General features: G+C 65.4%; 61 protein-coding genes. 30 read left to right on the top strand and 31 right to left on the bottom strand.

All coding sequences use genetic code 11. The features are described 5' to 3' along the window. Positions 1-596: 596 nt before the first annotated feature. On the bottom strand, positions 597-998 hold the full coding sequence (locus tag SLQ30_RS31720) for a helix-turn-helix domain-containing protein (protein WP_319451028.1): 402 nt from the start codon (positions 996-998) through the stop codon (positions 597-599). Between the two features lie 106 nt (positions 999-1,104). Here SLQ30_RS31720 and SLQ30_RS31715 point away from each other — a divergent pair, with 106 nt between their 5' ends. Then, entirely contained in the window at positions 1,105-2,046 is a 942-nt protein-coding gene (locus SLQ30_RS31715) for an NADP-dependent oxidoreductase (RefSeq protein ID WP_319451027.1), read from the top strand. Here the strand turns inward: SLQ30_RS31715 and SLQ30_RS31710 are convergent. Then, positions 2,043-2,468, bottom strand: coding sequence for an ester cyclase (locus SLQ30_RS31710; RefSeq protein WP_319451026.1), 426 nt, complete (start codon positions 2,466-2,468; stop codon positions 2,043-2,045). The genes SLQ30_RS31715 and SLQ30_RS31710 overlap by 4 nt on opposite strands. Positions 2,469-2,543: 75 nt before the next feature. On the opposite strand from SLQ30_RS31710, the gene SLQ30_RS31705 reads away from it, so the two are divergent. The 4 genes from SLQ30_RS31705 to SLQ30_RS31690 all read left to right on the top strand — a co-directional run bounded on the left by SLQ30_RS31705 (position 2,544) and on the right by SLQ30_RS31690 (position 6,389). Continuing rightward, entirely contained in the window at positions 2,544-3,170 is a 627-nt protein-coding gene (locus SLQ30_RS31705; protein ID WP_319451025.1) for a TetR/AcrR family transcriptional regulator, read from the top strand. Between the two features lie 448 nt (positions 3,171-3,618). Then, positions 3,619-4,701, top strand: coding sequence for a DUF1214 domain-containing protein (locus tag SLQ30_RS31700; RefSeq protein ID WP_319451024.1), 1,083 nt, complete (start codon positions 3,619-3,621; stop codon positions 4,699-4,701). Continuing rightward, a complete protein-coding gene (locus tag SLQ30_RS31695) occupies positions 4,698-5,930 on the top strand; it encodes a sulfotransferase (RefSeq protein ID WP_319451023.1) in 1,233 nt (410 codons plus the stop codon). Before SLQ30_RS31700 ends, SLQ30_RS31695 begins: the two co-directional genes overlap by 4 nt. A gap of 141 nt (positions 5,931-6,071) precedes the next feature. Then, on the top strand, positions 6,072-6,389 hold the full coding sequence (locus SLQ30_RS31690; RefSeq protein ID WP_319451022.1) for a hypothetical protein: 318 nt from the start codon (positions 6,072-6,074) through the stop codon (positions 6,387-6,389). 8 nt (positions 6,390-6,397) lie between these two features. Here SLQ30_RS31690 and SLQ30_RS31685 read toward each other — a convergent pair whose 3' ends face one another. Then, a complete protein-coding gene (locus SLQ30_RS31685) occupies positions 6,398-6,832 on the bottom strand; it encodes a DUF1905 domain-containing protein (RefSeq protein WP_319451021.1) in 435 nt (144 codons plus the stop codon). A 37-nt stretch (positions 6,833-6,869) separates the two neighbouring features. Between SLQ30_RS31685 and SLQ30_RS31680 the strand changes: the two genes are divergently transcribed. Continuing rightward, on the top strand, positions 6,870-7,760 hold the full coding sequence (locus SLQ30_RS31680; protein WP_319451020.1) for an NAD(P)-dependent oxidoreductase: 891 nt from the start codon (positions 6,870-6,872) through the stop codon (positions 7,758-7,760). Here the strand turns inward: SLQ30_RS31680 and SLQ30_RS31675 are convergent. Continuing rightward, positions 7,757-8,590, bottom strand: coding sequence for an SDR family oxidoreductase (locus tag SLQ30_RS31675; protein ID WP_319451019.1), 834 nt, complete (start codon positions 8,588-8,590; stop codon positions 7,757-7,759). The two genes, SLQ30_RS31680 and SLQ30_RS31675, sit on opposite strands and share 4 nt — an antisense overlap. A 233-nt stretch (positions 8,591-8,823) precedes the next feature. Between SLQ30_RS31675 and SLQ30_RS31670 the strand changes: the two genes are divergently transcribed. From SLQ30_RS31670 to SLQ30_RS31655, 4 genes are all read left to right on the top strand, one after another. Further along, positions 8,824-9,201 carry an intersectin-EH binding protein Ibp1 gene (locus tag SLQ30_RS31670; RefSeq protein WP_319451018.1) on the top strand — a complete coding sequence of 126 codons (378 nt, stop codon included), beginning with the start codon at positions 8,824-8,826 and terminating at the stop codon, positions 9,199-9,201. Positions 9,202-9,344: 143 nt separating this feature from the next. Then, on the top strand, positions 9,345-9,707 hold the full coding sequence (locus SLQ30_RS31665) for an intersectin-EH binding protein Ibp1 (RefSeq protein WP_319451017.1): 363 nt from the start codon (positions 9,345-9,347) through the stop codon (positions 9,705-9,707). 48 nt (positions 9,708-9,755) lie between these two features. Further along, positions 9,756-9,917: a hypothetical protein gene (locus SLQ30_RS31660; protein ID WP_319451016.1), complete on the top strand. Its 162-nt coding sequence runs from the start codon at positions 9,756-9,758 to the stop codon at positions 9,915-9,917. Beyond that, positions 9,918-11,375 (top strand): trehalose-6-phosphate synthase, encoded by a 1,458-nt coding sequence (locus tag SLQ30_RS31655; protein WP_319451015.1) that lies wholly within the window; start codon positions 9,918-9,920, stop codon positions 11,373-11,375. On the opposite strand, the gene SLQ30_RS31650 is transcribed toward SLQ30_RS31655, so the two are convergent. From SLQ30_RS31650 to SLQ30_RS31595, 12 genes are all read right to left on the bottom strand, one after another. Continuing rightward, positions 11,372-11,866, bottom strand: coding sequence for a mammalian cell entry protein (locus SLQ30_RS31650; protein WP_319451014.1), 495 nt, complete (start codon positions 11,864-11,866; stop codon positions 11,372-11,374). The genes SLQ30_RS31655 and SLQ30_RS31650 overlap by 4 nt on opposite strands. Next, complete coding sequence (locus SLQ30_RS31645; protein WP_319451013.1) at positions 11,866-12,627, bottom strand: mammalian cell entry protein; 762 nt, start codon at positions 12,625-12,627, stop codon at positions 11,866-11,868. The genes SLQ30_RS31650 and SLQ30_RS31645 overlap by 1 nt, the downstream gene beginning before the upstream one ends. Further along, on the bottom strand, positions 12,627-14,354 hold the full coding sequence (locus tag SLQ30_RS31640; protein WP_319451012.1) for an MCE family protein: 1,728 nt from the start codon (positions 14,352-14,354) through the stop codon (positions 12,627-12,629). Before SLQ30_RS31640 ends, SLQ30_RS31645 begins: the two co-directional genes overlap by 1 nt. Further along, entirely contained in the window at positions 14,354-15,526 is a 1,173-nt protein-coding gene (locus SLQ30_RS31635) for an MCE family protein (RefSeq protein WP_319451011.1), read from the bottom strand. The genes SLQ30_RS31640 and SLQ30_RS31635 overlap by 1 nt, the downstream gene beginning before the upstream one ends. Continuing rightward, the gene (locus tag SLQ30_RS31630) at positions 15,526-16,932 is read right to left on the bottom strand and encodes an MCE family protein (RefSeq protein ID WP_319451010.1); all 1,407 of its coding nucleotides are present in this window, start codon (positions 16,930-16,932) and stop codon (positions 15,526-15,528) included. Before SLQ30_RS31630 ends, SLQ30_RS31635 begins: the two co-directional genes overlap by 1 nt. After that, positions 16,929-17,987, bottom strand: a complete 1,059-nt coding sequence (locus SLQ30_RS31625; protein WP_319451009.1) for an MCE family protein — start codon at positions 17,985-17,987, stop codon at positions 16,929-16,931. The genes SLQ30_RS31630 and SLQ30_RS31625 overlap by 4 nt, the downstream gene beginning before the upstream one ends. Beyond that, positions 17,980-19,014, bottom strand: a complete 1,035-nt coding sequence (locus SLQ30_RS31620; protein ID WP_319451031.1) for an MCE family protein — start codon at positions 19,012-19,014, stop codon at positions 17,980-17,982. The genes SLQ30_RS31625 and SLQ30_RS31620 overlap by 8 nt, the downstream gene beginning before the upstream one ends. A gap of 70 nt (positions 19,015-19,084) precedes the next feature. After that, positions 19,085-20,287: an MCE family protein gene (locus SLQ30_RS31615; protein ID WP_319451008.1), complete on the bottom strand. Its 1,203-nt coding sequence runs from the start codon at positions 20,285-20,287 to the stop codon at positions 19,085-19,087. Positions 20,288-20,299: 12 nt separating this feature from the next. Beyond that, a complete protein-coding gene (locus tag SLQ30_RS31610; protein WP_319451007.1) occupies positions 20,300-21,142 on the bottom strand; it encodes an ABC transporter permease in 843 nt (280 codons plus the stop codon). Further along, the gene (locus SLQ30_RS31605) at positions 21,139-21,906 is read right to left on the bottom strand and encodes an ABC transporter permease (protein WP_319451006.1); all 768 of its coding nucleotides are present in this window, start codon (positions 21,904-21,906) and stop codon (positions 21,139-21,141) included. The genes SLQ30_RS31610 and SLQ30_RS31605 overlap by 4 nt, the downstream gene beginning before the upstream one ends. A 254-nt stretch (positions 21,907-22,160) precedes the next feature. Further along, positions 22,161-23,084 carry a 3-oxoacyl-ACP reductase gene (locus tag SLQ30_RS31600; protein WP_319451005.1) on the bottom strand — a complete coding sequence of 308 codons (924 nt, stop codon included), beginning with the start codon at positions 23,082-23,084 and terminating at the stop codon, positions 22,161-22,163. Between the two features lie 13 nt (positions 23,085-23,097). After that, positions 23,098-23,289, bottom strand: a complete 192-nt coding sequence (locus SLQ30_RS31595; RefSeq protein ID WP_319451004.1) for a ferredoxin — start codon at positions 23,287-23,289, stop codon at positions 23,098-23,100. Between the two features lie 188 nt (positions 23,290-23,477). On the opposite strand from SLQ30_RS31595, the gene SLQ30_RS31590 reads away from it, so the two are divergent. Genes SLQ30_RS31590 through SLQ30_RS31575 form a run of 4 tightly spaced genes read left to right on the top strand, consistent with a single transcriptional unit; the run spans position 23,478 to position 28,005 of the window. Beyond that, positions 23,478-24,656 (top strand): acyl-CoA dehydrogenase family protein, encoded by a 1,179-nt coding sequence (locus SLQ30_RS31590; RefSeq protein ID WP_319451003.1) that lies wholly within the window; start codon positions 23,478-23,480, stop codon positions 24,654-24,656. Positions 24,657-24,669: 13 nt separating this feature from the next. After that, positions 24,670-25,767 carry an acyl-CoA dehydrogenase family protein gene (locus SLQ30_RS31585; RefSeq protein WP_319451002.1) on the top strand — a complete coding sequence of 366 codons (1,098 nt, stop codon included), beginning with the start codon at positions 24,670-24,672 and terminating at the stop codon, positions 25,765-25,767. A gap of 2 nt (positions 25,768-25,769) precedes the next feature. After that, on the top strand, positions 25,770-27,263 hold the full coding sequence (gene fadD17 / locus SLQ30_RS31580; protein WP_319451001.1) for a long-chain-fatty-acid--CoA ligase FadD17: 1,494 nt from the start codon (positions 25,770-25,772) through the stop codon (positions 27,261-27,263). A 10-nt stretch (positions 27,264-27,273) separates the two neighbouring features. Beyond that, positions 27,274-28,005, top strand: coding sequence for a helix-turn-helix transcriptional regulator (locus SLQ30_RS31575; protein WP_319451000.1), 732 nt, complete (start codon positions 27,274-27,276; stop codon positions 28,003-28,005). Here the strand turns inward: SLQ30_RS31575 and SLQ30_RS31570 are convergent. Further along, positions 27,945-28,337 carry a VOC family protein gene (locus SLQ30_RS31570; protein WP_319450999.1) on the bottom strand — a complete coding sequence of 131 codons (393 nt, stop codon included), beginning with the start codon at positions 28,335-28,337 and terminating at the stop codon, positions 27,945-27,947. The genes SLQ30_RS31575 and SLQ30_RS31570 overlap by 61 nt on opposite strands. 64 nt (positions 28,338-28,401) lie before the next feature. On the opposite strand from SLQ30_RS31570, the gene SLQ30_RS31565 reads away from it, so the two are divergent. Together SLQ30_RS31565 and SLQ30_RS31560 are read left to right on the top strand one after the other, a co-directional pair. Continuing rightward, positions 28,402-29,208 (top strand): SDR family NAD(P)-dependent oxidoreductase, encoded by an 807-nt coding sequence (locus SLQ30_RS31565; protein WP_319450998.1) that lies wholly within the window; start codon positions 28,402-28,404, stop codon positions 29,206-29,208. Between the two features lie 134 nt (positions 29,209-29,342). Further along, positions 29,343-30,059: an LpqN/LpqT family lipoprotein gene (locus tag SLQ30_RS31560; protein WP_319450997.1), complete on the top strand. Its 717-nt coding sequence runs from the start codon at positions 29,343-29,345 to the stop codon at positions 30,057-30,059. Positions 30,060-30,113: 54 nt separating this feature from the next. On the opposite strand, the gene SLQ30_RS31555 is transcribed toward SLQ30_RS31560, so the two are convergent. Beyond that, the gene (locus tag SLQ30_RS31555) at positions 30,114-31,244 is read right to left on the bottom strand and encodes a nitronate monooxygenase family protein (protein ID WP_319450996.1); all 1,131 of its coding nucleotides are present in this window, start codon (positions 31,242-31,244) and stop codon (positions 30,114-30,116) included. Continuing rightward, positions 31,241-32,929, bottom strand: coding sequence for an acyl-CoA synthetase (locus SLQ30_RS31550; RefSeq protein WP_319450995.1), 1,689 nt, complete (start codon positions 32,927-32,929; stop codon positions 31,241-31,243). The genes SLQ30_RS31555 and SLQ30_RS31550 overlap by 4 nt, the downstream gene beginning before the upstream one ends. A 33-nt stretch (positions 32,930-32,962) precedes the next feature. Here SLQ30_RS31550 and SLQ30_RS31545 point away from each other — a divergent pair, with 33 nt between their 5' ends. Beyond that, the gene (locus SLQ30_RS31545) at positions 32,963-33,775 is read left to right on the top strand and encodes a crotonase/enoyl-CoA hydratase family protein (RefSeq protein ID WP_319450994.1); all 813 of its coding nucleotides are present in this window, start codon (positions 32,963-32,965) and stop codon (positions 33,773-33,775) included. Positions 33,776-33,801: 26 nt separating this feature from the next. On the opposite strand, the gene SLQ30_RS31540 is transcribed toward SLQ30_RS31545, so the two are convergent. Together SLQ30_RS31540 and SLQ30_RS31535 are read right to left on the bottom strand one after the other, a co-directional pair. Continuing rightward, entirely contained in the window at positions 33,802-34,845 is a 1,044-nt protein-coding gene (locus SLQ30_RS31540; RefSeq protein ID WP_319450993.1) for a phosphotransferase, read from the bottom strand. A gap of 45 nt (positions 34,846-34,890) precedes the next feature. Then, positions 34,891-35,514 (bottom strand): helix-turn-helix domain-containing protein, encoded by a 624-nt coding sequence (locus tag SLQ30_RS31535; RefSeq protein WP_319450992.1) that lies wholly within the window; start codon positions 35,512-35,514, stop codon positions 34,891-34,893. A 45-nt stretch (positions 35,515-35,559) separates the two neighbouring features. On the opposite strand from SLQ30_RS31535, the gene SLQ30_RS31530 reads away from it, so the two are divergent. Next, complete coding sequence (locus tag SLQ30_RS31530) at positions 35,560-36,720, top strand: hypothetical protein (protein WP_319450991.1); 1,161 nt, start codon at positions 35,560-35,562, stop codon at positions 36,718-36,720. An 18-nt stretch (positions 36,721-36,738) separates the two neighbouring features. Continuing rightward, complete coding sequence (locus SLQ30_RS31525) at positions 36,739-38,136, top strand: MFS transporter (protein ID WP_319450990.1); 1,398 nt, start codon at positions 36,739-36,741, stop codon at positions 38,134-38,136. Here the strand turns inward: SLQ30_RS31525 and SLQ30_RS31520 are convergent. The 3 genes from SLQ30_RS31520 to SLQ30_RS31510 all read right to left on the bottom strand — a co-directional run bounded on the left by SLQ30_RS31520 (position 38,108) and on the right by SLQ30_RS31510 (position 41,175). Further along, the gene (locus SLQ30_RS31520) at positions 38,108-39,328 is read right to left on the bottom strand and encodes a cytochrome P450 (protein ID WP_319450989.1); all 1,221 of its coding nucleotides are present in this window, start codon (positions 39,326-39,328) and stop codon (positions 38,108-38,110) included. The two genes, SLQ30_RS31525 and SLQ30_RS31520, sit on opposite strands and share 29 nt — an antisense overlap. After that, the gene (locus SLQ30_RS31515; protein ID WP_319451030.1) at positions 39,325-40,032 is read right to left on the bottom strand and encodes an acetoacetate decarboxylase family protein; all 708 of its coding nucleotides are present in this window, start codon (positions 40,030-40,032) and stop codon (positions 39,325-39,327) included. Before SLQ30_RS31515 ends, SLQ30_RS31520 begins: the two co-directional genes overlap by 4 nt. 111 nt (positions 40,033-40,143) lie before the next feature. Beyond that, positions 40,144-41,175: an LLM class F420-dependent oxidoreductase gene (locus SLQ30_RS31510; RefSeq protein ID WP_319450988.1), complete on the bottom strand. Its 1,032-nt coding sequence runs from the start codon at positions 41,173-41,175 to the stop codon at positions 40,144-40,146. Positions 41,176-41,221: 46 nt separating this feature from the next. Between SLQ30_RS31510 and SLQ30_RS31505 the strand changes: the two genes are divergently transcribed. The 5 genes from SLQ30_RS31505 (at position 41,222) to SLQ30_RS31485 (ending at position 45,614) form a co-directional block, all read left to right on the top strand. Continuing rightward, on the top strand, positions 41,222-42,238 hold the full coding sequence (locus SLQ30_RS31505) for a Zn-ribbon domain-containing OB-fold protein (RefSeq protein ID WP_319450987.1): 1,017 nt from the start codon (positions 41,222-41,224) through the stop codon (positions 42,236-42,238). Positions 42,239-42,251: 13 nt separating this feature from the next. After that, on the top strand, positions 42,252-43,313 hold the full coding sequence (locus SLQ30_RS31500; RefSeq protein WP_319450986.1) for a thiolase domain-containing protein: 1,062 nt from the start codon (positions 42,252-42,254) through the stop codon (positions 43,311-43,313). A 3-nt stretch (positions 43,314-43,316) separates the two neighbouring features. Then, complete coding sequence (locus SLQ30_RS31495) at positions 43,317-44,495, top strand: thiolase domain-containing protein (protein ID WP_319450985.1); 1,179 nt, start codon at positions 43,317-43,319, stop codon at positions 44,493-44,495. Then, positions 44,492-44,896: a nuclear transport factor 2 family protein gene (locus SLQ30_RS31490; RefSeq protein WP_319450984.1), complete on the top strand. Its 405-nt coding sequence runs from the start codon at positions 44,492-44,494 to the stop codon at positions 44,894-44,896. The genes SLQ30_RS31495 and SLQ30_RS31490 overlap by 4 nt, the downstream gene beginning before the upstream one ends. A gap of 73 nt (positions 44,897-44,969) precedes the next feature. Further along, positions 44,970-45,614, top strand: a complete 645-nt coding sequence (locus SLQ30_RS31485) for a hypothetical protein (protein WP_319450983.1) — start codon at positions 44,970-44,972, stop codon at positions 45,612-45,614. A gap of 54 nt (positions 45,615-45,668) precedes the next feature. Here SLQ30_RS31485 and SLQ30_RS31480 read toward each other — a convergent pair whose 3' ends face one another. Together SLQ30_RS31480 and SLQ30_RS31475 are read right to left on the bottom strand one after the other, a co-directional pair. Next, positions 45,669-45,944 carry a hypothetical protein gene (locus SLQ30_RS31480; protein WP_319450982.1) on the bottom strand — a complete coding sequence of 92 codons (276 nt, stop codon included), beginning with the start codon at positions 45,942-45,944 and terminating at the stop codon, positions 45,669-45,671. Beyond that, complete coding sequence (locus SLQ30_RS31475; protein WP_319450981.1) at positions 45,938-46,213, bottom strand: hypothetical protein; 276 nt, start codon at positions 46,211-46,213, stop codon at positions 45,938-45,940. The genes SLQ30_RS31480 and SLQ30_RS31475 overlap by 7 nt, the downstream gene beginning before the upstream one ends. Positions 46,214-46,367: 154 nt before the next feature. Between SLQ30_RS31475 and SLQ30_RS31470 the strand changes: the two genes are divergently transcribed. Beyond that, positions 46,368-46,598 carry a hypothetical protein gene (locus SLQ30_RS31470; protein WP_319450980.1) on the top strand — a complete coding sequence of 77 codons (231 nt, stop codon included), beginning with the start codon at positions 46,368-46,370 and terminating at the stop codon, positions 46,596-46,598. Position 46,599: 1 nt separating this feature from the next. Here the strand turns inward: SLQ30_RS31470 and SLQ30_RS31465 are convergent, their stop codons facing one another. After that, positions 46,600-47,133 carry a gamma carbonic anhydrase family protein gene (locus tag SLQ30_RS31465; protein ID WP_319450979.1) on the bottom strand — a complete coding sequence of 178 codons (534 nt, stop codon included), beginning with the start codon at positions 47,131-47,133 and terminating at the stop codon, positions 46,600-46,602. A gap of 99 nt (positions 47,134-47,232) precedes the next feature. Between SLQ30_RS31465 and SLQ30_RS31460 the strand changes: the two genes are divergently transcribed. Genes SLQ30_RS31460 through SLQ30_RS31450 form a run of 3 tightly spaced genes read left to right on the top strand, consistent with a single transcriptional unit; the run spans position 47,233 to position 49,501 of the window. Beyond that, complete coding sequence (locus SLQ30_RS31460; protein WP_319450978.1) at positions 47,233-48,399, top strand: Rieske 2Fe-2S domain-containing protein; 1,167 nt, start codon at positions 47,233-47,235, stop codon at positions 48,397-48,399. After that, positions 48,396-48,848: a hypothetical protein gene (locus SLQ30_RS31455; protein WP_319450977.1), complete on the top strand. Its 453-nt coding sequence runs from the start codon at positions 48,396-48,398 to the stop codon at positions 48,846-48,848. Before SLQ30_RS31460 ends, SLQ30_RS31455 begins: the two co-directional genes overlap by 4 nt. 17 nt (positions 48,849-48,865) lie before the next feature. Continuing rightward, positions 48,866-49,501: a sensor domain-containing protein gene (locus SLQ30_RS31450; RefSeq protein WP_319450976.1), complete on the top strand. Its 636-nt coding sequence runs from the start codon at positions 48,866-48,868 to the stop codon at positions 49,499-49,501. 2 nt (positions 49,502-49,503) lie between these two features. On the opposite strand, the gene SLQ30_RS31445 is transcribed toward SLQ30_RS31450, so the two are convergent. Genes SLQ30_RS31445 through SLQ30_RS31435 form a run of 3 tightly spaced genes read right to left on the bottom strand, consistent with a single transcriptional unit; the run spans position 49,504 to position 52,558 of the window. Next, entirely contained in the window at positions 49,504-50,646 is a 1,143-nt protein-coding gene (locus tag SLQ30_RS31445) for a sulfotransferase (protein WP_319450975.1), read from the bottom strand. Then, complete coding sequence (locus SLQ30_RS31440; protein WP_319450974.1) at positions 50,646-51,428, bottom strand: SDR family oxidoreductase; 783 nt, start codon at positions 51,426-51,428, stop codon at positions 50,646-50,648. The genes SLQ30_RS31445 and SLQ30_RS31440 overlap by 1 nt, the downstream gene beginning before the upstream one ends. 2 nt (positions 51,429-51,430) lie before the next feature. After that, the gene (locus SLQ30_RS31435; protein ID WP_319450973.1) at positions 51,431-52,558 is read right to left on the bottom strand and encodes a hypothetical protein; all 1,128 of its coding nucleotides are present in this window, start codon (positions 52,556-52,558) and stop codon (positions 51,431-51,433) included. 85 nt (positions 52,559-52,643) lie between these two features. Between SLQ30_RS31435 and SLQ30_RS31430 the strand changes: the two genes are divergently transcribed. Beyond that, positions 52,644-53,579 (top strand): IclR family transcriptional regulator, encoded by a 936-nt coding sequence (locus tag SLQ30_RS31430; RefSeq protein WP_319450972.1) that lies wholly within the window; start codon positions 52,644-52,646, stop codon positions 53,577-53,579. Between the two features lie 384 nt (positions 53,580-53,963). After that, entirely contained in the window at positions 53,964-54,773 is an 810-nt protein-coding gene (locus tag SLQ30_RS31425) for a GAP family protein (RefSeq protein ID WP_319450971.1), read from the top strand. 177 nt (positions 54,774-54,950) lie between these two features. Here SLQ30_RS31425 and SLQ30_RS33210 read toward each other — a convergent pair. Beyond that, a partial coding sequence (locus SLQ30_RS33210) for a hypothetical protein (protein WP_413468234.1) occupies positions 54,951-55,062 on the bottom strand: 112 nt, incomplete at its 5' end.

The following is a 55,062-nucleotide window of genomic DNA, read 5'->3' as shown; positions in this document are numbered from 1 at the left end:
TTAGTTGACCGTGTGAATGGCTTTGCCATCATGGCGAGTACCCGCAATCTGCGGCTCGCTGCAGGGGTTGTCGGGTCGGCCTCCCGGCGACCCTAGACCCGGCACCCTCGCGTTGTCGAGATAATCCTCATCCAATGGGTATGAACAGCAAATACACAGGTTACAGAGGGCAGTGAGCCGCGACGGCAAGCCACCCCATCGATCTCCGTACGGTGAGACAAATCGAGATTGCCGTGGCGGTAAAAACCATCCGAATCATTCGTAGCGGTGGATGAGTCTCAGCCGGCCTGCGGGGTCCAGGCAACGGCCTCAATGACAGCGCCAAGAATCGGCTTCGCGGCCGCCGGCGAAATGGCCGTCGAGCCCAGACAAGGCTCGAAAACCTCGAATCCGGTACGCCTGAACCACATTGAGTCATCACTCGGTGACTTCGTCTGCACGGCCAACTGATTGCCCACCCGGCCAGCCGAGTTGAGCCAACTGTTCGGACAGCTTGCGATCGCCACCGGTCACCACCCTAGAAACACGCCCCCGGAAGCGCCGGACCGCGAGGGTCACCGCCTCAGGGGCGGCTACGCCAGCTAGGCGTCGAGCAACTACTGGATCGGCGAGTCGTACGCGGCACGGGCGCTGTGGATCTCCACGATGTGGCTCTCCGACCACTGCTTGACCGCTTCGACGACCGGCAGGATGGTTCGTCCCAGCGCGGTGATCTCGTAGTCGACGCGAACGGGCACCGATGGCGTGACAGTCCGGCACACGAGCCCGTCGCGCTCCAGCTTGCGCAGGGTCAGGGTGAGCATTTTCTGACTGACACCGGCGACCGTCCGCGCGAGCCCGCTGTAGCGGCGGGGACCGTCGGCGAGCGCGGTCAGAACCAGCGTCACCCACTTGTCGCTGAGTGAGTCGAGCACTTGGCGCGAGGGGCACTCTGCGACGTAGGCGTTGTAGGCGGCTCGCTTCTCCGCGCGTTGCTGCGCCGCAGTCTTGGTCGGCATTGACTCTCCTATGAGCACCTTAGGCACTTTTTGGTGCCTTCTTTCTAATGGAAAGTAGCGCCCCTATCTTTGGGCGCGCAAGTTACTCGACGCGAAAGGAACACGAGTGAAAGCCATCGTCATTCGCAGCTTTGGTGGGCCAGGGGTCCTCGAGATAGCCGAGCTCCCCACCCCCGACCCCGCCAACGGCCAGGTGCGTGTACGGGTTCAGGCGGCTGCCGTCAATCCGGTCGACATCGCCACGCGCGCAGGCTGGTTGGCCGAGCAGGGACTGATGTCGCCCGGGCCACAGCTTGGAATCGGCTGGGACGTCGCCGGCGTCATCGACGCGGTCGGAGCAGGCGTCGACAGGTTCGAGGTCGGCGATCCCGTGATCGGCATGCGCAACCTCTTGAGCGCACCGCTCGGAGCGCAGGCGGAGCAGATTGTGCTCGGCCTCGAGGCGATCGCGCCTGCCCCACGCTTAGTCTCGGCGGCTGAGGCCTCGACGCTCCCGCTGAACGGTCTCACCGCGACCCAGGCCCTCGAATCTCTGGCGCTCGAGGCGGGACAGTGGCTGCTGGTGACGGGTGCAGCAGGGGCGCTTGGTGGTTTCGCGCTCGAGCTGGCCGCGATCCGCGGCCTGCGAACGATCGCAGTCGCCTCCGCCGACGACGAGGATCTGGTGCGCCGGTTGGGAGCGACGGAGTTTGTCGCCCGGACCGACGAGGTGGGTGCCGCCGTGAGGCGACTCCTCCCGCAGGGCGTCGATGGTGCACTCGATGCCGCACTGCTCGGCGTACGAGCCCTCGACTCCGTTCGCGACGGTGGCGCCTTTGCAGCGGTCGCCGCGGGCGCCGCGCCCGTTGAGCTGCGGGGAATCCGGGTTCAGAACACATGGATCCGGAACGACGCCTACCGCCTTGCGGAGCTTGCGGCGTTCATGGACGCTGGTCGCCTCACTCCACGCGTCGCCTCGACCGGACCCCTTGAGTCCGTGGCCGAGGCGCACGAGCGCCTCGCCGCGGGCGGCCAGCGCGGCCGGATCGTGCTGGAACCAGGCGGTTAAAAGATCCCGTTCGGGTTCATGGCCTCCTCCGGGATGGGCTGGATCACGTCCCAGTGCTCGACGATCTTCCCATCCTCGAGCTTGAAGACGTCGACGATTGCTGACCCGCGCTGCCCGGGCACACGCACGCCGTGCACGTGCCCGATGACGAAGTCTCCATCGGCAAAGACCTGCTTGACCTCCGCGTGCAACTCAGGAAACTTCTCCCGCAATTCGCGGATGAAACCCTTGAGGCCGTCGATGCCGTCGGCGATCAACGGATTGTGCTGGACATACCGCGGGCCGATGAGCTTGGACGCGGCCTCGAAGTCCTTGTCGTTGATGGCGGCCTCGTAAAAGGCCAGGACGGCTTGCTTATTCGACTCAAGCCTGGAATTCGGCAGCCCGCTCTGCTGGGTCTGATTGCCGGAAGCCATCTCCATTGGGGTCCCTTCTTTAAGGAGACATGCGTAAGGCTACAACCGTAGCGCTACAAACGGCGCATTACAATCACGACTATGGACGGGACCCCTTCTGCACAAAGCGGCGCCCGTGGTCGCAATCCGCGAGGCCAAGGCGAACGGCTGCGAGCGGAGATCGTCTCCGCGGCAATCCGGCTTCTGGACGAGCTCGGAGACGATCAAGCCCTGTCCCTCCGCGCCGTCGCGCGCGACGTCGGCATCGCCGCGACCTCGGTGTACATCCATTTCGCCGACCGGGACGCCCTCGTGCTCGCCGCCATGGAACGCTGTCACGGTGACCTGATGCGCGCGGTCGACCGGGCCAAGGCGGATTCGGCCGATCCGGTGGCCGCACTCCGCGCCCGTACCCTCCTGCTCGGCACATGGGCTCATCAGCATCCGGGGTTGTACAAGGTCCTTCACGAGAGCACGCTCAACCAGAGGACGGGTCTGAGCTTCAAGCAAGAGTTGGCCGAACGCACCACTCAAGCGGTCCAGCGATGCCTGGATGTCGGCCTGGCACCGGGTGAAGACGCCGCGGCCGTTTCACTCGACTTGAGGTCTGCGGTCCACGGCGCCGTGTCGATGCGGGTCAATGAGCCAGGCCTCCCGTGGCCGCCGCTGGAGGAACAGGTTGACCGATTCCTCACGAAACTCGTCGGGGTCGCACCCACAAACTCGTAGCGCACCCATGCCGACCGGCTATTGGACCGAGGCCCGCTTCCCGACACGCCGTTCCGGCCACGGCCATGGCACCCGGACCGCGCCCCCCATGGGTGTCGCACTCCATTGCCCGGCGAGCACGTCGAGCGCGCAGACGGCCCCATGCGGCCGTGACGAGTGCAGCCAGCTGTTCCGACCGCCCGATGTCGCTGCCGCTGAGCTGGTTCTTTCGCGCCCGGCGCCGCACATCGCGCTTGGACTGCCCTTGCGCGTTGAACGTCGACGCGTCACCGCCTGCCGCAAGTTGACCGAAGATTCCGTCGCGCAGTCCCCAGTGCGACTCGACGAAGAAGTGGACGAGGTCATGCGGGCCTGCCACGCATCCCATTTTCGGGCACCGCGACCACCGTTGACACATTACGTTATGCCATGTAACGATTTGGCGCGTCCGCAACGATGAGGAGCAGCCATGACCGAAGCTGGTTCACAACCGGCCCTTTCGACGGCCTTCGACGAACTACTCGACGAGGTCCGCGCGATCGAACGCAAGCTACTCGACACGGAGCCACCGCTCGCCGAAGCCGACCTGCTCGACGGCTACCGGTTGGCGTTCAGCCTGTTGCGCGTGGCCGTCGACGCCTTCGTGTGGAACGAGAAGGAACGCCCGCGACTGGTGGACGTCATCGGGCCGTTCTTGAAGTGGGGCGGCGACAATTCCGATGCGTTCTACCAACTCTCACCCATCGACCCCAACCGCACCTACCGCGTGAAGGGCAACCGCGGCGACTCGGTCTACCTGTCGATGACCGTCTATGGCGGCCCCGATGACGGGCGGTACAGCGACCGCATCGTCGACACCATCAACGATCACTCGTTGGAGTTCGACGACGACGGCAACTTCGAATTCACCATCAGCCCAACGCCTCAGCCGGGAGCGTGGCTGAAGCTCGAATCCGACGCGGTGTTCGCGCTGACCCGCGACTACGTGACTTCACGCGACACCGCCAGGCGGGTGGAGTGGACGATCGAGGCGGTCGATCCCCCACTTCGGCGCAGCGAAGATCGCGCCGACATGACCCGGCGACTGCGCGCAGCACGCACGTGGCTGCACGAACAGCTCGCCATGCTGCCCGTAAAGGTGGAGCCGCCCAACGAGATTCACGAGCCGTACCCGGTGCCGACCCAGACCTACGGCTGGGCAGCAGGCGATGCTGCGTACGCCATGGGTGCCTTCGAGCTCGAGCCCGGCCAGGCGCTCGTCGTCGAAGGCACATCGCCGGAGTGTGTGTTCTGGAACCTCTGCCTGTGGAATCCCTTCCTGCACACCTACGACTTCACCAGCGAGCGTGTCTCCATCAACGGCGCCGAGGTCACCTACGAGTCGGACGGATCCTGGCGCATCGTGATCAGCGACCAGGACCCCGGCCATCCGAACTGGGTGTCCACTGCGGGCCGCCCCAAAGGCCTCATCTGGCTGCGCTGGTTCCTGCCGATCCAGACACCGGCGCGTCCGAACTGCCGCGTGGTCAACCTCGCGGAGGTGCCTGCGTGACCCGGCCTGCGCCCATCCACCTGACCGACTTGGCCGACCCGGTGTTCCCGGAGGCGGCGAGGCCCATGCGCGAGGGCCTCGCGGCTTACGGCGCCACCCTGGACTTGACCCCGGAAGCGTTGCTGCAGGCGGCAATCGATCGCACGGGGCTCGACGACTGGGGTAATCCCGCGTTCCGCGAGCACCTCGAGGTGCTGTGCAAATCGCTGCAAGAGCAGACCGACCTCTCCGAGGTGGGCCTGGCGATGACGTTCGAGCAGTTGGTGGGAAACCTGGTCAACCGACTGCGACTGGAGGCGCTCGTCACGGCGCACCCCGAGATCGAAGACGTGTCGATCGAGCGGCCGATCATCATCTGCGGGCTGCCTCGCACGGGCACCACCCACCTGCACAACCTCATCGCGGCCGACCCAGCGATCCGCTACCTGCCCTACTGGGAGAGCCTCGAACCGTTTCCCGCGCCCGATGGGGACGAACAGTCCGTTCGGGATCGCTGCCAGGCGGGCTTGGACATCGTCAACACGTCGATGCCCGAGTTCAAGCGCATGCACGAGATGACGGTCGACCATGCCCACGAGGAAATCCAGCTGCTCGCCAACGATCTCTCCACCATGCTCTTCGAGACCCAGTACCACGTGCCCGACTATGCGGCGCATTACAAGTCGCGCGATCAGACGCCTTCGTACGCCTACTTGAAGCGCAATCTCCAGGCGCTTCAGTGGCTACGGGGTGGGACGCGGTGGGTACTGAAGTCGCCGCAGCACCTCGAGCAGTTTCCAGTGCTGCTCAAGACGTTCCCCGACGCCACCTTCGTTGTGACACACCGCGATCCGGTAGAGGTCCTGAAGTCGATGGTGACAATGATCAGCTATTCGTCGCGGATGGCGTGCGACCACCCCGATCCCGTCAAGATCTCGCGCAATTGGGTCGACCGCGCCGACGATCTGCTCAACGGCTGCCTGCGCGATCGCGACGTGCTGCCGGCTGCGCAGTCCATCGACGTCACATTCGACGACTTCATGGCCGACGAGCAGGGCACCGTCGCCGCGATCTACGCGCTTGCCGATCAGCCGTACGACGAGCGCGCCAGGGCCGCCATGGCGCAGTTCTGCCGCGACCATCCACGTGGCCGCCACGGTGGGGTGATCTACACGCCGACCGAACTCGGACTCGACACCGATGCGCTGGCCAAACAGTTCGACGGTTACCGCACCCGCTTCGTCGGTTGAGCGTCCCGCGCGGCAGTTAGCTTCATCACCCTCGTTCCAGAGCTGTTGCTGCTCAGTGGCCTAGAAGCGCGCTGCCGGGCCGGCGGTAACCGCCAAGCGCCGCCGGGTTCGGCCTAGCATCGGGTCAGGAGGCCAACACACATGAGTACGCCAATCCACGTCAACGAAACCCGCTCGGTTCGGGCAGTGTGCGCGATGCTCGGTGTTCCCGAGCGGGACTGGAATCAGATGGCGCAGTGGGCCGCCGAACTCGGCGAGCATCGCACGCACGATGCGCTGCACGCCTACGTCGACGTGATGATCGCAGACCGGTGTGCGCACCTGACCGACGACGTGCTTTCCGAGCTCATCAGAACTGGAGTCGCGGGCCTCGACCTCACGGCGGACGAAATCCAACTTGCCGTCACGGCCATGCTCGCGTTGGCCGTTAAGGCCGAAAGTACTACTCCGAAAAGCTGATTCGTAGTTCAACCCCCGAGCGTCGCGACGACCGCCGCTACCCTGCGGGCCCGCGTCTCGGGCGCCTTGGCCCCATTGATCGACGTCACGTGGGCCTTCTGCCTGCTGTAGGACAACTTCGCCCACGCGGCCTTGGCAGCCGCTGACCCATCGAGCGCCGCTGCGAGGACGGTAGGCACCTCGACCACCCGAGGCGCCTCGTCCACCGCCAACTCGACCTCGATCGCGTCACCACCCGCGAGCCCGGACTCCTTGCGGCGCTCGGCACTGAACGGGATCAGGTACCGCCCGCCCATCGGGGCGACCGTTGACCGGTATTCGTAGCCGTTGACCGTCACCACCACCGGTGGCCGCTTCCCTGCGTTGAGCGCGGCTACCACGTCGGCCGGTACTTCGATGCCGGTGTTGTTGCCGTCCTGAAAAAGCGTCGTGGAGAACTTCACCAGCCCATTCTCAATGCTGGCGAGTAGAAGTGAACCCATGGACATCGGATTTCTCGGGTTGGGCAACATGGGTTCGGCCATGGCCTCGAACCTCCTGCACGCGGGCCACGCCGTCGCCGTCTACAACCGCTCCTTCGACAAGGTCGAGGCGCTTGTGGCCGAGGGCGCACGGCCCGCGCGCACCGTCGCCGAAGCCTGCCGCGCCGACGTCGTCGTATCGATGTTGGCCAACGACGATGCCGTCGAGGCGGTGGTGTTCGGACCCGAAGGGGTGCTGGCGAACCTCAAGGGGGCGGCAGTACACGTGTCGTGCTCGACCATCAGCGTGGCCCTCGCGCAGCGACTGACGGCCGCGCACGCCGACGCCGGGCACGGGTTCGTCTCCGCGCCGGTGTTCGGCAGGCCCGAGGCCGCCCAGGCCGCGAAGCTGTTCGTCGTCGCGGCCGGCGACCCCGCCACCGTGGCCGCGGTATCACCCGTGCTAGATGCCATCGGGCAGCGCACCTTCGTCGTGGCCGAGCAGCCCGAAGCGGCCAGCCTGGTGAAACTGAGCGGCAACTTCCTGATCGCGTCGGTCATCGAGTCGCTCGGCGAAGCCATGGCGCTCGTCGGCAAGGCCGGGGTGGACAAGCAGCAGTACCTCGACATCCTCACGTCGACGCTTTTCGGCGCGCCCGTCTACCAGACGTACGGCGGCCTGATCGCCCGCGACGAGTTCGAGCCTGCCGGGTTTGCCGCCACACTTGGACTCAAGGACGTCCGGCTGGTGCTGGCCGCGGGGGAAGAGCTTCGTGTGCCGCTGCCGATCGCCAGCCTGCTGCGCGACCGCTTCCTGACGCTGTTGGCCGGCGGCGGCGAGGCCCTGGACTGGTCCGCGGTTGGCGCGCTCGCCGCGTGGGAGGCCGGCGGCAAGAGCCCCTTTGGTTAGTTGACCACTCCGCGCAGGCCGTCCGCGCCGAACAGGGGCTCCAACATCGCGCTGTAGTCGGGCCCACGTCGCACCAGCACGCCGCCGTCGACGTTGATGAGCTGGCCCGTGACATAGCTGGCGGCATCGCTGAGTAGAAACAGCGCCATGTTGGCGATGTCCTCGACTTCACCCGGGCGGGGCAACGGGGTGATGTTGCGGTAGTCCTCACTCAACTCGGGCGAGCTCAGCACCGGCTCGACGAGCTCGGTGCGGATGAGGCCGGGCCGGATGCAGTTGACCCGAACCCAGGAGGCCCCGAGTTCGTCGGCAGCCAGCTGCATCAGATGATCCAACGCGGCCTTGCTCACGCCGTATGCGCCGAACCAGCGGTGGGTGTTGCTGGCCGCGATCGACGAAATCCCGACGAACGATCCACCGCCGCCGCGCACCATCTCGCGGGCGCTGTGCTTGAGCACGTACATGGTGCCGTTGACGTTGAGGTCGACGGTGCGGCGCCACAACTCCGAGTCGACCTGCGTGATCGGTCCGATCGTCTCCGACCCGCCAGCGCAGTGCACGACGCCGTTGAGCTGGCCGTGCCACGCCGTTGCGGCCTCCACGGCGTGGGCGACTTCGTCTTCATTGGTGACGTCGGCTGCTTCGTAGCGGACCGTGCCCGCGCCGTCCTGTGACGTGATCTCGTCGACGGCGGCGGCGAGTCGGTCGGCGTTGCGGCCGACGATCATCGCGTTACCGCCCGCGGCCACCACCGCACTGGCGACCGCCTTGCCGATCCCGCTGCCACCGCCGGTGACGATGAACGTTCGGTCCGTCAACGAAAGCTGCACCGCTGCCCCCAAGGTTGAGTGAGAAAACTGGAACACGTTCTCGTCATCGAACCATGCCCCCACCGCCCGCATGCGCGCGCGTCCGCGGGCCGCGTCACAGTGGCCGCACAGTCGGTTCTCAGAAATGGCACGGGTGCACCACTTTCGCGGCGAATTGGCCGGTAAGGCACTGTTTCGGCGCGTATTCTCAACCGATGCAGGCACTCCTGCGAACATGACGAAAGAAGCGCGAAATGGCGATCCAAACCCCAACAGATCCTCGCTTGTTTAGCGATTTCTCAGTCCGGCGATTGATCCTCGCCGGAGGATTCGCGGTGGCGGTTGCCGCCGCCCCCGCGGTCGCCGCGTTCGCCGTTCCATCGACGCCTGCGCCTGCTGTCGCCGCGTGCCCCAGCGGCGAGACCGAGGACACCTTCACCAACATGTGCACGCCCGATCTGGTCCCGAACTCACCGGAAGTCGGTACCACGTCGGCGGCGGGCAATCTGCCCTCGGTCGACGGCATTCCATGCACGGGCGGCAACTCCGGTCAGTGCATCGGACTATCGGAGGAACAGCAAGCGCAGGGACCGCAGCCCGTCCCGCACTCCACCTTTAGCTCCAGTCCGTAGCCCGCGCCGCCGTATCTGGAGGTGGGAGGTGGCGTATCTCGACGCAACACCTTCCCAGGTAACTCATCGAACCTGTGCAGATTCGGTGTAGCTTCCATAGACTTCACCCGACGACACGGTTAATAACAACAGGAAGCGTGACGATGGCGATCTTGAATTTTTCTGCTCCACGGCTAATTCTTGCCGGCGGGTTTGCGCTGGCCATCGCGGCCGCACCAGCCGTCGTTGCGCTCACGGTGCCGACGACCGGGCCGACGACCCACGTGGCGGCGTGCTCGAACGGTGAAGAGGAAGACCTCTACACGGGCAACTGCGTTCCGCACACCGTGCCCAATTCACCGGAGTTCTCCTCGAATGCGGCCAACCCCGACATTCCGGAGATCGACGGCGTTCCTTGCACCGGCGCCAACTCCGGTCAGTGCATCGGCCTGTCCGAGGACGCCCCCGACTACGTACCGCCGACGTCGAGCGTCGGCAGCGATCCGACCATCCACGGATCGGAGTAATCGCAGGCCACGACCTAGGCGACTCGACAAGTCGCCTAGAGTGGTGTGATGGCTACTAAATCTGACCCCGCCGAACTCGGTGACGTCGAACCGTTGGCTGACAGCACTGCCCGCCAGGCCCGGCGTGTGGTAGCCGCGTATGCCGTCGACGCCGACGAGTGCCGCACGTTCCTGTCGATGCTAGGTATCGGACCGAAACTCGACGCTTAAATGGCGGCCGACGGCGACGCGGCTCCCGTCGGTGAGTCCGACTTCGTAGTAGTGGCCAACCGGCTGCCCATCGACGTGGAGCGGCTGCCCGACGGCACCACCACGTACAAGCGCAGCCCTGGCGGCCTCGTCACGGCACTCGAGCCGCTACTGCGGAAACGGCGCGGGTCATGGATCGGCTGGCCTGGCATCACCGACGGCGATGAAGACCCCATCGTCGAGGACGATCTCGAGATGCGTCCGGTGCGCCTGTCCGCCGAGGACGTCGCCGACTACTACGAGGGCTTTTCCAACGCCACGCTGTGGCCGCTCTACCACGACGTCATCGTCAAGCCGATCTACCACCGCAAGTGGTGGGACCGCTACGTCGACGTCAACCGCCGCTTTGCCGAGGCAACGGCGCGGTCGGCCTCCCTCGGTGCGACGGTGTGGATCCAGGACTATCAGCTGCAACTGGTCCCGAAGATGCTGCGCATGCTGCGGCCAGACCTGACCATCGGGTTCTTCCTGCACATCCCGTTCCCGCCGATCGAACTGTTCATGCAGATGCCCTGGCGCACCGAGATCATCGAAGGACTGCTCGGTGCCGACCTCGTCGGGTTTCACCTGCCCGGCGGCGCCCAGAACTTCCTGCTCCTGGCCCGGCGGCTGATCGGCGCGAACACCTCCCGGGCGACGATCGGCGTCCGGTCCCGTTTCGGTGAGATTCAAGTTGGCTTTCGCACCGTCAAGGTCGGCGCCTTCCCCATCTCGATCGACTCCGCCGACCTCGACCACAAGGCTCGCGAGCGGCGCGTCCGCCAGCGCGCCCGCGAAATCCGGGCCGGCCTCGGCAATCCGCGCAAGGTCATGCTCGGCGTCGACAGGCTGGACTACACGAAGGGCATCAACGTCCGGTTGGAGGCCTTCTCGGAACTGCTCGACGAGGGCCGGGTCGACCCCGACGACACCGTGCTGGTGCAGCTGGCCACCCCTAGTCGCGAGCGCGTCGAGAGCTACATCGAGATGCGCGAGGACATCGAGCGTCAGGTCGGCCACATCAACGGCGAATACGGCGAGGTCGGCCACCCGGTAGTGCACTACATACATCGGCCGTTACCCCGCGACGAGCTGATCGCGTTCTTCGTCGCCGCCGACGTGATGCTGGTGACTCCGCTGCGCGACGGCATGAACCTGGTGGCAAAGGAATACGTGGCCTGCCGCAGCGACCTCGGCGGAGCCTTGGTGCTCAGCGAATTCACCGGCGCCGCATCGGAACTCAGGCAGGCCTATCTGACAAATCCACACCACCTCGACGGGGTGAAGGATGCGATCGAGCAGGCGATCACCCAGCCGCCCGAGGAGGGCCGCCGCCGGATGCGGGCGATGCGCCGCCAGGTGCTGGCGCACGACGTGGATCGCTGGGCGAGGTCATTCCTCGAGGCGCTGGCGTCGACACGGACTTCCCCGACCGTCTAGATCGGGTTGATGGCCTGCATCTTCCAGTCCGACCCGACCTTTTCATAGTCGACGCGCACCCGACTGCCCTCGTAGACCGGCTTCTTGGACTGATCGGTGTACGTCAGATTCATGAACACCATCACCGAGCCCGAAGAGCGTTGTGCGGCAAGCATTCCCGCGCCAACAACGTTCACCTGAACGATCAGTTGCCGTTTCCGGGCCTCGGGGATGACCGTCTTGGTGACCTGTTCGGAGAAGTGCTGCCGAAAGTCGTCGGTCAGCAACGGGTACACCTCGCCGAGGCTGCGCTCGACGGTCTGGTAGTCGTAGCCGAAGATGCGCGGAAGCTGTTCGGACGCCAGCTTCGGCAACACCTCCCGGGTCTGCGATTCGGCGCTGGTTTCGACGCGGTTCCAGTACACCGCACCACCGACGCCCGCCAGTGCGATGACGCCGAGCGCTGCGAGCACACCGACGAGCGCCACCAGCCTGGCGGCCAGCCTGCTCATCAGTTGCCCCCTTCGGGATACTTCAGGTCATAGCCGGTCATCCGACCGTTGTCGTCCTCGTGCACGATCACGCGTAGCCGGTAGGGCTGGGACGGGGAGTTCACGCCGTTGATGTCGGTGACCGTCACCCGGACCGCCACCAGCACCGCCGCGTTCTTGGCGACCTCGTCGATCTTCTCCAACGCCGCACCGTTGATCACGGCCTCGGAGTTGGCCTGGGTGTCACGGAAGATCGCCTTCAGATTGTCCACGTTCTTGCCCTGGCTCATCATGTCGCGCAGCGGCCCGCTGGTGCCGTCGACGAACCGGTTCACGCTTTCGTCGATGGTGTTCTGGGTGTAGCTGAACATGTTCTCCACGGTCTGCGACGCTGTGTCGACGAACCGCTGGTCGCGGGCATTCGTGGCGTCGGCCTGATGCTGACGGACGCTGAAGAGTGCCACCACGACGCCGAGCACCAGGGCCAGCACCGCAAGTACGGCGAATCCGACCACCAAGACGGGCCCGCGGTTGGGCCTGCGCCGCGGCGGCGGACCGACCGGCGTGGTGACTCGCGCCTTGGGGGCCGCGGGCTTGGCGACGGTGACGCTCGCGGCGGCCGGGCCGACGTCACCGCCGGTGGCCGGACCGGCGGCCCGGGACGCGCGTCGGCGCGAGGCAGCCCGAACCTGCGGTGCGGACGTCTCGTCGGTCGAATCTGATGAAGTGGCGTCGTCGTTTGCCGACGTCTCGGTCACTTCGGTCGTGTCGTCCGGCCCCATCACACCTTCCGTGGATCCAGCATCAGGTCTACCCAGTTCTCCGCAGTGGCGCCGTTGTTCAAGCCCCCGGCGAAGACCCCGGTGCCACCGGCCGGGTCGGCGAACACGCCGGTCCTCGAATCGTACGTGGTGGTCCTGGGCGCACTGGCCTGCGGAGGCGTCACCTCGGCGGGCAGCGGTGGGGGTTCTGGCGCGGGTGGCGCGTCAGGTGCAGGTGCTCCCGGCGCCGTGCGGCCGTACGGCGGGACGATCTGGTCCGGCGGCGCGTAGTACGGCAACGGCGGAGGTGGCCCGTTGTCGTTCGGCGGCACCGGCAGCGGGAAGGGCGCGTTCGGAGCGGGCCCCGGGCCCGGCAGCACACCCGGAGGCAGCTGAACCGACGGCGGCCCTGGGTCGTAGTCTGCGCCGGGTGGAATGAATGGGAACTTGTTGGGCGGCAGAATGTTCCGGCTGTCCGGTTCGTAGTGGTTGTCTTCCGACTGACCCATCGGCGTCCCGTACGGAATCGGCGGACCGCGCCACGGGTTGGTGCCGATCGGCACGTAGCCCACCGGGTCGCGGCACAGCTGAACGGTGGGGGCGCGCTTGCCTGGGAACTCCTGGCACGGGTAGTTGCGCGCACCACGCACCACGGACGGATCGTTCTGCGCGACCTTGCAGTACAGGTCGGGCGGCAGATCGCGCAGCGTCGTGTCGGCCGGGGATCTGATCAGGGGCGGCGGGATGAACCCGGTCGAACACGGCGCTGGATCCCCGAGATCGACCTTGAAGTCAAGCTTGCCGCCCTCGTCGGTGGGTAGCCCACCGCCGACGGTGATGAGCGCGGCCATCAGGGCCGGGAAGATGACCAGCGCCTGCTCGATGGACTTGTGGTAAATCACGCCGATGCGACCGAAGTTCGCGAGGTTGGCGGCCAGCATCGGGAACGACGGACGGATGCCGTCGAACGTGGTGTTGGCGGCCTGCGTCGCACCGGGGACGGTCTGCAGTACGGACCGCAACTGGGGATCCGCGTGCGCCACCTCGGTGGTGAATCGGGCCAAGCCGTCGGCCAGCGACTTGATGTCGTCACCGCTGCGGATCTGCGCGTCCAGGAACGGCCCGGCCTGGTCGATCAGCTGCGTGGTCTGCCCGTAGTTCGAGTTGGCCTCGTCCACCAGCAGCCGAGACGACTGGATCAGGCGCGCCAATTCGGGCCCGGATCCGTTGAACGCCTTGAACGTTTCGCGCAGCAGGTCCTGAATGCGGCTGTTGCCGACGCTGTTGACCAGGTTGTCGGCCTGGGTGAGCAAGCTGGCGATGTCTTGACCCACCGCAGTGCGGTCGACACCGATGTTCGATCCGTCGCGGAGGTTCTTGCTCGAGGCTGGTCCGTTTCCAGGGGCTGGCGGCACCAGGTCCAGGTACTGCTCACCGATCGCCGAGACGCTCTTGACCGTCGCGGTGACGTTGTCCGGGACCGGCGTGTTGGTGTTCAGCCGCATGTCGGCGACCACGCCGTCGTTGGTCAACCCGACCGACTCGACCCGGCCGATCGTCACCCCGCGATACGTGACGTTCGCGTTCTGATACAGCCCGCCGCCTGCCTTGAAGTCGGCGGTGACGCGGTAGGAGCCGATGCCGACGGCGGACGGTAGGTGTAGGTAAAACGCCGAGATGGCGCCGACACAGACCACGGTGACGATCGCGAAGATCGTCAACTGGATGCGGGAGAGCCGATCGAGCATCAGGGCACCGGGTCCGTGTGTTGGGTGGCCGCTCCAGCCGGGACCTTGAACGGGTCGGCGGCCTGACCGGACAGGTTCGCCATGGCGCCGGTCAGGAAGTCCGGCGGGTTGATGACCTCGTCGAGGTGCTTCATGTTCGGGTCCAAGCCCTTCGAGGTGGTGAACACCGACTCACCGGTGCGGCGCACCGTCAGGTCGAACGTCACGAACACGTTCAGATAGTCGCCACGAACCGCGTTCCGCAGGTACTTGTACTGGAACGGGAACGTGGGCAGCAGTTCCAGATCCGAGATGAAGTCGTCGGCGTTGTCGTTGAACGCCTTGACCACCGGATAAAGATCCTTGAAGTCGGCCGCGAAGTCCGTCTTGATGCCGGCCAAGACGTGCGAGGCCACGCCCGCGAACGTGCGAAGCGCGGTGAACGCGTCGACGAGGTTAGATCTGTTGTCGTTGAGCACCTTCAACGCCGCGGGCAACGAGTCGAGCGCCCGACCGAGACTGTCCTTGCTGCGCGCCAGCGTCGCCGCGAACCGATTCAGCCCGTCGGCCGCGGCGATGATGTCTGCCGTCTGCTGTTGCAGCGAGCCGGTCAGCTCGGCGAGCCGTGGGATCAGTTCGGCGAAGCTGCCAGCGCGGCCCGCCACCGCGGCGTAGACCTCATCGGTGATGTCTTGCAGCGCACCGAGATTGCCCTTGTTGACCACAACGCCGAGGGAGGACAGCACCTCTTCGGTACTCGGGTAGCGGCTCGTCTGAGACTCGGGAATGACGGAGTTCTCGCGGAGTCGTCCTTGCGGAGGCTGATCCACCGGCGCCTTGAGCTCGACGTGCTGAGAGCCGAGTAGCGACGTCTGCGCGACCGTCGCGGTCGAGTTCTCCGGCAGGTTGACGTCCTTCTCCAGCGACAGTTTCACCGCCGCCGCGAACGTGCCGTCTGGCCGCTGCAGGGCCTGGATGCCCGAGACGCTCCCGACGGTGACGTCGTCGATCATCACCGGAGAGTTCTGCGGCAACGTCGTGACGTCGGGAAGCTCGACGGTGATCGTGTACGAGCCGCCTCCGTGTCCGGCGGTGCCAGGCATGTCGATCGAGTTCAGCCCGCCGAACGAGCATCCGGCCAGAAGCAGAACGCCGGAACCGAGCGCGACCGCCTTCTGTGGTGTCTTGGACACTATCCACCCCCCGACTCGGCTGGCAGCGGTGCACCGGGAGCCGGGCCTGGGAGCGGCCCTGCGCCCATCGGCGGCGCCGCGGGCACGGGCCCTGCGGGCGAGATCTGCCCCTGCACTGCCGGCGGCGGCAGAATCAGATCGCTGAGCATTCCGTCCGGGCTCGGCGTCGGCGGCGTCACCCCTGGCGCGGGCTGCCACTGCAGGTACGGCACCGGGGTCTGGGCCTTGGCCTCGGTTTGCGGGGTGTCGTAGATGATCTGACCCTTGTACGCCGTGATGCTGTTGATCGGGTGGAACAGAATCGGCGGGTAGTTCACCGCAATGCGCTTCAAGACCGGCCCCATGCGCTGGCGGCAGATCTCCGCGCGCTTGTAGTTGTCCGGAGATGCACCCACGTCGAACGTTCCGCCGCAGATGAATTGGACCGGATTGGCGAAGTTGGGCAGCGACAGCAGGCCACCGACGGTGCCCTGCGCCGGGTTGTAGATGTTGTAGAAGTTCTGCAGGCCGTTGGGCGTGATGTGCAGAACCTGCTCGATGTCGTCGCTGTGCGCGGTGAGCAGCGAGGTGAAGTCGGTGAGCTTGCCGATCTGGGCGATCAGGGCCGAGTTGTTCTGGTTCAGGAAGCCCTTGACGTCCCCGAGGGCCTGGTTCAGTGCGCCGAGGGTCTGGTCGAGATCCTTGGAACTGTCGGCCAGTACCTGCGACACCGAGGCGACGTGGTTGGAGAACTGCACGATCTGCTCGTTGCTGTTGGACAGCGCGTTGACCAGCACCTGCAGGTTGCGCACCGTGCCGAACAGGTCGGTGCGCGAATCTCCAAGGCGGCCTGCGGTTTGCGACAACTCCCGCAACGCGTTGCGGAACGAGTCACCGTTGCCGTCGAAGCTGTCTGCGGCCTGATTCACGAACGCACTCAGCGGACCCTGTACGGAATCGACCTGCGGCCCGAGTTGAGTGCTCAGCTGGGTGAGCTGCTCCTTGACCTCGTCCCACTCGACAGGCACGCCGGTTCGATCGAGCCCGACCTCAGCCCCGTCGGCCATCACCGCACCGCCGGTGTAGGCCGGCGTGAATTGAACGAACCTGGCCGACACCAGGTTCGGCGCAATCACGATGGCCCGCGCGTCGGCTGGCAGCTTGACGCCGTCGCGCACCTTCATGGTGACCTTGACGTCGGTGGCGCGCGGCTGGATGGACTCGATGCGTCCGACGGGCACGCCGACGACCCGGACCTCATCGCCCGGGTAGAGCCCAACAGCGGTGGTGAAGTACGCCACCACTTTGTTGCCCTGACGTGACGGCCACACGGTGTAGATGCCACCGATCAGCGCCACCGCCAGCACGGCGGCGGTGACGAAGCGAAGCCAGCGCGAGCGCAGGAACGTCGAATTTCCTTGTGTCATGGCGACTTCGGCCTGATGATCATGCGCTCCGAGATGTAGCCGCGCAGCATGTCGGCAAGACTGTCCGGCAGCTTGCCCGGTTGGAAGTACGTGTCGAGCAGCACCTCGGAGATGGTCGCTGGGGGCAACCCGTAGAGGTTGATCTGGAAGCCGGGACCGGAGCCGACGACCTCGCCGAGCGCCGTCGCGTACGGCGGCAGTCGCTTCAGCGCTTCGCCGATGTGGTCCTTGCGTTCGAGCAGGTTGTCCACCACGGCGTTGAGCCTGTCCAGCGCAGGCTTGAACTCGCGCCGGTTGTCGGCGACGAAGCCCGAAAGCTGGTGCGACAGTTCTTGAATGCCGCCGATCAGGGTACTCAACGCCTGCCGCCGCTCGTCGAGCGCGGCGAACAGCAGGTTGCCGTCGGTGACCAGTTGATTCACCTGACCGGCCCGCTGGGCCAGCGTGTCGGACACCCGCTTGGCGTGCAACAGCAGTTGTTGCAGGGCTTCGTCACGCTGGTTGAGGCTGCGGGACAGGTTCGCAACGCCGTCGAGCGCACCACGCAGTTGCGGCGTCGCATCCTTGAGCGTTGCGGTCAACGTGTTGAGCGCCTCCTCGAACTTTGGCTTGTCGAGGTCGCTGGCGTTCTGGCCGAGATCCTGCAGTGCAGTGTTGAGCGTGTACGGAGTCGTGGTGCGGCCCAACGGGATCGTCGTCACGTTGCCTGCACCCTGCGGGGTGACTCGCAGCGACTTCTCACCGAGCACGGTGTCGGTCTTGATCGCGACAAGCGACTGGTCGCCGACCTTGATGTGCCGGTCGACGGTGAAGTTGACCTGTGCGGAGTCACCGGCGAGTTCCACCGACGACACCTTGCCGACCTTGATGCCAGAGACGCTGACGTCGTTGCCGGGAGTGATGCCGCCCGCGTCGGTGAAGTAGGCCGAATAGTTCTTGCCCTGCGGCCAGAACGGCAGCCCGGTGTAGCCGAACGACACCAGGACTAGCGCCGTCACGACGGCGATGCCGAAGATCCCGGTACGTAACGGGTTGCTCTCGCCCGCCCTAGCCATTCTCCGAACACCTTCCCTTCGACGGATCGGGTGGACCACCGAACGGGATGAGGATGTCGCTGCCCGCGGGCCCGTTGATCTTGATCCGAATCGAGCAGTAGTAGATGTTGAAGAACGAGCCGTACGCGCCGAGTGCGTTGAGCCGCAAGTAGTTCTCGGCGAGCGGCTCGATGACCTTGTTGACGTCGGCCTTGCGCTCGTCCATCCGTTGCACGAACGGCCGCAGATTCTCGATGACGCCCTGCACGGGCCGCCTGCTGGTCTGCAAAAGTTCGGTCAGGTCGTTGGTGGCCGACGCCAGCGGCGGGATGGCCCCCGCGACGGGGTCCCGATGCTCGGCCAGCCCGGTGATGAGCTGCTGGAGTTGATCAACGCTGGCGTTGAACTGTGCGCCCTTGTCGTCGACCGTGCCGAGCACCGTGTTGAGGTTGTTGATCACGTCGCCGATCAACTGGTCGCGCGCGGCCAGATCGGTGGTGAAGGCGCCCGTGCTGGTGAGCAGGTTGTTCAGCGCCCCGCCCTGACCCTGCAGAAGTTCGATGACGGCATTGCTCACCTCGTTGACCTTCTTGCCGTCGAGGCCCTTCAGCACGGGCTTGAGGCCACCGAGCAGGGCGTCGAGGTCGAGCGCGGGCTGCGTGTTCGCTCGCACGATGGTGGCGCCTGCCGGAAGCTTGCGCAGTTCGCCTGGGCCCGAAGTGATTTCGAGGTAGCGGTCACCGACGAGGTTCTGGTAGCGCACCACTGCCCTGGTGGAGGTGTACAGCTGGTAGCGCTCGTTCACGTCGAACATCACGTCGACGCTGTTGTCCGGATTGAGCTTGACCTTCTTGACCGAACCAACCGGCACGCCGGCGATCCGGACGTCCTGGCCCGCCTTCAGCCGCGACGCTTCTGCGAAGTTGGCGTGGAAGGTGTTGCCCGAAGCAAAGCGGAACTGGCCGAACACGACGACCAACCCCGCCGCGACCAACAGCATCACGACGGCGAAGATGCTGACCTTGATCAGCGTCGCGTTCTTGCCCATCAACCGCGCCCTTTGTTCTTCTTCGCTGCGCTCATCAACAGCGCCCTCTTGTTCTTCTTCGCTGCGCTCATCAGAAGTCATCCCGTTCTGCGTACGCCCCGTTGAAGAGGAACTGCAGCGTCGACGGCGCGTCGAACTGAAGCTCGGTATTCGGCTGGAACGGGATGTACGCGTTGTCGGTGACAAGGAACGGCGTGTGGTACCAGGATCCGCCGAACTGCTTGCTCGGCACGTTGGGTAGGCCGCGGCAGTTCGGGCCGCCGGACGCGTTCACGATCGGCAGGCTCTCGGGATAGGTGTAGGCCGGGGCGCCCGGCAGGAAGTTCGATGCCACGAACAACCCGGGCCGGATGCCGCCGATGACAGGCGCAAAGGTGTCCAGCGCCTTCTTGGTGCCGGTGAAGATGCACCCCAGTTCGGGCGAGTAGTCGCCGAGCACCTTCAACGGCGCCCGGAACCGCTGGATCGCCGCGATCAGGTCCTCGGCCGCGGGCTGCAACGTGGCGGTGCCGTTGTTCGCCAGCCCGGTTGCGGCCAACAATGTCGCGTTCAGGTTGTCCTGCTGGTCGACGACCGTCTTGCTGATGGTCGGCACGTTGTCGAGGACCGTCGCCAGGTCCGGGGCGGCGTCGCCGTAGACGGCCGCGACGGCCGCGGTCTTCTGGAAGTCCTGCTGCAAGGTGGGCAGCTTCGGATTGAGTTGCTGCAGATAGTAATTCAGGCCGGACAACGTCGCGCCGAGGTTGTCGCCGTTGTTCCGCAACCCGTCCCCCAATGCCGTGATGGTGGCGTTGAGGTTCATCGGATCGACCTTCTTCAATACGTCCTGCAAGGTCTGGAAGAGCGTGTTGACCTCGAGCTGAACTGATTCCGCCCGCACCTGAGCACCCGGCTTGAGCGAGCCGCCCATCGGCTTGTCGGGCGGCAGGAACTCGACCGACTTGGCCCCGAAAACCGTTGTGCCGCCGATCTTCACGGTCGCGTTCGACGGAATGTACGCCAACTGGCTGCTATCGATGGCCAGCGTCAACTTTGCCGACTCGCCCGTATAGGCGATGTCCTTGACCTTGCCGATCTGGATGCCGCGGTACTTGACCTTGGCGTCCTGTTCCATGACGAGGCCGGCGCGCTTGGAGAACACGGTCACCGTGTCGACCGAAGTGAAGAAGGCCGTGTAGGACAGGTAGGTGAATACGGTGGCGGCCAGCAGCACGGCAGCGAGGATCGCTGCCGCGATCCGCACGTGGCTGCGCTTGGCGTCACCGTTGGCCATCGGACTCCCCGACTAACCGGAAAGGTTGAAGTTGCCCGACGCGCCGTACACGGCCAGGGAGATGAACAAGGTGATGGTGACGACCACGATCAGGGACGTCCGGACCGCTTGGCCGACCGCGATGCCGACGCCGACGGGGCCGCCCGAGGCGTTGTACCCGTAATAGGTATGTACGAGCATGACCGCGATCGACATCACGATCGCCTGCAGGAACGACCACAAGAGGTCGGTCGGCACCAGGAACGTATTGAAGTAGTGGTCGTAGAGGCCTGCCGACTGTCCGTTGATGAACACCGTGGTGAAGCGCGCCGCGAAGAATGCAGCCAACACCGAAAGCGAGTAGAGCGGAACGATCGCGATCAGCCCGGCGATGATGCGCGTGGACACCAGGTAGGACACCGAGTGCACGGCCATCGCCTCGACGGCGTCGATCTCCTCGGCGACGCGCATGGCACCGAGTTGCGCGGTGGTGCCTGCACCGATGGTCGCCGCCAACGCGATGCCCGCGATCACCGGCGCAACGATGCGCACGTTCAGGAATGCCGAAAGGAAGCCCGTCAGTGCCTCGATGCCGATGTTGCCGAGCGACGAATAGCCCTGCACGGCAATGACACCGCCCGACGCCAAGGTCAGGAACGCGGCAACGCCGACGGTGCCGCCGATCATCACGAGCGCGCCTGCACCCATGGTCATCTCGGCGATCAGCCGGACGGTTTCCCGGCGGTAGCGGGTCAGCGCGTTCGGGATGTAGCGGATCGACTCGCCGAAGAAGAGCGCCTGCTCCCCCACCGTGTCGACGATCTTGGGCAGGCCACGGAAGAAGCGGCGTAAGCGAATGGTCGCGTCGTAGCTCATGACCGCGTCAACACCCGGACGCCGATTGCCGTCATGATCACGTTGATCACGAACAGACAGATGAAGGCGTACACCACGGTTTCGTTGACCGCGACGCCGACGCCCTTGGGTCCACCCTGCACGGTCAGCCCGCGGTAGCACCCGACGAGCCCGGCGACCACGCCGAAGAGCAGCGCCTTGATCTCGGCGAGGATCAACTCGGGGAGCCCGGTCAACACCGTCAGACCGTTGATGAACGCGCCAGGGTTGACTCCCTGCAAGTACACCGAGAAGACGTAGCCACCCGCGATCCCGATCGCGCACACCAGACCGTTGAGCAAGAGCGCCACCAGAGTCGACGCCAGCACCCGCGGCACCACCAGCCGTTGGATCGGGTCGATGCCGAGCACCCGCATCGCGTCGATCTCCTCGCGGATGGTGCGGGCGCCGAGGTCGGCACAGATGGCCGTCGCACCGGCACCCGCCACGACGAGCACCGTCACCACCGGACCCAGCTGGGTGATCGTTCCGAATGCGGTGCCCGCGCCGGATAGGTCCGCGGCGCCGATCTCCCGAAGCAGGATGTTGAGCGTGAAGGCCACCAGCACGGTGAACGGAATCGCGACCAGCAGCGTCGGTACCAGCGACACGCGCGCGATCATCCACGTCTGATCGAGGAACTCACGGAACTGAAATGGCCGCCTGAAGATCTTGATGAACGTGTCGAAGGACATCTCGACGAACCCGCCAACGGCCCGAGCCGGAGCCGCAAGCTGATCGATCAACTCGGCTCCATTTCTCGGTACGGGGCAGTGCGGTCGTGGCGAAACGTCCGTTATTAACGGTCGCGTCGACCATCCCACCCCATGGTTAAGCGTTGCTCTTAGTGAGCCGGCTCATATTAACTAGAACACGTTCGCAGTGTCAAAGAACCGCACAACTAGTCAAGATAAGTACGTTTATGCTGGTCAAGACATGTGTGATCCAGATCATTCTGTAACGTGTTCTACCTATCGCAAGCCCTTGACAACGTGGCCTGTCAACTCCTCGACGCCATCAGTCCGTTGGCCGAAAAACCTAGCTCCGGATCACGGCCAGCAAAGTATTCAGTCAACGTCTGGTCGAGCGCCGCGGCCGTCCATGCGTCCGAGTCTGCGGTGAAGTGTCGCTCGGCAACGGGTGCCGCAACCAGCGTCACCGTTGGACCATAGACGATGAACAGCTGTCCGTTGATCCCTTCCGAGGCCGGCGACGACAGGAAGCGCACCAGATTCACCACGTGTTCGGGCGAGAGCGCGTCGACCTCACCTTCGGCCAAATCGGGCGTCTCACCGAATACGTCGGCGGTCATCGCGGTTCTGGCTCGCGGCGCGATGGCATTGGCGCGGACGCCGTAACGACCGAGCCCACGTGCCGCCGACAACGTCAACGCGGTGATGCCTGCCTTGGCCGCGCCGTAGTTGGCCTGTCCGACCGGGCCGGCCAGTCCCGCCTCTGACGACGTGTTGACGATGCGGCCGTAGACGGTGCCTTTGTCGGACTGCTTGGCCTTGTCGCGCCAGTACACCGCGGCATTGCGCGTCAGCAGAAAGTGCCCGCGCAGGTGCACGGCGATGACGGCGTCCCAGTCCTCGTCGGACATGTTGAACAACATCCGGTCGCGGGTGATGCCCGCGTTGTTGACGACGATGGACAGCCCGCCGAGCCCGTCGGCGGTCGCGATGAGCTCATCGGCGGTGCTGCGCTGGCTGATGTCGCCGGCCACCGCGACCCCCTTGGCGCCCGCCGCAGCAATCTCGGCCAGCACGTCGGTCTTGTCGAGCGCAGGGGCGATGTCGTTGACGACGACCGTTGCTCCGGCCCGGGCCAACCCGATGGCCTCGGCCCGCCCGAGCCCCGCCGCTGCACCCGTCACCACAGCGACCAGGCCAGATAGGTCCGTCGCGTGAGTTTCCGTGGTCAATTTATGAATACCTCTAGTCTTTCCGGATCAGGGCAGCTCTTGGGCATTCCGCGATGGATTGCTCCGCCAGCTCCTCCAGGTGCTCGGGCACGGGATCGGCCTTGACGACGGCGTAGTCCTCGTCGTCGAGATCGAACAGGTCCGGGGCTATTCCCACGCACACTGCGTTACCTTCGCAGCGGTCATGATCGACTTCCACTCGCACGACAAACCTCCCTGACGTACTGCCATCCACCGGGTTCGAGTCAGAATACGACCTCACCCGACCGGTGCCAGGGTGGCACCGCCCTGGACCGTCAGACTAGAACGTGTTACAACCGGGGAAGGCCGATGGGGTCAAACGGATGGCCCCGAGGCAGCGCCAAGAGTGCCCGAGACAGTGAGGAACACCCGATGCGGATCGGCTACACCCCCGACCAGGAGGAGTTGCGCCGCGAGCTGCGCGCGTACTTCACCAAGCTGATGACGCCCGAACGAGCCGAGGCGCTGAGTTCCAGTGACGGCGAAATGGGGCGCGGCAGCGTCTACCGCGACACCGTCGCACAGATGGGCAAGGACGGCTGGCTGACGCTGTCGTGGCCCAAGGAGTTCGGCGGTCAGGCCCGCCCGCCCATGGACGGCCTGATCTTCAACGACGAGGCGTCCATCGCGAACGTCCCGGTGCCCTTCCTCACCATCAACAGCGTGGCGCCGACGATCATGGCGTACGGCACCGACGAGCAGAAGAAGTTCTTCCTGCCCAAGATCGCGGCAGGGGAACTGCACTTCTCGATCGGGTACTCCGAGCCGGGCGCGGGCACCGACCTCGCCGCGCTGCGCACCACCGCGGTGCGCGACGGCGACGACTACGTGATCAACGGCCAGAAGATGTGGACCAGCCTCATCGCCTACGCCGACTACATCTGGTTGGCCGTGCGGACCAACCCCGACGCCAAGAAGCACCGCGGCATCTCGATGCTGATCGTGCCGACGACGGCCGAAGGCTTCTCCTGGACGCCGGTGCACACGATGTCGGGTGTTGACACCAGCGCCACCTACTACCAGGACGTCCGCGTCCCGACGTCGAGCCTGGTCGGCGAAGAGAACGCGGGCTGGAAGCTCGTCACCAACCAGCTGAATCACGAACGGGTGGCGCTGGTTTCGGCCCAACCGATCTTCTCGGCGCTCGACGGAGTTCGCGAGTGGGCCCAGAACACCAAGGATGCCCACGGCAACAGGTTGATCGACTCGGAGTGGGTGCAACTCAATCTCGCGCGGGTGCACGCCAAGGCCGAGGTACTCAAACTCATCAACTGGGAACTCGCCTCCACTGAGGCCGCCCCTTCGCCGGCCGATGCCTCGGCCGCCAAGGTCTACGGCACCGAACTGGCCACCGAGGCCTATCGACTGCTGATGGAGGTGCTGGGCACCGCGGCCACGCTGCGCACCGACACGCCCGGCGCGCTGCTGCGCGGCCGCGTCGAGCGCATGCACCGGTCCTGCCTGATCCTCACGTTCGGCGGCGGCACCAACGAGATCCAGCGCGACATCATCGGCATGGTCGCCCTCGGCCTCCCCCGAGTGAACCGGTAAGGACTGACTGACAATGGATTTCACAACCTCAGAAGAGACCAACGACCTTGGTGGCCTGGTGCGCGACATCACCGAGTCGGTGTGCACGCCCGCGCACCACAAGGAACTCGACAAGCTCGACGAACGGTTCGACCGCGCCCTGTGGGGCAAGTTGGTCGACGCCGACGTGCTGTCCGCGGCGGCGCCAGAATCATTGGGCGGCGGCGGTTTCGGCGTACTCGAGCAGACGGCCATCCTGACTGCACTGGGCAGGCAACTGGCCGCGGTGCCCTATCTCGATTCGGTGGTGTTGGGTGCGGGTGCGCTAGCCAAGTTCGGATCCCAAGCGCTGCAAGATGAGTGGGCCACTCCCGCGGTCAAGGGCGAGAAGATCCTCACTGTCGCACTCGACGGCGAGTTCGGCCAGGGGCCCGTGCAGGCTCAATCCAACGGAGCCGGCTTCCGGCTCACGGGATCACGGGCCCTGGTCGCGTACGGCCCCGTCGCCGATGCCTTCCTGGTGCCCGCCGAAACCGACTCCGGGGTGAAGGTCTTCGTCGTCACCTCCGCTGACGCCGGAGTGTCGGTCACCTCGCTGGACACGACCGGGCACGGCAGCGTGTCCCACCTCGACCTACAGGGTGTCGAACTGGGTGCCGAACGCGTAGTGGGTGGAGACGACGTCGTCACCTGGCTGCGCACACATAGCTTGTTGGGGTACAGCGCATTTCAGCTCGGCGTGCTTGAGCGGGCGCTGGAGCTGACCGCGACCTACGCACGTGAGCGCGAGCAATTCGAACGGCCCATCGGCAGCTTCCAGGCCGTCTCGTCGCGGTTGGCCGACGGCTACATCGACGTCAAGGCACTGCGGCTCACCCTGACGCAGGCCGCGTGGCGGCTGTCGGAGGACTTGCCCGCAGAGCTCGAGGTTGGCAGCGCGGCGTTCTGGGCGGCTGACGCGGGCCACCGCGTCGCGCACACCACCGTGCACGTCCACGGCGGCGTCGGCATCGACACCGATCACCCCGTGCACCGGTACTTCCTGGCCGCCAAGCAGTCCGAGTTCGCGGTCGGTAGCGCCACCGGACAGCTGCTACGGATCGGCCGCGAGCTGGCCGAGACGCCTGCCTAAAGGTGCAACCGGATCGCAACCCGACCGTCGCGGAGCTGCTGGTGCCGCTCGTCGACGTGACGGATCGCGGCATCCACAACGAGACCGGATTCGTCACCTGGAGCGCCCACATCCAGGCCGGTGCCGAACTCGCGGCGGCACTGAAGGCCAGGCTCGATCCCGCTAAGCCACCGCATGTCGGTGTGCTGCTTGGCAATACGCCGTTCTTCTCAACGGTGTTGGTGGCCGCGAGTGTTGCCGGGCTGGTGGTGGTCGGGCTGAACCCGACGCGCCGCGGTGACGCGCTGGCCCGCGACGTCGAGCGGGCCGACTGCCAGCTGGTACTGACCGACGACGCGGCGGCACCCTATGTGAACGTCGAAACTCCCGAGTGGAAAACGGAACTCGCGGCTCACGGCGGTGCCCCGGTCGCCTTCGCGGACGCCGAGCCCGACGACCTGTACATGCTGATCTTCACCTCGGGCACCAGCGGCGAACCCAAGGCTGTCCGGGTGACCAACGACAAGGTGGCCTTTCCCGGCCGGATGCTCGCCGCCCGATTCGGGCTAGGACCGACGGACACCGCCTACCTGTCGATGCCGCTGTTCCACTCCAACGCGGTGATGGCGGGCTGGGCGGTGGCCACTGCCGCAGGTGCCTCGATCGCGTTGCGCCGCAAGTTCTCCGCGTCGCAGTTCATTCCGGACGTGCGCCGCTACGGCGCCACCTACGCGAACTACGTCGGTAAGCCGATGTCCTACATTCTCGCCACCCCACCACGGGCAGACGACGCCGACAACCCGCTGGTCTTCCTGTACGGCAATGAGGGTGCCCCGCGCGATCTGGTGCGGTTCGCTTCTCGGTTCGACGTCACGGTCGTGGACGGTTTCGGTTCCACCGAGGGCGGGATCGCGATCGCGCGCACCCCGGACACTCCCGACGGATCGCTCGGCCCTCTGACCGACGAGGTCGCCATACTCGACGTCGAGACCGGCAGGCCGTGTCCGCCGGGTGAGGTCGGCGAACTCGTCAATCCCAAGGGCCGCGGCTGGTTTCGTGGCTACTACGGCGACGAGGGCGCGGAAGCGGAGCGCATGGCAGGCGGTGTCTATCACTCTGGCGACCTCGCCTACCGCGACGAAGCAGGCTACCTCTACTTTGCCGGGCGGCTCGGCGACTGGATGCGCGTCGACGGCGAGAATCTCGGCACCGCGCCCATCGAGCGCATCCTGCTGCGGCATCCCGACGTCATCGAGGCCGCCGTCTACCCCATCCCCGACCCCGCCGTCGGTGACCAGGTGATGGCCGCCCTGGTGTTGAGTTCGCGCGCCGACTTCGACGGCGATGCGTTCGAGGCGTTCCTGGCCGAACAACCCGACCTAGGCCCCAAGCAGTGGCCCGCCTACGTGCGCATCAGCGCCGAGTTGCCTCGCACGGAGACGTTCAAGGTAATCAAGCGCCAGTTGTCGGCCGAGGCCATCGACTGTGCCGACCGGGTTGTCGCCATCCGTCGGTAGGTTGGCCGTCGTGGGCTACCGCGAATCGCCGCCGCCGGCCCCGTTGCGTGACCTGGTCGAGTGCGCGTGGGTCGGGGCATCCTCTGGCCCGGCCATCCAGGTGCTTCCGGACGGATGCATGGATCTCATCCGCATGGACGACCTCATCGTCGTCGCAGGACCCGACACCACGCCGGTGCTGGCCGGTCGGCCCGCTCGCCCCTACGTGGGGCTCCGTTTTCGTCCGGGTGTGCTGCCCCGGCTGCTGGGCGTACCCGCCGCCGAACTCGCCGGCAGCCGGGTTCCGCTCGCCGAGCTACGCGCCGTGCCACCCGGGCGGTCCACGCTCACCGAGCTCGCCGTCGCCCTGGCCTCCGAGCCGCCAACGGCGCAGACCGCGCCGTGGTCGCTGGACGCGCTGCACCACGTCACGGGCAGGCTGGCCGCCGGCGCACCCGTACCCGAGGTGGCCGAGGCCATCGGCTGGTCACCACGGACGCTTCAGCGCCAGTGCAGCGCGGTCTACGGATACGGACCAACCACGCTTCGGCGCGTTCTGCGGTTCCGCCGCGCGGTGGCGATGCTGCGCGCGGGCCGATCGATCGCCGACGTGGCTGCGAATGCGGGTTATGCCGACCAATCGCACCTGCACCGCGAGGTGCGCGAATTCGCGGGCACGGCGGTCACGACGCTCGCGGGCGGCTACCCGAGTGCGGCGAACAGGTCGACCGCCGTCCCGTCGGGGTCCGCGACCGTCGCATAGCGCTGCCCCCACGGCGCGTCGAACGGCTCGAGGGTGGCCGGATGCCCTGCCGCAGTGAGTCGTTCGAAGACGGCGTCGACGTGGCCAGGTGCTTTGAATTCGAACGCGATCGCGACACGTCCCGGTCCATCCGGTGGTGCCCAGCCCGGATGCATGCCGCTGATGACTTCTTCGGTGTCGAATGCCAGCTTGTTTCCGCCCGGCAGTGCAACTTCGACGTGTGGTCCGTCCGGATTGGGCACGTTCAAGCCGAGCAACCGATAGAAGTCCAGGGTCCGTTGCAGATCGCGGGGCACGACTTCGACGACGACCGATTGCACTGAAATGTCCATGTCCGCAACTTAGGCGCGCGTCGGGCTCGCGTCGTGAACGAATCGGACAACCTAGGGTGAGGCTATGACGATCGATCCGTCCACCGTCCTACTCACGGGACGGGTCGCAGTGGTCACCGGCGGCGGAGCGGGCATCGGCCGCGGCATCGCGGCAGGCCTGGCAGCGTTCGGCGCGTCGGTGGTGATTTGGGAGCGCGACGAGCAGACATGCGCCGCGGCCGCCGACGCCATCGGTGCGCTGGGCCTCGTCACCGACGTACGGGAGTCCGCCCAGGTCGACGCGGCCCTCGCGCGCACCGTCGACGAACTGGGACCAGTCTCCGTGCTGGTGAACAACGCAGGCGGCGTCTTCTCCTCCCCGCTGCTCGAGACGTCCGAGAACGGGTGGGATGCGTTGTACCGGGCGAACCTTCGCCACGTCTTGCTGTGCACGCAGCGGGTGGCCAGGGTCATGGTCGAGCACGCCATCGGCGGGAGCATCATCACCGTCACGTCCATCGAAGGAGTCCGTGCCGCACCGGGTTACGCCGCGTACGCCGCCGCGAAGGCTGGCGTCGTCAATTACACCCAGACCGCCGCGCTGGAGCTCGCGCCGCACGGCATTCGGGTCAACGCCCTTGCGCCCGACTTCACGCTGACCGAAGGCCTCACCCGGATGTCGTCACCCGAGGGGCTGGAGCGCGGTGCCCGCATGGTGCCGATGGGTCGGGCCGGACACGTCGACGAAATGGCGGGCGCGGCAGTCTTCTTGGCGTCCGACCTGGCAAGCTACGTCACCGGGCAAACGATCCACGTCGACGGCGGAACCCATGCGGCAGGCGGTTGGTACCCGCATCCGGAAACCGGCGTCTACACCCTGGGACCGGGCTGAAAGGCTGCAGGTCGAGTACAACTACTCACTCAGCAAACAAACAGTTTTGAGCTACGCTTCGGTCCGGAACGACCGATGGCGAAGTTTTGTCAGCGGCCGCCACGACAAGAATCCCGATGACAAGGAGCAAACGAATGAGAGCTTCGGCGCTCGCCGGTGTGGCCGCGGCCATCACCGCCCTGGCCGTCGTGTTGTCCGGCTGCGGTTCGGACACCAAGACAGCAACGTCCACCAGTTCGAGCACTGAGAGCTCGAAACCCAGCTCGAGCAAGTCGTCGTCCCCGACGACGAAGCCCAAGGTCGCTCAGCGCGAGGAGGAGGCCGCAGGCCCCAACCCGACGATCGCCACCTACATCAAGGACAACGGCATCACCGAGACGCCAGTCAAGATGGGCGACCCCGGCGCTCCCACAATCGAGCTGCCCGTGCCCGAGGGCTGGGCGCCCGCTGGTGAGGAGACGCCGGAGTGGGCGTTCGGCGCCATCGTCTACGACGGTCCCGAAGGTGCCGAGTACAGCCCGAGCATCGTGGCCATCGTCTCCAAGCTGACCGGAGACGTCGATCCACAGAAGCTCATCGACGTGGCGGGCGGCGAGTTGAACAACCTGCCCGGATACAAGGCGCTGAACGAAGGCCAGACCAGCACCCTCGGCGACTACCCGGCCTTCCAGCTGGGCGGGACGTGGTCATCGGACGGCGTCACCAAGATCGTCGCTCAGAAGACCGTCATCATCCCCGCCGCTGACGGATATTTCGTGCTGCAACTGAACGCCGACGGGCTCGAGGATCAAGCTGAAATCGTCGGTGCCGCCACCGATGTCATCGACTCGGATACCAAGATCACGCCCTGAGTTTCAGCTCAGTCGGACGCCGCCAAGGACACGTGCCTTGGCGGCGTTCGCATTTCAGGCGTCGCGGATGCCGTCCAGCCGTGTCGTCGCGGCCTCGAAGCCATCCACCAACTCGGCGATGATGTCGGCGACGGGGCGAATCTCGTTCATCCGCCCCACGATCTGGCCGACCGGCATGGCGACGGTGGTCGGATCGGAGGACTCGCTCATGCGCTGGTGCGCTTCGCTGACGAGGATGTTCTGCAGCGGCATCGGCAGCGGTTCTGGCGCGCCGTCGGCATCCCAGGCCTCGGTCCACCGACTCTTCAGCAGGCGCGCAGGCTTGCCCGTGTAGATGCGGCGACGCACGGTGTCACTGGAAGTCGCTGCGAGCAGCGCCTGTTGGATCACGGACGCGCCGCCCTCGGTTCGCACGCCGAGGTCGTACTCCGCGGCGGTCAGGAACGCCGAGCCCATCCAGACACCTTGTGCGCCAAGGGCGAGTGCGGCCGCCACCTGACGGCCGGTCCCGATACCACCTGCGGCGAGCACTGCGGTTTGAAGGCCGAGCGCGGCCAATTCATCTACGACTTCCGGCACCAGCACCATCGACGCGATCTCGCCGGTGTGACCACCGGCCTCGTGCCCCTGGGCGATGACGATGTCGACACCGTTCTCGGCGTGCCGTTGCGCGTGTTTGGCGCTGCCCGCAAGCGCGGCCACCGGGACGCCCGCGGCGTGCACCTGGTCGATGACGTCCTTCGGGGGCGAGCCAAGAGCGTTGGCTATCAACTTGATCGGATGTTTCAGCGCCACGTCTACGTGGCTGCGCGCCACCGAATGCAGCCAGCCCAGCACACCCTCCGAGCGTGCTTCGTCGTCGGGCAGCGGCGGCACGCCGAGGTCGGCGAGCGTCTTGGCGACGAAGTCGCGGTGGCCCTGCGGGATCAACTTGTTGATGTCGACGGACGTGCCCTCAGTAGGCACCTTGGCGGGCATCACGATGTCGACGCCGTAGGGCTTGCCGTCGGTGTTGGCGTCCATCCACTGCAGGACGTTCTCGAGATCGTCAGCGTCGTTGAAGCGGACACAGCCGAGCATCCCGAGCCCGCCGGCCCGGCTGACCGCCGCGGCCACCTTCTCCGAAGGAGTAAAGACGAAGATCGGGTATTCGATGCCGAACCGCTCGCAGAGCTCAGTTCTCACGTCTTCACCCCAGCATGCTTGGCGTGCACGTCGTCGGCTGGACGCTCCTCGGTCGTGTCCTTGGCCCACCGGTAGTCGGGCTTGCCCGCCGGCGACCGCTTGACCTCGTCGACCAGCCAAAGGCTGCGCGGCACTTTGTATCCCGCGATCTCGTTGCGGACGAAGGCGTCGAGTTCGGAGAGCGTAGGCCGGACGCCGTCACGCGGTTGCACGACGGCGGCGACGTGCTGGCCGAAGCGCGGGTCGGGCACGCCGACCACCAGCGCATCGAAGACGTCCGGGTGGCCCTTGAGCGCGGCCTCCACCTCTTCGGGGTAAACCTTCTCGCCGCCGCTGTTGATCGACACCGAGCCACGGCCGAGCATCGTCACGCTGCCGTCCTCCTCGACCTGGGCGTAGTCGCCAGGGATCGCGTAGCGGACACCGTTGATGGTCTGGAACGTCTCGGCCGTCTTCTTCTCGTCCTTGAAGTACCCGACCGGGATGTGACCGCGCTTGGCGATGATGCCGCGGACCCCTGAGCCAGGAACCACTTCGTTGCCGTCCTCGTCGAGCACGACAGTGGTCTTGTCGATCGTCACACGGGGGCCGCCGGTATGCGACTGGCCCTTTGCCACGATGCTCGTTCCGCCGAAGCCCGTCTCCGACGAGCCGATTGAGTCGGTGATGACCCGGTTCGGCAGCAGTTCGAGGAACTTCTCCTTGATGCTCGTCGAGAACAGCGCAGCGGTGCTGGCCAAGAGAAAAAGCGAGCTCAGGTCGTACTCGTTCGCGGCGTCCTGGTGGGCCAGCAGCGCATCGAGCAACGGCCGGGCCATCGCGTCGCCGGTGAAGAACAACAGGTTCACCTTGTGCTCGTGAATCGCCCGCCACACTTCGTCGGCGTTGAATTCCGGTGCCAGCACCGTGGTTTGGCCGGAGAACAGCGACATCCAGGTGGCCGATTGCGTGGCGCCGTGGATCATCGGCGGGATCGGGTAGCGGATCATCGGCGGGTTCTCGGCGGCGGCCTTCGACAGGTCGTACTCGTCCTTGATGTGCTCTCCAGTGGCAAAGTCGGTGCCGCCGAACAGAACTCGGTAGATGTCCTCGTGGCGCCACATCACACCCTTGGGAAATCCGGTGGTGCCGCCGGTGTAGAGCAGGTAGATGTCGTCGGCGCTGCGCGGGCCGAAGTCGCGCTCCGGCGAGCTCTTGGCGATCGCCGAGTAGAACTCGATGCCGCCATATCGTTGGTAGTCGAGATCGCTACCGTCCTCGACCACCAGGATGGTCTTGACGTTGGGGGTGTCCGGAAGCACGTTGGCGACGCGGTCGGCGTACTGCCGTTCGTGCACGAGCGCCACCATGTCCGAGTTGTCGAAGAGGTAGCGCAGTTCGCCCTCGACATAGCGGAAGTTGACGTTCACCAGAATCGCGCCGGCCTTGACGATGCCGAGCATCGCGATGACGATCTCGATGCGGTTGCGGCAGTACAGCCCGACCTTGTCGTCCTTCTGGACGCCTTGGTCGATCAGGTAGTGAGCAAGGCGATTGGCCTTCTCCTCCAGCTGGGCGTAGGTGATGTGTTCGTCCCCGGAAATCAGGGCGACACGGTCAGGCACGACGTCGATGGTGTGCTCGGCAAGATCGGCAATGTTCAGGGCCACAGAACCTAAACTAGAACGTGTTACATTTCGTGACAAGTCTGTGGCATCGAAGCTGGAAGGCGGATCCCCTTGACCGAGTCCGACAGTAGTGCTGGGGCTGGCCCCGACGCCCTCATTGAGCAGCGCGGACACACCCTGATCCTGACGCTCAACCGGCCGGAGGCGCGTAACGCGCTTTCCACCGAGATGCTCTCGATAATGGTCGACGCGTGGGACCGCGTCGATGAGGATCCGGAGATCCGGTCGTGCATCCTGACTGGCGCGGGCGGCTACTTCTGCGCGGGGATGGACCTCAAGGCCGCGACCAAGGCCCCGCCCGGCGACTCGTTCAAGAGCGGCGGCTTCGATCCGACGCGCATCGACGGGCTACTCAAGGGCCGGCGGCTGACCAAGCCGCTGATCGCCGCGGTCGAGGGCCCCGCGATTGCAGGCGGCACCGAGATCCTGCAGGGCACCGACATCCGCATCGCGGGCGAGAGCGCGAAGTTCGGCATCTCCGAAGCCAAGTGGAGCCTGTACCCAATGGGCGGGTCCGCCGTGCGCCTGGTCCGTCAGATCCCGTACACGATCGCGTGCGACCTGCTGCTGACCGGCCGCCACATCACCGCGGCGGAGGCGCTGTCCTACGGGCTGATCGGCTACGTCGTCCCGGATGGCACCGCACTGGACAAGGCGCTGGCGATCGCCGAGGTGATCAACAACAACGGGCCGCTGGCCGTGCAGGCGATCCTGAAGGCGATCCACGACACCGAGGGCATGCACGAGCTCGACGCATTCAAGATCGACACGAAGATCGGCATCGGGGTGTTCCTGTCCGACGACGCCAAGGAAGGCCCGCTGGCCTTCAAGGAGAAGCGCGCGCCCAACTTCCAGATGAAGTAGCGGCGCCCACCTTTCCGGCGAGTTGTTTAGAGCCGCTCGCGCAACAGACCCATCACATCGAGGTCCTCGAGCGCGGCCGTCGTGCTGATCATCGCGGCCCGCGATACCTCGATGGGCTGCCACTGTGCACCCATCGCGCCCGTCGACACCGCCGCGATCCATGAGTAGCTCGCGAACAGCCGGTACTGGTCGTGCGCGGTGCGCTCGTCGAGCGCCCACCCGTTGGCGGCCAACGTGGCGAGGTAGCGCGCCAGCAGCCGCTCCTCGTGCGCCCGCCTGGCCTCCACCGGTAACGAGTTGCACAGGAAGTACGCGACGTCCCGGACCCCGGGTGCCCGCGACGCGACGGCCCAGTCGAAGAACCCGGTGCGACCCGCGTCGACGAACAGATTGCCACTGTGATCGTCGCCGTGGATCAGCGTGTGCTCGCCCTCGTTGAACAGCGCGATGACATCGCCAGACCGCGCGATGTACAACTCGGCGAACGCTCGGAACGTCGGACCGAGCTCGTCACCGAACTGATCGAGCCCGAGTGAGATGAAGTGCGTACGACGGGCGGCCAGTTCGCCGTCGCTGGGCTTGCGGCGCATGCCGTCGGGCGGGGTGAGCCACGACAGTTCGCTGCCCCGGTAGGTGGCATGCAAGACGGCGAGTTCGTCGACCAGCGAGGTCGCGACGTCGACCATGTCGTCGTCGGCCGGTGTGGGGAATCGGCATCCAGCGGCGGCGAGATCTTCCAACACCATCACGAAGGAGCCGTCGGCCGGATCGCACGCTGCGTGCCAGACATGCGGAATGCGTACCGGCAGTTCGGCTCCCACCGCCGCGTAGAGCTTGGCCTCGGCCACACCCATCCCGACCTTGCGCAGGAAGCTGCGCTGCTCCTGGCTGAACGGCTGCAACTTGACGAACACCGTCGACGGAAGCTCCGCGTGACCGGTCAGACCGACGCGGGCGCGCCCCGTGGTGCCGGAATGTGCGTCCAGCAGCTCGGCCGCCGTCACGGGCAGCCCCAGAATCTCGCTGAACCAGTCGGCGGTCAGGTCCGCGGGCTGCGCCGGAATGCTCACCGCAGTGAAATTACCCGCATTGCCGATCAATCGGACAATTTTGCTCTAATGTCCGATCTGTGGGACGAGTGTACGGACGACGAACTGGTCGACGAACCTCCGCTTGGCCGCCTGCGACCGAGCGCGCCACGGCGGTGACAACAGAAGCAGCGCAGCGGTGTGAATCCAGCGTGCCGCCTCGCGCCGATCGACGTCGGGGTACATGCCGCCGTCGGCCTGCCACTTTTCGAACAGTGGACCGTAGTGCGCGACGATCACGTCCACGATCTGCTCCGAGCCCAGCTCGAGCACCGTCGACAACGCGATGCTCTCACTGGCGAACAGCGCCTCGTTCAACGGGTTTCCCGACACCGAATCGACGGGTATCAACACCATCCGCGGTATGCATCGCGTGGCGTCGAGCGGAAACCGCAGGGAACGGACCAATTTTGCCAACGCCGCGTCGATGCGCAGCAGCACCAGGCCGAGCAGCAGGTCATCGCGGGCCGGGAAGTACCGGTACACCGTCGATCGCACGACGCCGGCTTCCGCTGCGACCTCGGCCATCCGAATTTGGGTGTCCCCACGACGCGCGATGCACCGACTGGCCGCCTCCAGCAGAAGCCGGCGGGCCTCGTCGTCGTCAAGCGGGGTCCGGTCACTTCCCCAGCGGCGGGTCGCGTTCGCCATTCGGCAGATCGTACGGGCTTTCATAGGGACGAAGGACAGGAAAGTATGGGAATCAAAGACATTGGCCGATTGCTCGGCGCAGACGAGGGGCTCAATCACCAGATCGTCGATACCTTCGCCACGCTGGCCCAGTCCGAGCTGGCGTGGACTGAGAAGATCTGGTGCTCGATCGCCCGCACCGACGGGACGCTGCAGCTGGACTTCGGCCTTGGCAAGTATCAGAACCGCGGCATCATCGACGGCTTCGGCGGCGTGTCCCGTGGCCGCGAGCAGTGGACGGTGCGAGCCAGTCGGGAGCTGCACTCCGCGCCAGAGGCGACGGCCGTCGGGCCCGTCCGCATGGAGGTCGTCGAACCGCTGCAACAAATGCGCTTCGTGCTGGAACCCAATGACGTCCAGCCGATTTCGTTCGACGTCGTGCTTTCCGGGGTGACGCCGCCGTACTTCGAGGAACGAAATCTGGTGCGCAACCGCCGCACCGGACGCGTCGACGTCGACGTCATCCGGTACCACCAGGGCGGTTGGGCCACCGGCACCGTCACCGTGGACGGTCACACCCACGACGTCACCGGCGAAGAGTGGTTCGGCTTCCGCGATCACTCCTGGGGGGTACGGCAGGCCATCGGCGTGCCTGCAAGCGACCTCATCCCCACTCCAGGTGCTCCGTCCGGGGTGCGCGGTGGGATGAAGTGGTCGCCTGCGTTCTTCCAGCGGCCGGACGGAACCTATTACGAGACTGCGATCTTCGTCGTCGAGGGACCGTGGGAGTACAGCTCGGCCTACCTCAACGACGCCGACGGCAATCAAACGCCGGTACGCCGCGTCACGCCACGCATCGAGTACGACACGCGGACCCGGTTCGTGAAGGGCGGGCAGCTGCTGCTCACCATGGAGTCGGGCGACGAACGCGTCATCGAGGTCGAGGCCGTCGGCGAATCCGGGTTCTTCCTGAAGACCGCCGGATACGGCGACTGGGCGGGGCACAAGCACGGATCATGGAAGGGTGCGCTTCACGTCGACGGCGAGTACCTCGCGGACTGCTGGACTAACGAAAACCTTGCCACGCTAGGCCAATTCCGCGATACCCCGATCCGCGTTCGCGACGGGGACGCCGTCGGCTACGGAATCATGGAGAGCCTCATCGGCGGCGTGTGGCCCGAGCTCGGCCTTACCGCGGAATCCGATCACAAGGTGTCCTATACCTGAGGCCTCTACACTCCAGCCATGGATTCCCGGCCCGCGACGCTGACGCGCGGTCAGGTCGCCTTCATGGTGGCAGCGCTGGTGCTGTCGGTCATCTCGTTTCAACTCAACGCCACCATGTTGGGACCGGCGTTCTACGACATCGAACGCGAACTCGGCAAGGGCGCATTCGCCTCCATGTCGACGTACTTCTACCTCGCCGGAGCCGTCGCGAACGTCGTGCTGATCCGCTGGAGCGACTACATCGGCCGCAAGCGCGTCCTGCTCGGCATCCTGGTGTTGCTGTGCGTCGGCACCCTACTGTGCGTGGTCGGCACGTCGCTGCCGGTGGTGGTGGCAGGCCGAATCATGCAGGGCGCCTGCAACGTCACGTTCGGGCTGGCGTTTCTGATCATGCGCGAAAGGCTCAGCGGTGCGACCTTCGGCGTGTGCTGCGGGGTGGTCTCGTCCATCAATGGCGGAGTGGCGGGGGTGGACGCACTGCTCGGCGGTTTCATGGCCGACCGCTTCGGCTACCGCTCCATCTTCGTGCTGATCCTCGTCATCGGCGTCGCGGGGATCGCGCTCGGCGCCAAGGCCGTGCCCGCCGACGATCCCGAACACGTAGCCGCCGGACGCATGGACTGGGTCGGCGCCGCACTGATCGGCCTTGGCGTCGCAGGCCTGATCCTCTTCTTCTCCAGCGGAGGGCACTCGGGGTGGTCGTCGCCCGTCGCGCTCGCGTGCATCGTCGTGTCGATGGTCGCCTTGATCCTGCTTGTCGTCGTCGAGAAGCGGGTCAGCACACCACTTGTCGACATCGACCAAATGCGCTCGCGCATGGCCTGGCCGCTGATCGTCGCCACGGTCCTCAACATGGCGTCGTTCATGGTGGTCGCCGGCTTCATCATCCTCAAGCTCGCGGAGGATCCCGACTCCGGCTTCGGGCTCGACGGGACGACGACGGCGATACTCTTCCTCACCCCAGGTGCCATCTTGCAGGTGCTCACCGCACCGTTGATCGGCCGGCTTGCGGTCCGGATCGGCTTCGTGACCGTCTTTCGGGTAGGGATCGTCGCCTCGGTCGTCGTGACGTCGCTGCTCGCCGCGTTCGCGCAGCACAAGGTGATGCTCGCCGTGCTGATGGCGGTGTACGGCCTCGCCTTCATGGCGACGACGATGACGGCGATGAGTGCGCTTGGCGTCGTACAGGCTCCAGAGCACGCACCAGGCTCGCTACCCGGTATCAGCAACGCCGCCTTCGGCATTGGCTCGTCACTCGGATTCGCCTGGGCCGGACCGGTCGTCGGCTCGGGCACTCACAGCAGCTTCAACACCGCGCTGTGGACGTGCGCGGCGATCGGGGTGGTTTCCTTTGGCGCCAGCCTGATCCTGAAGCCGAGGCCGCTGGTTACCGGAACACCTTCTTCGTCGGGGTGAACACCACGGGCATGGCCTCCGGCCCGCTGACGAAGTTGGCCGGCCGCAACGGCACCTCGGCACCGTCAGCCAGCCGGAGATCCGGCAACCGCTCCAGCACCCGACTGGTCATCATCGACAACTCCAGCCGGGCCAGCTGATTGCCGAGGCAGAAGTGTGAGCCGAAGCCAAAGGCCATGTGGCTGTTCGGATTGCGGTCGATGCGGAAATTATCCGGATCGCCGAACTGCGTCTCGTCGAAGTTGGCTGCCTCGAACATCAGCATGATCTTCTCGCCGGCACGCATGTCGGTGCCGTGGAACGTGGTGTCCGCGGTCAGCGTGCGGCACATGTTCTTCACCGGCGACGTCCAGCGCAACATCTCCTCGATGGCGCTTGGCAGCCGGTCCGGATGGGCCACCAACGCCTCCCACTGCTCACGGTGGCGCAACAGCTGTTCGGTCCCGCCGGACAGCGTGTGGCGGGTGGTCTCGTCGCCGCCAATGAGGATCAGGAGGGTCTCCATGACGATCTCGTCGTCGGACATCCGCTGCCCCTCGACCTCCGAGTTCACCAGGATGGAGAACAGGTCTTCGGTGGGCTCGGCGCGGCGCTTGGCGATGATGTCCGTGGTGAATGCGGTGTACCCGGCGAAGGCTTCCATGACCTTTTGCGCAGTGAGTTCGTCGATGTGCGAGCTCAGCCCGGTGACGAGGTCGTCGGACCACTCGAGCAGCAGTGAGCGGTCTTCGGGCAATACGCCGAGCATGTCGCCGATCACGGCCATCGGCAGTGGGGCGGCGATGTCGCGGACGAAGTCGGCCTCCCCGCGTTCGCAGACCCCGTCGATCAGGGTGTGGCACAGGTTTTCGATCGACGGCACCTTGTCCATCACGCGCTTGCGGGTGAAGCCTGCGTTGACGAGCTTGCGGCGCAACAGATGTTGCGGATCGTCCATGTCGATCATGTACGGCATGCCCGGCGTCTCCGGTCGAATGCCGCCGGTATTGGAGAACAGTTCCGGGTTGCGCTCGGCGTCGAGCACCGCCTGATACGTCGTCGCCGCAGCCAGTCCGTTGCGGTCGCGGAACACCGGCTCATTGGCCCGCATCCACCGGTACGCCTCGCGCGCCCCGCCGTCGGCGTAGAAGGTGCCGTCGGTGAAGTCGACGTCGGGCCGGGTGGTCAGCGCGCTAGAAACGGTGGAAGTCATGCAATCTCCTTGGCATCGGCAAAGGTCATCTCGACGTTGTCGGCGGAACTCGAAATCATTGCGCGCTTCGGGAAGCCAAGCGACGCAAGTTCTTTGGCGTAAGGGTGCTCACCTAGCCGTACGGTTGCGCCGCCCGGCCGATAGCGAACGCCGGAAAGCCTCATCTCCCCAGCGGTTTCGCGGGTGACACCGTCGAGGTGGGAGTAGGTGGGGTGCACCTGTGTCTTGGAGGTGAACGTCGATGGCACGGGAAGCCCGGGCCGGAAGTCCATGCCCACGGCGAACTGACCGTCGATGCTCAGATCGAAGGAGAAACGGTTGCCATCGCGAGCCCCGGCCGAATCGTTCGCTCCGCGAACGGTGAAGTCCCCCATCACTTTCGGGTATCCCCAGATGGTGCGCCCGGCCTCGAGGGTGAAGGCTTGGTCGACGGGGAGGTGGTGGATGAAGGCGCCGGCAGCTTGCAGTGCCTTCAACCCGGTGGCTTTCGTCCCCGGTGGATTGACCATGACGTTGGTGCCGTATTCGAGGTATTGACCAAGATCGCCGTCGACGTAGTGCATCAGCATGAGCACGACGACGGCCTTGCCTGCCCGGTATCGGCAGACCTGCAGGCCGCTGTAGTCGATCATGCGCTGCGCGGCGTCGGCATCTACCGAGAACATCGCCATGTGCTGGGAGGCCTTGCGGATCTTCACCGGCATGGTCAGCACGGTCCCGGCGATGGTGTGCTGCGAGAGTCCAGTGGTATCGGTCACAGCCCAAATCTAGAACGCGGACTAGACACCTGGCAACAAAGTGTCTACCCGCGGCCGCTAGACCAGCCCGGCGAGTTCGCGGATCTGGTCGGTCGAACGCGCGCCGATCACCATCATCGTGACGCCCGCGGCCTCCCAGACCTTGATCTGCTCGCGCACGTAGTCCAGGTTTCCGACGATCGCGGAATCGTCGACGAGCTCATCGGGGATGACCTTCGCGGCCTCGTCCTTGCGGTCGGTGCGGAACAACTCCGTCACCTCGGCGACCACGTCGGCGTAGCCCATCCTGCGGTAAACGTCGGCGTGGAAGTTGGTGTCCTCGGCGCCCATCCCGCCCATGTACAGCGCGAGATGCGGCTTCATCAGTTCCATCACCGCCGCGCGGTCGTCGGTGATGACCACCTGCGCCGTCGCACAGATCTCGAAGGTCTCCCGCGTGCGCCGCGCGCCCGGGCGCGCGAAGCCCTCGTCGAGCCACTCGTTGTACATGTCCGCGATCCGCGGCGAATAGAAGATCGGCAACCAGCCGTCACAGATCTCGGCGGCCAGCGCGACGTTCTTCGGGCCCTCTGCGCCCAGCATGATCGGGATGTCGGCGCGCAGCGGATGGGTGATCGGCTTGAGGTTCTTGCCCAGCCCGGTGGTGCCCTCGCCCGTCAACGGCAACGGGTAGTGCGGTCCGGCACTGTGCACGGGAGCCTCACGGGCCCAGACCTGGCGCAAGATGTCTACGTATTCGCGCGTGCGCGCCAGCGGCTTGGGGAATTTCTGTCCGTACCAACCCTCGACGACCTGCGGCCCCGAGACGCCGAGCCCGAGGATGTGGCGTCCCCCCGAGAGGTGATCGAGCGTCAACGCGGCCATCGCACAGGCCGTCGGAGTGCGGGCGGACAACTGGATGACCGACGTGCCGAGCCGCATGCGACTGGTCTCGCGACCCCACCAGGCCAGCGGAGTGTAGGCGTCCGAACCCCACGCCTCCGCGGTGAACACGGTGTCGAAACCGGCGGCCTCAGCCTCCGCGACCAGTTCCGCGTGGTCGGTCGGCGCCGTCGCGCCCCAATATCCCAGTTGCAGTCCGAGCTTCACTGAGCCCTCCTTGCCTCGATTGTTAGAACCTGTTCTACTCGATGCCGTGAGTGCCAGCCAAAGCAGCCCGGCCCAGACCCCACCTCGTACGGAAGACCACGAGCCGCCCCTTTCCGCTCCGTTGAAGCTGTCATTCGACTACACCCGTTCAGTCGGATCCGTGCTCAGCCGGTTCTTCACCGAACTGCGCGGACGACACGTCGTCGGCATCCGCGGATCGGACGGCCAGGTGCACGTTCCGCCAGCCGAGTTCGACCCCGTCACCTACGAAGCGCTGACGGAGATCGTACCGGTGGCCAGCGTCGGAACCGTGGTGTCTTGGACGTGGCAGCCGGAGCCCCTGGAGGGGCAGCCGCTGGACCGCCCGTTCGCATGGGCGCTGGTGAAATTGGACGGCGCGGACACCCCGCTGCTGCACGCGGTCGACGCCGGGTCTTCCGATGCAATCGCCACCGGCGCGCGGGTACACGTGCACTGGGCCGACGAGCCGGTGGGCGCCATCACCGACATCGCGTACTTCGCGCTGGGAGACACTCCCGAGGACGTCCCCGAGGTGGCCGACGACCGCGACCCGGTGACCATGCTCGTCTCGCCGAGCTCGATCGAGATCCAGCACACCGCGTCACTTCCCGAGAGCACGTTCCTGCGCGGGCTCGAAGAGGGCAAGCTGATCGGTGCCTATGCCATCCTGGACGGCGGCGAGAAGGGAAAGGTGTACTTCCCTGCACGCGAGGCTGATCCGGCCACCGGCAGACAACTCACCGAGTTCGTCGAGTTGCCCGACAAGGGCACGGTGACGACGTTCGCGATCATCAACATCCCGTTCGCCGGCCAACGCATCAAGCCGCCCTACGTCGCGGCCTATGTGCTGCTGGACGGCGCTGACATCGCCTTCCTGCATCTGATCCTCGAGATCGATGCCGCCGATGTGCGGATGGGCATGCGGGTCGAAGCGGTCTGGCGGCCCCGCGAAGAGTGGGGCCTCGGCATCGACAACATCGAGTACTTCAAGCCCACCGGCGAGCCGGACGCGGACTACGACACCTACAAGCACCACCTGTAAAGGGCCTGCACACATGACTTTTCGCGACGTTGCCGTCGTCGGCTTCGCACACGCTCCGCACGTTCGCCGCACCGAGGGCACCACCAACGGCGTCGAGATGCTGATGCCCTGCTTCGCCTCCATCTACGCAGACCTCGGTATCAAGCAGACCGATATCGGGTTCTGGTGCTCGGGCTCTGCTGATTATCTTGCCGGCCGGGCGTTTTCGTTCATCTCGGCAATCGACTCGATCGGTGCCGTCCCGCCGATCAACGAGTCGCACGTCGAGATGGACGCGGCGTGGGCGCTGTACGAGGCCTACATCAAGCTGCTGACCGGCGCCGTCGACACCGCGCTCGTCTACGGCTTCGGCAAGTCCTCGGCCGGCGTGCTGCGCCGCATTCTGGCACTGCAGACCGATCCGTACACCGTCGCGCCGCTGTGGCCGGACTCGGTGTCGACCGCCGGCCTGCAGGCGCGGCTCGGACTGGACGCCGGCAAGTGGACGGCCGAGCAGATGGCCCAGGTCGCACTGGAATCCATGAGCGCAGCATCCCGCACCGACTCCGTCGAGCCGGGCAGTTCGGTCGACGAACTGCTGTCGCGCCCGTACTTCGCCGATCCGCTGCGTCGCCACGACATCGCGCCGATCACCGACGGCGCCTCGGCAATCGTGCTGGCTGCCGGCGACAAGGCCCGCGAGCTGCGCGAGCACCCGGCCTGGATCACCGGCATCGAACACCGCATCGAGACCCCCGTGCTTGGCGCCCGTGACCTGACTACCTCTCCGTCGACGGCGGCGTCCGCGGCCGCCGCGACCGGTGGTGACCTCGGGTCCATAGACGTGGCCGAGCTTTACGCCCCGTTCACTCATCAGCAGCTGATCCTCACCGAGGCCATCGGGCTCAAGGGTTCGACGAAGATCAATCCGTCCGGCGGCGCGTTGGCTGCCAACCCGATGTTCTCGACCGGTCTCGAGCGCATCGGCTTCGCGGCGCGCCACATCTTCGACGGTTCAGCTTCTCGGGTGCTGGCCCACGCGACGAGCGGGGCTGCGCTGCAACAGAATCTGGTCGCCGTGCTGGAAGGGAAGTAGATCATGGCAGGCAATCTGGCCGCGGTGCTCGGTACCGGGCAGACGAAGTACGTCGCCAAGCGCAAGGACGTCTCGATGAACGGCCTGGTGCGCGAGGCCATAGATAAAGCGCTCAAGGATTCGGGTTCGACGTTCGACGACATCGACGCCGTGGTGGTCGGTAAGGCGCCCGACTTCTTCGAGGGCGTCATGATGCCCGAGCTGTTCATGGCCGACGCGGTCGGCGCGACCAACAAGCCGCTCATCCGGGTGCACACCGCAGGTTCGGTCGGCGGGTCGACCGCCATCGTCGCGGCCAGCCTCGTGCAGTCCGGCAAGTACAAGCGCGTGCTGACGATGGCGTGGGAGAAGCAGTCCGAATCGAATGCCATGTGGGCCTTGAGCATTCCAGTGCCCTTCACCAAGCCGGTGGGAGCGGGCGCCGGAGGGTATTTCGCCCCGCACGTGCGGTCCTACATCCGCCGCTCGGGCGCACCGACCCACATCGGTGCGATGGTCGCGGTCAAGGATCGGCTCAACGGCGCGAAGAACCCGCTGGCCCACCTGCACCAGCCCGACATCACGCTGGAGAAGGTGATGGCCTCCCAGATGTTGTGGGACCCAATCCGGTTCGATGAGACGTGCCCTTCCTCCGATGGCGCCTGCGCGCTGGTGATCGGCAACGAGGAGATCGCGGACCGCCGCGTCGCCGACGGACACCCGGTCGCATGGATCCATGCCACGGCGTTGCGCACCGAGCCCCTGGCCTACTCCGGGCGTGATCAGGTCAACCCTCAGGCCGGCCGCGACGCGTCGGCCGCGCTCTGGCGCGACGCGGGCATCACCAGCCCGATCGACGAGATCGACGTCGCCGAGGTCTACGTGCCGTTCTCCTGGTTCGAGCCGATGTGGCTGGAGAACCTGGGCTTCGCCGCCGAGGGTGAGGGTTGGAAGCTCACCGAGGCCGGCGAGACCGCCATCGGTGGCCGCATCCCGTTCAATGCTTCCGGCGGCGTGCTGTCGAGCAATCCCATTGGCGCATCAGGCATGATCCGGTTCGCCGAATCGGCCATCCAAGTCATGGGCAAGGCCGGTGACCATCAGGTCGAGGGTGCGCGCAAGGCGCTCGGCCACGCCTATGGCGGTGGTTCGCAGTACTACTCGATGTGGGTCGTGGCCGCGGACAAGCCCGCCTCAAAGTGACGAACAGCCCGGTTCACCTGGCGGGCAAGCGCTCCCGCGAGGCCGCCATCGCGCGGGACAAGGACGCCTGGCTGGCGGTGTTCGCCGACGACGCCATCGTCGAGGACCCCATCGGACCGTCGCACTTCGACCCGGAGGGCAAGGGGCACCGCGGCAAGGAGGCGATCGCGAAGTTCTTCGACATGGCGATCGCGCCCAGCCAACTCGAGTTCCACTTCGAGCGGACTTATGAGTGCGGCAACGAGGAGGCCAACGTCGGCCACATCGTCATCGTCGCCAGTGGCTACCGGGTGGAGGCCGAGGGCGTCTTCACCTACCGCGTGAACGACGAAGGCAAGATCGTCGCGTTGCGCGCCTACTGGGAACTGGATAAGGCAACCGCGAGCGCCCGGCCGGTCTAGTCCGCGGTCGCGCCGACCGCGTACGGTTGACGGAGATTGCACTCCCCAACCCCTGATTTGACGTTGATAACTCTTGCTTACCTCTTTCCCACTTGACCGTCCCATCCGACTCGCAGCTTCAGCGGCCCTGCTGGCCATCGGAATCAGCGGCTGCTCGGGCGCCAACCTCGGCACCCCTGCGACAAGCTCGCTGCCAGGGCTACCGACGTCCGCCGTCACTAGCTCGACCACGCCGAGCAAGAGCCCGGAAGCCGCCTCCGCCGACTACGGCAGGCTGTTGGTCACCGCTCCCGACCTGAGTGACGCAGACGACACCTTCACCCAACGGTCGCAGTCGCCGCAGCCCAAGGACGTCCCCGGGGCCAGTGCATTCTTCGTCAACGCCAACGACAACCGGGCCATCGGCGACACGGTGCTGATCTACCCGGACGCCGCCACCGCGACGGCGACCCTGCACCAATCGGCCGGAACCCTCACCACGACCGTGACCGGGGGCGCGCCGAAACCCGTGGCGGTCGGCTCCGACGGCGTCATGATCACCGGCACCTACCCCGACGAGAACAAAGCCGTCACCCTGATGTTCTTCACCGAAGGGCGGGCGTTGGTACGCCTGGAGTTTCAAAGCGCTACCGGCGACACCACGACGGACAAGTTCGTCACCACCGTCGGCAAGATGCAGCAGATCGCCTTGCGGGTCGGACTCGCAGAGTCGGGCTAATTTTGCAGCATGCACGAATGGGACCCACTTCTGGTCACCGTTACGGGCTTGCGTTTAGCTCAGTAGAGGCGCCACCACTGGAACGAGGCCAAACGCCATCAGGAAGGCGAGCCACCCCACACTCGCGGCACCAAAGCCCACCGCCAGGGCGCGGGTACGAGGGCTGATTTGCAACACGAGAGCGATGAGCGCAGGGATAATCCACGGCAGGAACGGAACATCGATTAGCCCGGGGTAGGCTACACCGGCGACCGCCCCAAGAACCAGACCCAACATTGGTTGAGCCGGGAAGCGTTCGGAACGCGCATCTTTCACCTCTTCGTTCACCACAGCGCAACCCATCCCAAGACGGGGAGGCCGATGAACGCACCGATGCTGATTGCCGCCCCGACCCGGCGGCTGGTCGTGCCGCCGGTCGCACGCAACAGCACCAGGCCGGCAATGCCGACGACCATCGACACGCCGACGGTCAACAGGACCGTACTGCTGGGTAGCGGATGGGTGCCTCCCAACCTCGTGTAGAGGAACAGAACTTGCCAGAAGATGCCGCCCCACACCGCCCCCGCGTAGATGCTGACGTTCCAGTCGGTGCGCGTCATTCGAATCAGCCTACTTCGGGAGAATGATCGGATCGATCAAGGGAATCGTTGGTGGGCTCGCTACGGAGCCAAGCGGTGTCGTCCCCGGGGGCAACGCAATCAATGGCGGAATGCCTCCGACGGGCCCCGGGACGTGGAGGGTGCCAGGAAGTGCTTGATCTTGCTCGATCACCTTGCCGAGACGACTGATTCGCCGCAGACCCTTGCCCGCATGTTCGACCGGGTCAACCCGTCGGCGGTGACCGCGACCGGCGTGGCATTGGCGGGGGTGCTGCTGATCTCCCGGGTTCCGTGGGCACACTTCGTGCCTGTACCCACGCCGTGCGGAGCGATCATCGGCGGACTGGCCAGCGCATTCATGTTTCTGATCAAGCTGACCGACTGACTCACGGTTCCGGGATCAGCTCCAGCCCGGTCAGGTAACGGCGTGCCAGGTCCTGGTACGTACCGGGGTTGATGTTGACCCACATCTCCGCGCCGGTGCCCGCGATGGGACCCCGCACCTTGGCGGGCGAGCCCGTCACCAGCACCTCGTCGGGGATCTTCGTGCCACCGATCACCAGCGAGTGCGCGGCGATCAGACTTCGTCGACCGATGACCGCGCCGTCGAGCACCGTCGCATGATTCGCGATGAGCGCCTCCTGGCCGACGTGCACGCCGTGGATGACGCAACTGTGCGCGATGGTCGCGCCAGGCCCCACGTCGGTCGGAATACCCGGCGGGGCGTGCAGCACGCTGCCGTCCTGGACGTTGGCCCCCTTGCGGATGATGATCGGGGCGAAGTCCGCGCGCAGGACCGTGTTGAACCAGATCGATGCACCAGCCTCGACGTGAACGTCGCCGATCAGCGTGGCTGTCGGGGCGATGAACGCGCCCTCGTCGACGATGGGGGCTCGGCCCTCGAATGAGTACAACGGCATCGTCAAGATATACCGCAGGTAGAGCCGATTGCATTGCGCAGTGGGGGACAAAAACTGTAACGTGTTCTAGTTAGAAGCTCAGAATACGGGAGGCCCACCGTGAGTACTGATACTGCTGGCACTGCTGGCATCCGCGAGATCGACACCGGCGCGCTGCCGGATCGATACGCACGCGGCTGGCACTGCCTTGGCCCGGTGACGGAATTCCGGGACGGAAAGCCGCATTCGATCGAGATCTTCGGCACCAAGCTGGTGGTCTTCGCCGACTCGAACGGCGAGCTGAAGATCCTCGACGGCTACTGCCGACACATGGGCGGCGACTTGTCGCAGGGCACCATCAAGGGCGACGAGGTCGCCTGCCCGTTCCACGACTGGCGCTGGGGCGGCGATGGCAAGTGCAAGCTGGTGCCCTACGCCAAGCGCACGCCGCGGTTGGCCCGCACCAGGGCGTGGACCACCGACGTGCGCGGCGGACTGCTGTTCGTCTGGCACGACGCCGAGGGCAACCCGCCCCAGCCCGAAGTGCGCGTCCCCGAGATCGCCGAGTTCGCCAGCGACGAGTGGACCACCTGGCGTTGGAACTCGATGCTCATCGAGGGCGCCAACTGCCGGGAGATCATCGACAACGTCACCGACATGGCGCATTTCTTTTACATCCACTTCGGGCTGCCGACGTACTTCAAGAACGTCTTCGAGGGCCACATCGCCTCGCAGTACCTGCACAACGTCGGTCGCCCCGACGTGGGCGGCATGGGTACCGCGTACGGCGAAGCGCATCTGGATTCGGAAGCCTCGTATTTCGGCCCGTCGTTCATGATCAACTGGCTGCACAACAACTACAGCGGCTTCAAGGCCGAGTCCATCCTGATCAACTGCCACTATCCGGTCACCCAAGACTCGTTCATGCTGCAGTGGGGCGTGATGGTCGAGAAGCCCAAGGGCATGGACGAAGCCACCACGGAGAAGCTGTCGAAGGGCTTCACCGAAGGTGTCAGCAAGGGCTTCCTGCAGGACGTCGAGATCTGGAAGCACAAGACGCGCATCGACAATCCGCTGCTCGTCGAGGAGGACGGCGCGGTCTATCAGATGCGGCGCTGGTATCAGCAGTTCTACGTCGACGTCGCCGACGTCTCCCCGGACATGGTGGACCGCTTCGAGATTGAGGTCGACACCACGGCCGCGAACGAAAAGTGGGCCGTTGAAGTTGAGGAGAATCTGGCGCAGCAGGCGGCCGAGAAGCAAGCCCAGGAGCAACCCGCGCGATGACCCAGACCCCGGACGTCGACCGGCTAGTGCGCTCCATGTTGGAGTTGCACGGGGGCCACGACGACGAGGGTCATCCGGCAGACAGCGGTGAAGGTTCCGGATCATGGTCGAAGGCACCGGATTTCGCGGCCGACCCCGAGCGCGCGGCCGCGGTGCACGCCGCAACGCAACGCGATCGGGAGCGTTATCTCAACACGGGGCTGACACCCGTCGACTGCCGGTTCTGTCACGTCACCGTCGCGGTTAGGAAACTCGGCCCCGGACACACTGCGGTGCAATGGAATTCGGAGGCGACGCAGCGGTGCGCCACGTTCGCCGAGGTGCGCGCCTGCGGCGGTGACAGCAGCCGCAGCCGGTCGTGCCCCCGACTGGCCGACAGCATCAAGCACGCCATCGCCGAGGGTTGCCTCGAAGCGGTGTCGTCGGCGCCCTCCCCCGGCGACGGATAGCGCCGCCGCCCAGCGCCATGGGACGACGGGGACTGGCCCTCTTGCTCGGTTTCGCGGTGGCAGGCTGCACGCACCACGTCGAACCTGGGCCGTCGCACTCCAAGGTGCCGGTGGCGCCGATCACCGCGCAACAGGTCGGTGACCTGATGAGCAAGAGTGTCCAGGACAAGGACGGCAACTTGTTCGTCACTGTCGAACCGGACCGATGCAGCGGAGCCGCAAGGGAAGTCGATCCGCCCCTGATCGTCGACCTTTCCCCCGTCGCAACCGACGGCGGGCATTGGGTGACCGACGACAGCCGTGAGGTCTACATCGAGGAGTTGGCCGGCGTCTATCCCGCCGACTTCGACGCGAGGGACGCGATCGCGCAGGCGAAGCGCGCCCTGGAATCCTGCCGTGACGTGCCCTTCACGGTGACCAGCATGCGTGGCCGAACCTACGCCTTCACGCTGCTACAGCTCAGTTCACCGACCCCGAACGTCGTGCTCTGGTCGTATCGGGGTTCAGATTGGGCCTGCGACAACGCATTCGTCGCCGCGCACAATGCGGCCGTCGAGATCGCGACGTGCTCACCGGTCAACGGATACGACGTGCTTTCGCTGGCCCGCGATGCCTTGAAGCGTATCGAGCGACTGGCCAATACGACGGCCTGAGCTCACAGCCCCGCGAAACGCTCCTTGACTTCGTCGGCGGTCAGACCGTAGTCGGCTAGCGAGTACTCGTGCTTGGGGGCACGCGGACCCTTCAGGCTCTCCGCGTGGGTGCCCTCCGCGGCCGCGCGGGCCGCATCGGTGAAGTCGATGCCGAAGTGACGATAGATCGACTCGACCTCGCGGACCGGGTCGGCTATGAACTCGAAGTAGTCCATGTCATAGAACTGCGCCGGATCATGTTTGGCGCGTTCGGCATTGAACAACTCAAGCCCGCGCGACCAGGTCTCCATGGCGTCCTCGCCGATCGTTGTGCCGACGAACTTGTGCGACCAGCCGTCCGTTGTGCGTTGTGTCAGCGAGCACGTCGACGCCATGATCGTCTCGGCAGGCCGGTGGCATTGGATCACCAGGGCGTCGGGATACGTGGCGAACAATGCGTCGAGTGCGAACAGGTGGCTGGGATTCTTGAGGACCCAACGCTTCTCGGCATCGTTGAGTCCGATCAGCTGGAGGTTCTTGCGATGCCGCTGATACGACTTGGTCCAGTCCTGTCGGGATAGCCACTGCGAGTAGGTCGGGACGTGGGCAAGAGTCTCGTACGACACCGAATGCAGCGACTGACGTAGCAGCTGCCAGCACTCCTCGATGTCGTCGGCCGTCATGTAGTGCAACCCGGTGTAGTCCGGGTCCTCTTCGTGAGCCTTGGTGAACTGTGCGTCCAGCTGCTGGAAAACCGGGTTCTCCGACCAGGTTTCACGTGGTGGGCGCGGCTGCGGAAATTCCGCCAACCACAGCTCCAGACCCTGGTGTCGCGGGTCCGCGGCGAGCATCCGGTGCAGTGCAGTGGTACCGGTGCGCGTGAGGCCGGTGACGAAGATCGGTCGCTCGATGGTGACGTCCACGTGTTGCGGGTACTGCTTGAACGCCGCCTCCGAGACGAGGCGTGCCACCAGCGCATTCCTGACGAAGAACCTCTGCATCTTGCTGCCGAGCTCAGTGAGGTCGGCGTCGCGACGAAACGAATCGAGCAGCACGCCGAGTGCTTCGCGGTAGTTGTCGTCATCGACGCCGAAGTCGTCGAGCCCGCAGGCCTTTACCGCCGACGCGTGCAGATCGTCGACGCTTCCGGGGTCAGTGCGCGTCATCAGGCCTTGAACTCCCCGCAGTTCACGTCGAGAGCCTGGCCGGTGATGCCGCTCGACAGATCGCTGGCCATGAACAGAATGGCCGAGGCCACCTCGTCCTCGGTGGGCAGGCGCTTGAGATCGGAGTTCACCGCGGCCGCATCGTAGATCTGTTCGACCGTGGTGCCGTACTTGCTCGCCTGATGTTCGAAGTAGCCCTTGAGCGTTCCACCCCAGATGTAGCCCGGCAGCACGGAATTGACGCGAATTCCTTGCTCGCCCAATTCGGTCGAAAGCGTCTGGGACATGGCAAGCAGTGCCGACTTCGCCATCTTGTAGGCGCCGTACTTGGCCTGCGAATGGCGCACCACCATCGAATTCACGTTGACGACGGCGCCCTTGGCCTCCGCCAGCGCCGGGGTGAAGCCCTGGACCATCCGCAACGCGCCGAACACTGTCAGGTCCATCGCATCCTTCATGTGCTCGAAGGTGGTGTTGGCGAATGGCCTCATCGAGGGCACCCGGAAGGCGTTGTTGATCAGTACGTCGACCTTGCCGTACGCGTTGAGCGTCTCCTCGACGAGGTTGTTCACCTGCGCGTCGTCGGTGATGTCGGTGCCCACGGCCAGGGCGCGCCTGCCGAGTTCGGTGATCTTCTTGGCCACGTCTTCGAGCCGGTCGACCGTGCGGGCGGCGAGCACCAGGTCAGCACCCTGCTCGGCACATCGTCGCGCCAGCGTGGTGCCAAGCGCGGGGCCGACACCGCTGATCACGACAACCTTGCCTTCAAGTAATCCAGCCATCTCTAGCCAACCATCCTATCGCCAATTTGCCTTTGCCGCAGCGCAATACGCGCCCGCCATTCATCGTCAGAGATCTTGTTGGACGCGTAGTGCGGCAGCGCAGCCGCCACCTTGTCAACGTCTACCAGTTCGACCGTCGGTCCGTCGGCCCCGGTTAGTTCGCGGGACACCCGTTGCCAGCGGAATTGTAGATAGCCCTTGCGGTGGCTTAGCGTTTCGACCCAGTTGGTGATGCCTGGGTTCGCATCGGATACCACGATGCGGATCTTGCCGTCCGGATCCGCTTGGGCCTGAGTACCGTTGAGCGACGTCTGGTGGTTGATGTAGTCCAGCGAGATGTACCACAGGCTGCCGAGCTGGAAGCCGAGGTACGGCGCGTCGGTGACGGGCAGCGTGATGATCAGCGCCTGATCTGGGGCCAGGTCGAAGTGCCCCACCGACGAGTACTGGGTGGCGAGCCCACCCGGAGTGAGGCGTGGCGCCACCATCGTGTTCACCGGCAGCGTGTCGTAGAACCACTGCGGAAACTGCAGCCAGGTCTTGACGCGCTGGACCAACTGCTTGCCTGCGACGGCGTAACGCTTCTCGATGAGTTCCTTGGTCAACGGAGGCGGCGCGGTGCCTGCGGTGTCGGAGCGGGCGACGCTGATCCAGCCGCGCTGCGCCGACCAGTCGTTGTAGACCTCGCGAACCAGCAACTGGGACACGGTCTTCGGGGTTACGCGCCATTCGAAGTTGCCATCGGCGTCGATGTCGAGCTCACGGTCGTCGAACGCCGCCTGGCTCTCGGGCACGTTGTCGTCGGTGTAGTCGCCGCCGAGCATCTGGAAGCTGAGATCGGTTGTGGTGCCGCGCTTGCCGGTGACGACGTACTCATGGCCCGGCTGCACGCGGGTTCCGAAGTACATCGTGTCGGGGTTGTCGAGTCCCATCTTGGTGAACGGGCCGGTGCCGCTCTGCATGAAGGGATGGTCGCGGTCGTAATCGAACGCGAGGTGGATGCAGCCCGAGACACAGCCCGCCAGGTATTGCAGGCCCTCGAACAGGTCCGCTTCGGATTCGATGAAGGGTGCGTTCGAGACCAGCTCTTCGGCCTCGGCGATCGCGTCCCTCAATGCTTGTGAATACACACCCTAGAAACTAGAACGCGTTCTAATGGTAGTCAATATATCGACCGCCACGGTCCATATATGGAACACAAGCTACGCTGTCGGCGTGCCCGCTCCCACGTCACCAGGCCGAGTCTCGCCGCCCACCGAGCGGGTCGTCCGGATTCTGGACTTCCTGGCGGGCCACGCCGACCAACGGTTCGGCCTGTCCGAACTGGCCCGTCGGCTCGATTTGAGCAAGCCCACCTGCCTGGGCATCGTCACCGCGTTGTGCGAAGCCGGCTATTTGGTACGCGACAACAGCGACAAGACCTACCGGCTCGGTCCGTCTCTGATCGCGCTGGGACACAAGGCGCAGGAATCACTGCGCGTGAGCCCGGCCGCGCGTGACGAACTGCGTCGCCTGTCCGCGCGTTTCGGGGTGACCGCCGCGCTGTCAGGGGTGATCGACGATCGCATCACGCTGCTCGAACTGGTGGCACCGGCCGGTGTTCGCGCCGGTGTGGAGGTCGGCCAGAGCTATCCGTTCGCCCCGCCGGTCGGGCTGATGTTCGTGCTGTGGGACGAGCAGGCGCTACGCGACTGGCTTGCGAAGGAACCGACCTTGCCGCTGCGCACCAAGACCGCGCGGCTCAACCGGGTGATCGAAAACTGTTGCGCCGACGGATATCTGGTCGAGCGTCAGACGCCGGGGGGCAGACGGCTTTACGCGTTGATGGCCGGGATGTCGAGCAACCTGCCGGACGAACTGCGCGCGCTGCTCGGCGAGCTGGTGTCCGACATCGGCGAGCGGGTGTACTTACGCGACGAAAGCCCGACCGAAGGACGGCGCCGCCCTACCCGCTCGGATATCAGCGTCATCTCTGCGCCGGTGTTCGACCATTACCAGCGCCAGGTCATGGTGACATCGCTGCACATCGGAAAGCCCTTGACGGACAGAGAGATCAGCGAGTGCGCCAACGTGCTGGTGGCGACGGCCGACACGGTGACCAAGCAGCTGGGCGGAACGAAGCCGCAGCGCCGAGCGCAATCGCGTCAATAGTTGTTGCAGTTAGTGAAGACCTGTTGCAGATCATGATGGAACCCCTACTCGAATCACAGGACGCTAGGCGCCGAACCCAGACTCTGGCGGTTTAGCAAATTTCCATTCGTCGAGCTTGTCGAGGACACCTTCCAGTTACCGTCTGACTCGTAGTACGCGGTCGGGGAACAACGCCACCGGCACGTCGGGTCGCGCCCCGCTGGAGTGGATGGCGGTTGACGCTCAGCATGTTTGCAACTGCAAGAGATATTACATCGCAATGGTTTTCGATGGTCTAGGCCCAGAAGACGCAACCAGGTGCATGCGTGCCCGAACACTGGCCAGCCCCGTGAAAAAGTCACGCAATGAGCGAACAGCAAACCTCAATCAAGGTAGCATTCGGGCATGTGGGGCCCATTACTGGTGCTAGCACTAGTAATAACAATCAATCCCGTTCGCCTTGGCATCATCCTGCTGGTGCTCAGTCGGCCACGGCCCATGCAAAACCTGCTCGCTTATTGGTTCGGCACTTTACTTTCGGGCTTTACCTACCTGCTCGTACCTTTGTTCCTGCTTCACTCCACGCCAACGTCGGCGTCTATTGCAGAAGGGCTTACGAACTCGACCGCGAGCCCCCTCGCCCAACGCATCACGATCGCGTTGGGTGTGGTGCTAGTGGCAGTGGCCGTGTTGATGACAGTGCGCTCCTTGGCCAGGCCACCGAGCCGGGGTAGGCATGCAGTGCAGAGCCCGCACCGCCGCGGCGGCACATCGACGCAAGTTCACGATCCGGCTTCGTTGCCGATCATCTCGCGGCTGATGCGCGCTGGCGATGAAGTATTGCCGGACGGCGCATCTCGGGTTCGGCGACTGCTCGGTCGCGCGCGTGATGCCTGGCGAAACGGGTCGCCGTGGATCGCGCTGGTCATTGGCCTGATGGTGATGCCGGCCGACGGGGTGCTGTTGGCACTTGCCCTGATCGTTGCCTCGGGAGGGGCAATCGGAATGCAGCTAGGGGCCGGCATCACATTCGTGATCACCGTTCTTGCAGTGGAAGAGGTCATTCTCGTCAGCAACCTGGTTGCCCCGGAGAAAACCCATGCAGCACTGCAGTGGTTGCACGACTGGGCGCTTGCTCACCATCGGAATTTCATGGCGGTCATCATGGCCGTAGTAGGAGCATCGTTGATCGTTCAGGGTCTGGGAGTCCTCTGAGCCAGCTGTAATTCGAGGGTCGGTCAGCGATTCGTCGACATGAGCGGGAACCTGCCAAGAATGCCGACTTACTCTGTCGCACTGGTCTTCTCGCTGAGGGTTGGAGCGCGAGGATTCGGCTAGGCCCGCCAGATCGTTCACGGACCGGCGGACTCCCACGATTCAGAGCTCTCGACCCTAGATCAGTCCGAGTTGTTGCAGGTCGGTGATGTATTTCTTGATGGTGGGTGCGGTGACGTGGGGGATGTCGTTGTCGGGGCCGATTTTCGCTTGTTGTACTGCGGCGCGG

It is taken from the genome of Mycobacterium sp. RTGN4, assembly GCF_033804635.1.
GTDB lineage: Bacteria > Actinomycetota > Actinomycetes > Mycobacteriales > Mycobacteriaceae > Mycobacterium.
The sequence above is the reverse complement of the archived record's forward strand: the minus strand, read 5'-3'. Positions and strand labels throughout refer to the sequence as shown.

Excerpts from the sequence above, each read along its gene's own strand:
- SLQ30_RS31650 (WP_319451014.1), bottom strand. The coding sequence starts at position 11,866 with ATGAGCAGGCTGGCCGCCAGGCTGGTGGCGCTCGTCGGTGTGCTCGCA.
- SLQ30_RS31660 (WP_319451016.1), top strand. The coding sequence starts at position 9,756 with ATGGCTACTAAATCTGACCCCGCCGAACTCGGTGACGTCGAACCGTTG.
- SLQ30_RS31565 (WP_319450998.1), top strand. The coding sequence starts at position 28,402 with ATGACGATCGATCCGTCCACCGTCCTACTCACGGGACGGGTCGCAGTG.
- SLQ30_RS31630 (WP_319451010.1), bottom strand. The coding sequence starts at position 16,932 with ATGACACAAGGAAATTCGACGTTCCTGCGCTCGCGCTGGCTTCGCTTC.
- SLQ30_RS31665 (WP_319451017.1), top strand. The coding sequence starts at position 9,345 with ATGGCGATCTTGAATTTTTCTGCTCCACGGCTAATTCTTGCCGGCGGG.
- SLQ30_RS31625 (WP_319451009.1), bottom strand. The coding sequence starts at position 17,987 with ATGGCTAGGGCGGGCGAGAGCAACCCGTTACGTACCGGGATCTTCGGC.
- SLQ30_RS31615 (WP_319451008.1), bottom strand. The coding sequence starts at position 20,287 with ATGGCCAACGGTGACGCCAAGCGCAGCCACGTGCGGATCGCGGCAGCG.
- SLQ30_RS31520 (WP_319450989.1), bottom strand. The coding sequence starts at position 39,328 with ATGACTTCCACCGTTTCTAGCGCGCTGACCACCCGGCCCGACGTCGAC.
- SLQ30_RS31620 (WP_319451031.1), bottom strand. The coding sequence starts at position 19,014 with ATGGGCAAGAACGCGACGCTGATCAAGGTCAGCATCTTCGCCGTCGTG.
- SLQ30_RS31495 (WP_319450985.1), top strand. The coding sequence starts at position 43,317 with ATGGCAGGCAATCTGGCCGCGGTGCTCGGTACCGGGCAGACGAAGTAC.
- SLQ30_RS31560 (WP_319450997.1), top strand. The coding sequence starts at position 29,343 with ATGAGAGCTTCGGCGCTCGCCGGTGTGGCCGCGGCCATCACCGCCCTG.
- SLQ30_RS31645 (WP_319451013.1), bottom strand. The coding sequence starts at position 12,627 with ATGGGGCCGGACGACACGACCGAAGTGACCGAGACGTCGGCAAACGAC.
- SLQ30_RS31445 (WP_319450975.1), bottom strand. The coding sequence starts at position 50,646 with ATGACGCGCACTGACCCCGGAAGCGTCGACGATCTGCACGCGTCGGCG.
- SLQ30_RS31475 (WP_319450981.1), bottom strand. The coding sequence starts at position 46,213 with ATGACGCGCACCGACTGGAACGTCAGCATCTACGCGGGGGCGGTGTGG.
- SLQ30_RS31455 (WP_319450977.1), top strand. The coding sequence starts at position 48,396 with ATGACCCAGACCCCGGACGTCGACCGGCTAGTGCGCTCCATGTTGGAG.
- SLQ30_RS31450 (WP_319450976.1), top strand. The coding sequence starts at position 48,866 with ATGGGACGACGGGGACTGGCCCTCTTGCTCGGTTTCGCGGTGGCAGGC.
- SLQ30_RS31590 (WP_319451003.1), top strand. The coding sequence starts at position 23,478 with ATGCGGATCGGCTACACCCCCGACCAGGAGGAGTTGCGCCGCGAGCTG.
- SLQ30_RS31440 (WP_319450974.1), bottom strand. The coding sequence starts at position 51,428 with ATGGCTGGATTACTTGAAGGCAAGGTTGTCGTGATCAGCGGTGTCGGC.
- SLQ30_RS31700 (WP_319451024.1), top strand. The coding sequence starts at position 3,619 with ATGACCGAAGCTGGTTCACAACCGGCCCTTTCGACGGCCTTCGACGAA.
- SLQ30_RS31425 (WP_319450971.1), top strand. The coding sequence starts at position 53,964 with ATGTGGGGCCCATTACTGGTGCTAGCACTAGTAATAACAATCAATCCC.
- SLQ30_RS31680 (WP_319451020.1), top strand. The coding sequence starts at position 6,870 with ATGGACATCGGATTTCTCGGGTTGGGCAACATGGGTTCGGCCATGGCC.
- SLQ30_RS31670 (WP_319451018.1), top strand. The coding sequence starts at position 8,824 with ATGGCGATCCAAACCCCAACAGATCCTCGCTTGTTTAGCGATTTCTCA.
- SLQ30_RS31610 (WP_319451007.1), bottom strand. The coding sequence starts at position 21,142 with ATGAGCTACGACGCGACCATTCGCTTACGCCGCTTCTTCCGTGGCCTG.
- SLQ30_RS31530 (WP_319450991.1), top strand. The coding sequence starts at position 35,560 with ATGGGAATCAAAGACATTGGCCGATTGCTCGGCGCAGACGAGGGGCTC.
- SLQ30_RS31720 (WP_319451028.1), bottom strand. The coding sequence starts at position 998 with ATGCCGACCAAGACTGCGGCGCAGCAACGCGCGGAGAAGCGAGCCGCC.
- SLQ30_RS31690 (WP_319451022.1), top strand. The coding sequence starts at position 6,072 with ATGAGTACGCCAATCCACGTCAACGAAACCCGCTCGGTTCGGGCAGTG.
- SLQ30_RS31710 (WP_319451026.1), bottom strand. The coding sequence starts at position 2,468 with ATGGAGATGGCTTCCGGCAATCAGACCCAGCAGAGCGGGCTGCCGAAT.
- SLQ30_RS31535 (WP_319450992.1), bottom strand. The coding sequence starts at position 35,514 with ATGGCGAACGCGACCCGCCGCTGGGGAAGTGACCGGACCCCGCTTGAC.
- SLQ30_RS31585 (WP_319451002.1), top strand. The coding sequence starts at position 24,670 with ATGGATTTCACAACCTCAGAAGAGACCAACGACCTTGGTGGCCTGGTG.
- SLQ30_RS31655 (WP_319451015.1), top strand. The coding sequence starts at position 9,918 with ATGGCGGCCGACGGCGACGCGGCTCCCGTCGGTGAGTCCGACTTCGTA.
- SLQ30_RS31465 (WP_319450979.1), bottom strand. The coding sequence starts at position 47,133 with ATGCCGTTGTACTCATTCGAGGGCCGAGCCCCCATCGTCGACGAGGGC.
- SLQ30_RS31640 (WP_319451012.1), bottom strand. The coding sequence starts at position 14,354 with ATGCTCGATCGGCTCTCCCGCATCCAGTTGACGATCTTCGCGATCGTC.
- SLQ30_RS31705 (WP_319451025.1), top strand. The coding sequence starts at position 2,544 with ATGGACGGGACCCCTTCTGCACAAAGCGGCGCCCGTGGTCGCAATCCG.
- SLQ30_RS31515 (WP_319451030.1), bottom strand. The coding sequence starts at position 40,032 with ATGCCGGTGAAGATCCGCAAGGCCTCCCAGCACATGGCGATGTTCTCG.
- SLQ30_RS31525 (WP_319450990.1), top strand. The coding sequence starts at position 36,739 with ATGGATTCCCGGCCCGCGACGCTGACGCGCGGTCAGGTCGCCTTCATG.
- SLQ30_RS31500 (WP_319450986.1), top strand. The coding sequence starts at position 42,252 with ATGACTTTTCGCGACGTTGCCGTCGTCGGCTTCGCACACGCTCCGCAC.
- SLQ30_RS31570 (WP_319450999.1), bottom strand. The coding sequence starts at position 28,337 with ATGGACATTTCAGTGCAATCGGTCGTCGTCGAAGTCGTGCCCCGCGAT.